Source organism: Nocardiopsis sp. NPDC007018 (genome assembly GCF_040635075.1).
Classification (GTDB): Bacteria; Actinomycetota; Actinomycetes; order Streptosporangiales; family Streptosporangiaceae; genus Nocardiopsis.
Map to the genome: position 1 here is coordinate 55,970 of NZ_JBEYHA010000018.1, position 57,671 is coordinate 113,640.

General features: G+C 71.4%; 43 protein-coding genes and 1 riboswitch (1 of these 44 cut by a window edge). Of the genes, 16 read left to right on the forward strand and 27 right to left on the reverse strand.

The features are described 5' to 3' along the window. Both ABZ635_RS12705 and ABZ635_RS12710 read left to right on the forward strand, forming a co-directional pair. On the forward strand, positions 1 to 165 hold the end of the coding sequence (locus tag ABZ635_RS12705; RefSeq protein WP_357763304.1) for a S1 family peptidase. 987 nt of this gene lie to the left of the window's left edge; 165 of the gene's 1,152 nt are visible here — the last part of the coding sequence; its start codon lies beyond the left edge, outside the window; its stop codon occupies positions 163 to 165. Between the two features lie 544 nt (positions 166 to 709). Further along, complete coding sequence (locus ABZ635_RS12710; RefSeq protein WP_357763307.1) at positions 710 to 1,861, forward strand: S1 family peptidase; 1,152 nt, start codon at positions 710 to 712, stop codon at positions 1,859 to 1,861. Positions 1,862 to 2,039: 178 nt separating this feature from the next. Here the strand turns inward: ABZ635_RS12710 and dop are convergent, their stop codons facing one another. From dop to ABZ635_RS12725, 3 genes are all read right to left on the reverse strand, one after another. Further along, entirely contained in the window at positions 2,040 to 3,563 is a 1,524-nt protein-coding gene (gene dop / locus ABZ635_RS12715; protein ID WP_357763310.1) for a depupylase/deamidase Dop, read from the reverse strand. 321 nt (positions 3,564 to 3,884) lie between these two features. Further along, a complete protein-coding gene (arc, locus tag ABZ635_RS12720) occupies positions 3,885 to 5,654 on the reverse strand; it encodes a proteasome ATPase (protein ID WP_357763313.1) in 1,770 nt (589 codons plus the stop codon). Between the two features lie 300 nt (positions 5,655 to 5,954). Next, the gene (locus ABZ635_RS12725) at positions 5,955 to 6,944 is read right to left on the reverse strand and encodes a tRNA (adenine-N1)-methyltransferase (RefSeq protein WP_357763316.1); all 990 of its coding nucleotides are present in this window, start codon (positions 6,942 to 6,944) and stop codon (positions 5,955 to 5,957) included. A gap of 197 nt (positions 6,945 to 7,141) precedes the next feature. Here ABZ635_RS12725 and ppgK point away from each other — a divergent pair, with 197 nt between their 5' ends. Continuing rightward, complete coding sequence (gene ppgK, locus ABZ635_RS12730) at positions 7,142 to 7,897, forward strand: polyphosphate--glucose phosphotransferase (protein WP_357763319.1); 756 nt, start codon at positions 7,142 to 7,144, stop codon at positions 7,895 to 7,897. 275 nt (positions 7,898 to 8,172) lie between these two features. On the opposite strand, the gene ABZ635_RS12735 is transcribed toward ppgK, so the two are convergent. Beyond that, positions 8,173 to 8,433 (reverse strand): hypothetical protein, encoded by a 261-nt coding sequence (locus ABZ635_RS12735; RefSeq protein ID WP_357763448.1) that lies wholly within the window; start codon positions 8,431 to 8,433, stop codon positions 8,173 to 8,175. A 375-nt stretch (positions 8,434 to 8,808) separates the two neighbouring features. Here ABZ635_RS12735 and ABZ635_RS12740 point away from each other — a divergent pair, with 375 nt between their 5' ends. Continuing rightward, the gene (locus ABZ635_RS12740) at positions 8,809 to 10,161 is read left to right on the forward strand and encodes a helix-turn-helix transcriptional regulator (protein ID WP_357763451.1); all 1,353 of its coding nucleotides are present in this window, start codon (positions 8,809 to 8,811) and stop codon (positions 10,159 to 10,161) included. Between the two features lie 32 nt (positions 10,162 to 10,193). Then, complete coding sequence (locus ABZ635_RS12745; protein WP_357763322.1) at positions 10,194 to 10,667, forward strand: hypothetical protein; 474 nt, start codon at positions 10,194 to 10,196, stop codon at positions 10,665 to 10,667. A gap of 55 nt (positions 10,668 to 10,722) precedes the next feature. Here the strand turns inward: ABZ635_RS12745 and ABZ635_RS12750 are convergent, their stop codons facing one another. Next, a complete protein-coding gene (locus tag ABZ635_RS12750; protein ID WP_357763325.1) occupies positions 10,723 to 11,892 on the reverse strand; it encodes a site-2 protease family protein in 1,170 nt (389 codons plus the stop codon). 116 nt (positions 11,893 to 12,008) lie between these two features. Between ABZ635_RS12750 and ABZ635_RS12755 the strand changes: the two genes are divergently transcribed. The 4 genes from ABZ635_RS12755 to ABZ635_RS12770 all read left to right on the forward strand — a co-directional run bounded on the left by ABZ635_RS12755 (position 12,009) and on the right by ABZ635_RS12770 (position 15,784). Beyond that, positions 12,009 to 12,845 (forward strand): PD-(D/E)XK nuclease family protein, encoded by an 837-nt coding sequence (locus tag ABZ635_RS12755; RefSeq protein WP_357763328.1) that lies wholly within the window; start codon positions 12,009 to 12,011, stop codon positions 12,843 to 12,845. Positions 12,846 to 12,959: 114 nt separating this feature from the next. Continuing rightward, a complete protein-coding gene (locus ABZ635_RS12760) occupies positions 12,960 to 13,697 on the forward strand; it encodes a response regulator transcription factor (RefSeq protein WP_357763331.1) in 738 nt (245 codons plus the stop codon). A 218-nt stretch (positions 13,698 to 13,915) separates the two neighbouring features. Further along, the gene (locus tag ABZ635_RS12765; RefSeq protein ID WP_357763333.1) at positions 13,916 to 15,361 is read left to right on the forward strand and encodes a threonine/serine exporter family protein; all 1,446 of its coding nucleotides are present in this window, start codon (positions 13,916 to 13,918) and stop codon (positions 15,359 to 15,361) included. 234 nt (positions 15,362 to 15,595) lie between these two features. Further along, a complete protein-coding gene (locus ABZ635_RS12770; protein WP_357763336.1) occupies positions 15,596 to 15,784 on the forward strand; it encodes a DUF5999 family protein in 189 nt (62 codons plus the stop codon). 72 nt (positions 15,785 to 15,856) lie between these two features. Here ABZ635_RS12770 and ABZ635_RS12775 read toward each other — a convergent pair whose 3' ends face one another. From ABZ635_RS12775 to ABZ635_RS12820, 10 genes are all read right to left on the reverse strand, one after another. Further along, positions 15,857 to 17,119 carry a tetratricopeptide repeat protein gene (locus ABZ635_RS12775; RefSeq protein ID WP_357763339.1) on the reverse strand — a complete coding sequence of 421 codons (1,263 nt, stop codon included), beginning with the start codon at positions 17,117 to 17,119 and terminating at the stop codon, positions 15,857 to 15,859. A 248-nt stretch (positions 17,120 to 17,367) separates the two neighbouring features. After that, positions 17,368 to 20,265 carry an aminomethyl-transferring glycine dehydrogenase gene (gene gcvP / locus ABZ635_RS12780; protein ID WP_357763342.1) on the reverse strand — a complete coding sequence of 966 codons (2,898 nt, stop codon included), beginning with the start codon at positions 20,263 to 20,265 and terminating at the stop codon, positions 17,368 to 17,370. 97 nt (positions 20,266 to 20,362) lie between these two features. After that, positions 20,363 to 20,453, reverse strand: a riboswitch (glycine riboswitch). A gap of 157 nt (positions 20,454 to 20,610) precedes the next feature. Further along, on the reverse strand, positions 20,611 to 21,111 hold the full coding sequence (locus ABZ635_RS12785) for a MerR family transcriptional regulator (RefSeq protein ID WP_357763345.1): 501 nt from the start codon (positions 21,109 to 21,111) through the stop codon (positions 20,611 to 20,613). A gap of 412 nt (positions 21,112 to 21,523) precedes the next feature. Next, a complete protein-coding gene (locus ABZ635_RS12790) occupies positions 21,524 to 21,997 on the reverse strand; it encodes a bifunctional nuclease family protein (protein ID WP_357763348.1) in 474 nt (157 codons plus the stop codon). 170 nt (positions 21,998 to 22,167) lie between these two features. Beyond that, positions 22,168 to 22,710: an FHA domain-containing protein gene (locus ABZ635_RS12795; protein WP_357763351.1), complete on the reverse strand. Its 543-nt coding sequence runs from the start codon at positions 22,708 to 22,710 to the stop codon at positions 22,168 to 22,170. 621 nt (positions 22,711 to 23,331) lie between these two features. Next, positions 23,332 to 25,836, reverse strand: coding sequence for a mannose-1-phosphate guanyltransferase (locus tag ABZ635_RS12800; protein WP_357763454.1), 2,505 nt, complete (start codon positions 25,834 to 25,836; stop codon positions 23,332 to 23,334). Between the two features lie 224 nt (positions 25,837 to 26,060). Continuing rightward, complete coding sequence (locus ABZ635_RS12805; RefSeq protein ID WP_357763456.1) at positions 26,061 to 26,804, reverse strand: CDP-alcohol phosphatidyltransferase family protein; 744 nt, start codon at positions 26,802 to 26,804, stop codon at positions 26,061 to 26,063. A gap of 199 nt (positions 26,805 to 27,003) precedes the next feature. Next, positions 27,004 to 28,404 carry an NAD(P)/FAD-dependent oxidoreductase gene (locus tag ABZ635_RS12810; protein ID WP_357763354.1) on the reverse strand — a complete coding sequence of 467 codons (1,401 nt, stop codon included), beginning with the start codon at positions 28,402 to 28,404 and terminating at the stop codon, positions 27,004 to 27,006. 271 nt (positions 28,405 to 28,675) lie between these two features. Next, positions 28,676 to 29,158, reverse strand: coding sequence for an SRPBCC domain-containing protein (locus ABZ635_RS12815; RefSeq protein WP_357763356.1), 483 nt, complete (start codon positions 29,156 to 29,158; stop codon positions 28,676 to 28,678). 330 nt (positions 29,159 to 29,488) lie between these two features. Then, positions 29,489 to 30,673 (reverse strand): amidohydrolase, encoded by a 1,185-nt coding sequence (locus ABZ635_RS12820; RefSeq protein ID WP_357763359.1) that lies wholly within the window; start codon positions 30,671 to 30,673, stop codon positions 29,489 to 29,491. Positions 30,674 to 30,873: 200 nt separating this feature from the next. On the opposite strand from ABZ635_RS12820, the gene ABZ635_RS12825 reads away from it, so the two are divergent. Next, positions 30,874 to 32,433, forward strand: a complete 1,560-nt coding sequence (locus tag ABZ635_RS12825; protein WP_357763361.1) for a serine/threonine-protein kinase — start codon at positions 30,874 to 30,876, stop codon at positions 32,431 to 32,433. 64 nt (positions 32,434 to 32,497) lie between these two features. Here the strand turns inward: ABZ635_RS12825 and thyX are convergent, their stop codons facing one another. The 3 genes from thyX to ABZ635_RS12840 form a co-directional block, all read right to left on the reverse strand. Continuing rightward, complete coding sequence (gene thyX, locus ABZ635_RS12830; RefSeq protein WP_357763364.1) at positions 32,498 to 33,295, reverse strand: FAD-dependent thymidylate synthase; 798 nt, start codon at positions 33,293 to 33,295, stop codon at positions 32,498 to 32,500. A gap of 180 nt (positions 33,296 to 33,475) precedes the next feature. Beyond that, positions 33,476 to 33,616, reverse strand: a complete 141-nt coding sequence (locus ABZ635_RS12835; protein WP_357763366.1) for a GPGG-motif small membrane protein — start codon at positions 33,614 to 33,616, stop codon at positions 33,476 to 33,478. Between the two features lie 124 nt (positions 33,617 to 33,740). Beyond that, the gene (locus ABZ635_RS12840) at positions 33,741 to 35,957 is read right to left on the reverse strand and encodes an anthranilate synthase component I (protein ID WP_357763368.1); all 2,217 of its coding nucleotides are present in this window, start codon (positions 35,955 to 35,957) and stop codon (positions 33,741 to 33,743) included. 377 nt (positions 35,958 to 36,334) lie between these two features. Here ABZ635_RS12840 and ABZ635_RS12845 point away from each other — a divergent pair, with 377 nt between their 5' ends. After that, positions 36,335 to 38,617 (forward strand): ATP-binding domain-containing protein, encoded by a 2,283-nt coding sequence (locus ABZ635_RS12845; RefSeq protein WP_357763371.1) that lies wholly within the window; start codon positions 36,335 to 36,337, stop codon positions 38,615 to 38,617. A gap of 64 nt (positions 38,618 to 38,681) precedes the next feature. Here ABZ635_RS12845 and ABZ635_RS12850 read toward each other — a convergent pair whose 3' ends face one another. Next, on the reverse strand, positions 38,682 to 39,509 hold the full coding sequence (locus ABZ635_RS12850; protein ID WP_357763374.1) for a hypothetical protein: 828 nt from the start codon (positions 39,507 to 39,509) through the stop codon (positions 38,682 to 38,684). Positions 39,510 to 39,708: 199 nt separating this feature from the next. Here ABZ635_RS12850 and ABZ635_RS12855 point away from each other — a divergent pair, with 199 nt between their 5' ends. The 3 genes from ABZ635_RS12855 to ABZ635_RS12865 all read left to right on the forward strand — a co-directional run bounded on the left by ABZ635_RS12855 (position 39,709) and on the right by ABZ635_RS12865 (position 41,801). Further along, a complete protein-coding gene (locus tag ABZ635_RS12855) occupies positions 39,709 to 40,266 on the forward strand; it encodes a hypothetical protein (RefSeq protein ID WP_357763377.1) in 558 nt (185 codons plus the stop codon). Beyond that, entirely contained in the window at positions 40,172 to 40,948 is a 777-nt protein-coding gene (locus ABZ635_RS12860) for a hypothetical protein (RefSeq protein ID WP_357763379.1), read from the forward strand. Before ABZ635_RS12855 ends, ABZ635_RS12860 begins: the two co-directional genes overlap by 95 nt. A 163-nt stretch (positions 40,949 to 41,111) precedes the next feature. Next, complete coding sequence (locus ABZ635_RS12865; protein WP_357763382.1) at positions 41,112 to 41,801, forward strand: HNH endonuclease family protein; 690 nt, start codon at positions 41,112 to 41,114, stop codon at positions 41,799 to 41,801. Positions 41,802 to 41,884: 83 nt separating this feature from the next. Here the strand turns inward: ABZ635_RS12865 and idi are convergent, their stop codons facing one another. The 7 genes from idi to ABZ635_RS12900 form a co-directional block, all read right to left on the reverse strand. After that, the gene (idi, locus tag ABZ635_RS12870; protein WP_357763385.1) at positions 41,885 to 42,487 is read right to left on the reverse strand and encodes an isopentenyl-diphosphate Delta-isomerase; all 603 of its coding nucleotides are present in this window, start codon (positions 42,485 to 42,487) and stop codon (positions 41,885 to 41,887) included. A gap of 108 nt (positions 42,488 to 42,595) precedes the next feature. After that, positions 42,596 to 43,468 (reverse strand): geranyl diphosphate 2-C-methyltransferase, encoded by an 873-nt coding sequence (locus ABZ635_RS12875; RefSeq protein WP_357763388.1) that lies wholly within the window; start codon positions 43,466 to 43,468, stop codon positions 42,596 to 42,598. 110 nt (positions 43,469 to 43,578) lie between these two features. Further along, a complete protein-coding gene (locus tag ABZ635_RS12880; protein WP_357763391.1) occupies positions 43,579 to 44,835 on the reverse strand; it encodes a family 2 encapsulin nanocompartment cargo protein terpene cyclase in 1,257 nt (418 codons plus the stop codon). Between the two features lie 31 nt (positions 44,836 to 44,866). Next, the gene (locus ABZ635_RS12885) at positions 44,867 to 46,270 is read right to left on the reverse strand and encodes a family 2B encapsulin nanocompartment shell protein (RefSeq protein WP_357763394.1); all 1,404 of its coding nucleotides are present in this window, start codon (positions 46,268 to 46,270) and stop codon (positions 44,867 to 44,869) included. Between the two features lie 485 nt (positions 46,271 to 46,755). Continuing rightward, on the reverse strand, positions 46,756 to 48,264 hold the full coding sequence (locus ABZ635_RS12890; RefSeq protein ID WP_357763396.1) for a cryptochrome/photolyase family protein: 1,509 nt from the start codon (positions 48,262 to 48,264) through the stop codon (positions 46,756 to 46,758). 225 nt (positions 48,265 to 48,489) lie between these two features. Next, a complete protein-coding gene (locus ABZ635_RS12895; RefSeq protein WP_357763458.1) occupies positions 48,490 to 52,200 on the reverse strand; it encodes an AAA domain-containing protein in 3,711 nt (1,236 codons plus the stop codon). Next, positions 52,197 to 52,601: a hypothetical protein gene (locus tag ABZ635_RS12900; protein WP_357763399.1), complete on the reverse strand. Its 405-nt coding sequence runs from the start codon at positions 52,599 to 52,601 to the stop codon at positions 52,197 to 52,199. Before ABZ635_RS12900 ends, ABZ635_RS12895 begins: the two co-directional genes overlap by 4 nt. 314 nt (positions 52,602 to 52,915) lie before the next feature. Between ABZ635_RS12900 and ABZ635_RS12905 the strand changes: the two genes are divergently transcribed. After that, positions 52,916 to 53,890 (forward strand): HNH endonuclease, encoded by a 975-nt coding sequence (locus ABZ635_RS12905; protein WP_357763402.1) that lies wholly within the window; start codon positions 52,916 to 52,918, stop codon positions 53,888 to 53,890. A 37-nt stretch (positions 53,891 to 53,927) separates the two neighbouring features. Here ABZ635_RS12905 and ABZ635_RS12910 read toward each other — a convergent pair whose 3' ends face one another. Continuing rightward, positions 53,928 to 54,476, reverse strand: a complete 549-nt coding sequence (locus tag ABZ635_RS12910) for a hypothetical protein (RefSeq protein WP_357763405.1) — start codon at positions 54,474 to 54,476, stop codon at positions 53,928 to 53,930. A 1,722-nt stretch (positions 54,477 to 56,198) separates the two neighbouring features. Here ABZ635_RS12910 and ABZ635_RS12915 point away from each other — a divergent pair. Then, positions 56,199 to 57,614, forward strand: coding sequence for a GntP family permease (locus ABZ635_RS12915; RefSeq protein WP_357763407.1), 1,416 nt, complete (start codon positions 56,199 to 56,201; stop codon positions 57,612 to 57,614). Positions 57,615 to 57,671 lie beyond the last annotated feature (57 nt).

Sequence of the window (57,671 nt, forward strand, 5' to 3'; positions counted from 1 at the left end):
GTGTGCGCCGAGCCCGGCGACTCCGGCGGTGCGTTCATCTCCGGCGACCAGGCCCAGGGCATGACCTCGGGCGGTTCCGGGAACTGCTCCTCCGGCGGAACCACCTTCTACCAGGAGGTCGGACCGGCACTGAGCAGCTGGAACCTCAGCCTCGTCACCGGTTAGCCCACGCGCGGGGCCCGTCGGACCCCGCCCGAGCGCCCTCGTCCGCCACCCGGCGGGCGGGGGCGCTCCGCGTTCCCTACACCCCCGAGAGGCCGGACGCGACCGTTCCGCCCCCGGACCGCACCCAGCCACCCGCCATTCGCACGCCCGGGCGCTGTGCGCACGGACCTGTCGCCGCGAGCGAAGCCATGACCACCGGTGTTACGCCTGCGTGTCCGAGCGGCCACGTTTGGTACGGGGTACCGGTGTCCGCATGTGGCCAAAATGCCCCTCTTGCGGCAAGCGCACGAATTCGGTCGGTAGCGCATCGACTCCGACAACCACGAGGTGGCCGCCGACACCGCCACGTTCTGCGACCGCCAGGTGACCGGTCATCCGGTGACCCGACACCGATCTGAATGCTGCACCCTTCTGGCGGTCTTTCCCTCACCAAAACGTGCACCTATGGTTAGGCGTTGTTTACCGAATGTCTCGGTGAACGCCTGGGGTCGGCACGAGTTCGACCCCGATCCCCCGTCAATCCCCCCAGGAGAGTAGGGACCTCATGCGACCCTCCCCCGTCGTCTCCGCCATCGGAACGGGAGCCCTGGCCTTCGGCCTGGTGCTGTCCGCGACTCCGGGCGCCATCGCCGGCACCGCCTCGCTCCCCCAGTCACCCACCCCGGAGGCCGACGCCGTCTCCATGCAGGAGGCGCTCCAGCGCGACCTCGGCCTGACCCCGCTCGAGGCCGACGAACTGCTGACCGCCCAGGACCAGGCCTTCGAGGTCGACGAGGCCGCGGCCGAGGCCGCCGGAGACGCCTACGGCGGCTCCGTCTTCGACACCGAGTCGCTCGAACTGACCGTTCTGGTCACCGACCCGTCCGCCGTCGACGCCGTGGAGGCCACCGGTGCGGAGGCCGAGCTGGTCTCCTACGGCATCGAGGGCCTCGACGCGATCGTCGAGGAGCTCAACGCCGCCGACGCCGTGCCCGGTGTGGTCGGCTGGTACCCGGACGTGGCGAGCGACACCGTCGTCCTGGAGGTCCTGGAGGGTTCCGGCGCCGACGTGGACGGCCTGCTCGCCGACGCCGGTGTGGACGCCTCGGCCGTGGAGGTCACCAGCAGCGAACAGCCCGAGCTCTACGCCCAGATCATCGGCGGTCTGGCCTACACCATGGGCGGCCGCTGCTCGGTCGGCTTCGCCGCCACCAACGCCTCGGGCCAGCCCGGGTTCGTCACCGCCGGCCACTGCGGCCGCGTGGGCACCCAGGTGACCATCGGTGACGGTCGGGGCGTCTTCGAGCAGTCCGTCTTCCCGGGCAACGACGCCGCCTTCGTGCGCGGTACGTCCAACTTCACGCTGACCAACCTGGTCAGCCGCTACAACACCGGTGGCTACGCCACCGTCACCGGGCACAGCCAGGCACCGATCGGCTCCTCCGTCTGCCGCTCCGGCTCCACCACCGGTTGGCACTGCGGCACCATCCAGGCCCGCGGCCAGTCGGTGAGCTACCCCGAGGGCACCGTCACCAACATGACCCGGACCACCGTGTGCGCCGAGCCCGGCGACTCCGGCGGCTCCTACATCTCCGGCACCCAGGCCCAGGGCGTGACCTCCGGCGGTTCCGGCAACTGCCGCACCGGCGGGACCACCTTCTACCAGGAGGTCACCCCCATGGTGAACTCCTGGGGCGTGCGGCTCCGGACCAGCTAGTCCGGGCTGCCCCCGCGGCACCTGACCCGGTTCCCCGAACCGGTCGCTCCACCGGCGTCCCCGTCCGCGTCCAGCGGGCGGGGACGCTCGCGTGCGGCCCCCGAGCCCGCAGGCCGCCACGGGGACCGGACGGTGGGCCGCTCCCGGAAGGGGACACACGGACCACCGTCCACCGAGGTCAGCCCCTGCGGTTGCCCCCCAGGACGGCCACCAGGTCGGCGGCGGTCGGCGAGGCGTCCAGCAGCCCGCCCACGTGCTCCCTGGTCCCTCGGCTCGGCTCCAGGGTCGGCACGCGCTGGAGCGAGTCGTACCCCGGGAGGTCGAAGATGACCGAGTCCCAGGAGGCGGCGGCCACCTCGTCCGCGTACTTGGCCAGACAACGCCCCCGGAAGTAGGCACGGGTGTCCTCGGGCGGTTCGGTGACCGCCCGGACCACGTCCGCCTCCTCCACCAGACGCCGCATCCGGCCGCGCGCGGCCAGCCTGTTGTAGATGCCCTTGTCCTCACGGACGTCGGAGTACTGCAGGTCCACCAGCTGCAGCCGGGGGTGGGACCAGTCCAGCGCGTCCCGGGAGCGGTAGCCCTCCAGGACCTTGAGCTTGGCGACCCAGTCCAGTTCGGCCGCCAGGTCCATCGGGTCGGCGGCCAGCCGTGACAGGACCGACTCCCAGCGGTCGAGGACGTCGGCCGTGTCGGGGTCCACGTCGGTGCCGAAGCGGTCCTCGACGTACTTGCGGGCCTGGTCCAGGTACTCGCCCTGGAGCTCCAGCGCCGTCATCCGGCGCCCGTCGCGCAACCGCACCCTGTGGGTCAGCCCCGGGTCGTGGGAGACCGCGCGCAGGTCGGCCACCGAGGTCTCCAGGGACAGGTCCGCGCTGAGGAAGCCGTCCTCGATCATCGACAGCACCAGCGCGGTGGTCCCCAGCTTCAGGTAGGTGGAGACCTCGCTCATGTTGGCGTCACCGATGATGACGTGCAGGCGCCGGTACTGGTCCGGGTCGGCGTGCGGCTCGTCACGGGTGTTGATGATGGGGCGCTTCAGGGTGGTCTCCAGGCCCACCTCGACCTCGAAGAAGTCCGCCCGCTGGGAGATCTGGAAGCCGCTGCCCCGGCCGTCCGCGCCGATCCCCACCTTGCCCGCACCGCAGACCACCTGCCGGGAGACGAAGAACGGGATGAGGTGCCGGACGATGTCGCCGAAGGGCGTCGACCGGTTCATCAGGTAGTTCTCGTGGCAGCCGTAGGAGGCGCCCTTGTTGTCGGTGTTGTTCTTGTACAGCTGGATCGGCTCGATGCCCGGGGTGGCGGCGGCACGGGCGGCCGCGTCGGCCATCACCCGTTCGCCCGCCTTGTCCCACAGCACCGCGTCCCGGGGGTTGGTGACCTCGGGCGCCGAGTACTCGGGGTGCGCGTGGTCCACGTAGAGCCGCGCACCGTTGGTGAGGATGACGTTGGCCAGGCCCAGGTCCTCGTCGGTCAGCTGGGTGGGGTCGGCGACCTCACGGGCCAGGTCGAACCCGCGGGCGTCGCGCAGCGGGTTCTCCTCCTCGAAGTCCCAGCGCGCCCTCCTGGCCCGGGCCGCCGACGCGGCCAGGTAGGCGTTGACCACCTGGGTGGAGGTGACCATCGCGTTGGCTCCGGGGTTTCCCGGCACGGAGATCCCGTATTCGGTCTCGATACCCATAATCCGCCGCACACTCATGATGAGAGGTTATCCGCCGCGGACCTGTCTTGAACGCTTCCGCGCCAATTGTGGCCTAAGCGCCGTCTTCCCGGGCGTTTCCGAGAGCCCATCATCGGCGTGTCGCCGCAGTTCGTAGTGGTTTATCCAGTTTCTCCCGAAAGGGAAACGGGAACCGATCCGCACGACCCCCGCCCCGGTTCCATTGCGCTCCCCCGAGCCGCAGCGGCACCGGGGGCCGTGGGTCATCACCGTGTCGACACGGGCGGCGGTTCGTCCGGACGGCGGGAGGGGCCGACCAGTGTCCTGGTCGGCCCCTCGAACGCTTCTCGCGCGGCGTTCCTACAGGTACTGCCCGGTGTTGGCGACGGTGTCGATGGACCGACCGGCGTCGGCCCCCTTCTTCCCGGTCACGAGCGTCCGGATGTAGACGATGCGTTCGCCCTTCTTGCCCGAGATCCGGGCCCAGTCGTCCGGGTTGGTGGTGTTGGGCAGGTCCTCGTTCTCGCTGAACTCGTCCACGCACGCCTGGAGCAGGTGGGAGACGCGCAGACCCCGGGACTGCTGGTCGATGAAGTCCTTGATCGCCATCTTCTTGGCCCGGGAGACGATGTTCTCGATCATCGCGCCGGAGTTGAAGTCCTTGAAGTACAGGACCTCCTTGTCACCGTTGGCGTAGGTGACCTCCAGGAAGCGGTTCTCCTCGCCCTCGGTGTACATCCGCTCCACGACCCGCTGGATCATGGCGTCCACCGTGGCCCGCGCGGAACCGCCGTGCTCGGCCAGGTCCTCCTCGTGCAACGGGAGTTCCTCGGTGACGTACTTGCCGAAGATGTCCCGCGCGCCCTCGGCGTCGGGCCGCTCGACCTTGATCTTGACGTCCAGACGACCGGGCCGCAGGATCGCCGGGTCGATCATGTCCTCACGGTTGGAGGCGCCGATGACGATGACGTTCTCCAGGCCCTCCACACCGTCGATCTCGCTGAGCATCTGCGGGACGATGGTGTTCTCCACGTCGGAGGAGACCCCCGAGCCGCGGACACGGAAGATCGAGTCCATCTCGTCGAAGAACACGATGACGGGGGTGCCCTCGGAGGCCTTCTCCCGAGCGCGCTGGAAGACCAGGCGGATGTGCCGCTCGGTCTCGCCCACGTACTTGTTGAGCAGTTCCGGACCCTTGATGTTGAGGAAGAAGCTCTTGCCGACGTCCCTGCCCGTGCGCTCGGCCACCCGCTTGGCCAGCGAGTTGGCGACCGCCTTGGCGATCAGCGTCTTGCCGCACCCGGGCGGGCCGTACAGCAGTACGCCCTTGGGCGGGGTGAGCTGGTGCTCGCGGAAGAGGTCCTTGTGGAGGAAGGGCAGTTCGACCGCGTCGCGGATCATCTCGATCTGGCCGGACAGTCCGCCGATGTCGGTGTAGGAGATGTCGGGGACCTCCTCCAGGATGAGCTCCTCCACCTCGGACTTGGGAATGCGCTCGTACACGTACCCGGAACGCGGCTCCATCAGCAGCGAGTCACCGGGACGGACGGGCTCGTCGCGCAGCGGCTCCGCCAGGCGGACGATCCTCTCGTCGTCGTGGTGCGAGATCACCAGGGCGCGCTCGCCGTCCTCGAGGAGCTCCTTGAGCATGACGACCTCGCCGACCGTCTCGAACGACTCCACCTCGACGACGTTGAACGCCTCGTTGAGCATGACCTCCTGGCCCGGACGCAGGTTGTCCAGGTCCACGGAGGGACTGACGTTGACCCGCATCTTGCGGCCGTTGGTGAAGATCTCGACCGTGTCGTCCTCACGCGCACCGAGGTAGACACCGAAGCCGGACGGCGGCTGCGAGAGCCGGTCGACCTCCTCCTTGAGCGCGACGATCTGTTCGCGCGCCTCCTTCAACGTGGAGACGAGCCGTTCGTTCTGCCCGTTGGCGCCCGCGAGGTTGGCCTGGGCCTCCCGCAGGCGCTCCTCCAGCAGACGTACATGTCGGGGTGAGTCGGCGAGCTTGCGCCGGACCACGCTGAGTTCCTTCTCCATGTAGGCCACCTGGGCCGTGAGCTCAGCGACTTCTTGGTCCCGATCGCCCTGGCGCTCGTCCTCGCGTTCGGCCACGTCCGCCACCTCCCTGTAGGAACTACTCGGAAACCTACCTACCCATGCCCAATTCCTAACCTGTAACCCCGCACGAGTGTCGTGGGCCTCATTTCGGGAACTTGTGTCCAGCCAGGTCAGAGTGGTAGCGAAAGGCCCGACGTAATGAGAAAGTAACCTCTGCGGCGGGGTTGCGGCAAGCACCTTCCCCGGAGCGGGGCGCGCCACGCCTTTCCTGCGGCGCCTTTTCCGGACACTCTCGAACACGCGGAAGGGGCCCGCCCGGATCGACTCCGGACGGGCCCCTGGGCCGTGGGCGCGGCGCGATCGCTACGCGTCGCCCCCGGTCTCCGCCCGGTCCGGGGCGGCGGCCTCGACGCCCGTCCCCTCCGCAGGGGCGGGCGCGGCCGGGACGGCACCGGCCGCCGCGGCGCCAGCGTCGGCGGCGGCGCGGGCCGCCTCGTAGTCCTTGCCGTAGGCGCCCTTGGCCGGGCGGCGCCGGCGCTCGGGGGCCTCCACGCCGTCGGCGAGGCGGCGCGCGACCACGAGGAAGCCGGTGTGGCCGATCATCCGGTGGTCGGGGCGCACGGCCAGGCCCTCCACGTGCCAGGTGCGCAGCATGGTCTCCCAGGAGCGCGGCTCGTAGAAGCGGTCGTCGGCGCGGAGTTCCTCCACCACGCGTGACAGCTGGGTGGTCGTGGCCACGTAGCAGCACACCAGGCCGCCGGGGATGAGGGCTCCGGCCACCGCGTCCAGGCACTCCCAGGGGGCGAGCATGTCCAGGAAGACGCGGTCCACGTCGGTCTCGTCAAGCTCCTCGACCAGGTCACCCACCGTGAGCTTCCACGCCGGGTGCGGGCCGCCGTGGAAGTTCTCGACGTTGCGGCGGGCGATCTTCGCGAAGTCCTCGCGGCGCTCGTAGGAGTGGACCATGCCGTGCTCGCCGACCGCGCGCAGCAGCCAGTTGGACATCGCTCCGGAACCGGCCCCGGCCTCGACCACCCGGGCTCCCGGGAAGATGTCGGCCTCCACCAGGACCTGGGCGGCGTCCTTGGGGTAGACGATGGTCGCCCCGCGCTTCATGGACAGCGTGTAGTCGATGAGCAGGGGGCGCAGCGCCACGTACGCGGTCCCGGTGTTGGAGCGCACCACGCTGCCGTCGGGCTCACCGATGAGGTCGTCGTGCTCGACCTTGCCCTTGTGCGAGTGGAAGGTCCCGCCCTCGCGCAGTGTGATGGTGTGCATGCGACCCTTCGGGTCGGTCAACTGCACGGTGTCGCCGTCGGTGAAGGGGCCGCGGCGGCCATGGATACCGGTCAACGTCGCTCTCGTCTTCCCACGTCGCGTTTGGTCTGGGCAGTCGCCCAGCGTATCGGCCCCCGGGCACCGCGAAGAACGGGCCGCCCCGCCGGGAACGCGTGGACGGGTGTGCGGGAACCCCGGCGGTTGGGCAGTATCAGGCGTGTGGACCATCCACCGCGCACATCCGAACACGAGGACCTCGGGAGACACGACCCATGTCACAGCAGACCACGGGCCTGGGAATCGACATCGGCGGGAGCGGGATCAAGGGCGCCCCGGTCGATCTCGTCTCCGGTGAGTTCCTGCGGGACCGCCTGAAGATCCTCACCCCCGAGCACGCCGATCCGGCCGCCGTGGCCGAGATCGTGGGCGAGATCGCCGAGCACTTCCCCGAGACCGGGGATTCCCCCCTGGGCGTCACGTTCCCCGGCGTGGTACAGGGCGGGGTGGTGCGTACCGCCGCCAACCTGGACAAGAGCTGGGTGGGCACCGACGCTCGCGCCCTGTTCGCCGAGGCCGCGGGCCGACCGGTGCGGGTGCTCAACGACGCCGACGCGGCGGCCCTGGCGGAGAACCGCTACGGCGCGGCCCGGAACGTGGACGGCACCGTGCTGCTCACCACCCTGGGCACCGGGATCGGGAGCGCCCTGGTCGTGGACGGCCGACTGGTGCCCAACACCGAGTTCGGCCACCTGGAGATCGGCGGCCACGACGCGGAGTCACGCGCCTCCTCCGGCGCCAAGGAACGGGAGGGATTGTCATACCACGACTGGGCCAAGCACCGACTCCAGCGCTACTACAGGACCGTCGAGGACCTGGTGTGGCCGGACCTGATCGTGGTCGGCGGCGGAGTGAGCCGCAAGGCGCACAAGTTCCTCCACCACCTGGACATCCGGACGCCGATCGTGCCCGCGGAGCTGCGCAACACGGCCGGGATCGTCGGGGCGGCCCTGTCCGCCGCGGAGGTCTAGGGGTCCTCCGCGGCGGACCGTCGGGGTGAGGGCCCCGACCCCGGGGCAGGAGTCGGGACCCTCGGGGGTGAACACCACCGTCCCGCGTGGAGCTCCGGCCACTGGGCGCGACCGGCGGGACGGTACCGCTTCGGGTGCCGTACGGGTCTGGGGCCCGCGCAGAGGGAGACTGGGGCACGGGGGCGCCCCAGACACCGTCACGACACCCGGGACCGTGCTCCCGCACAGCCCGTCATGGTGGTCCGGACCCGGGAGGGGGCCCGGGTCCGGACACGTCAGCCGCCCTCGCTCGCGTGGCTCAGGGCGCCGACGATCCTCCTCGCCGCGTCGGAGGTACGGGCCACCGGGGAGAGCGGGACACCGCACGGGCCCGAGGGGACGTCGTCCTGGCAGGGCCAGCGCATCCACCACCAGAGGTCCCCCCGGTGCGGCCGCAGCAGGGCGCGCTGCGGGCGGGTGAGGGGCCCCGCGTCGACCAGGCCGTACACACCGTCCTCCCGCGCCTCGACACCCCGTGCGCGGAGCTCGGCGGCCATGCCCCGCAACGCCAGGGTGGCCAGGTCCACCCGGCACACGGCCTCGGTGGGGACGTGCGCGCCGAACACGCCCGCGGGCGGGGCACCACGGTCCCGGCGTCCGCTCCCGGCCAGGCTCGGGCTCCCCGCCGGCGGTGTCTCAACGGTCACACGGCCTCCCTGTCTTCCTCCGGGCCCGGCGCGACACGTCGCGCGCCGAACCAACGACCACACCCACTGTGCACCACCCTGAGCAGGCACGAACACCGGTATGCGGATCACGCATCACACTTTCTTTTTCACACATAGCCACCAAGCGCTCACGGAATCCCTAACCTTGGCCTCATGCCCCATCACGACGGTGAACTGCCCCACGACCTGTGGACCCGACCGCGCATGGCCGACGCTCTGGCCACCTGCGACATGCCGACGGTCATCGAGGGCGTGCGCGCGGCGCGCGGATGGTCCCAGGGAGAGCTGGCGCAGGCCCTGACCTACTCGCAGAGCTGGGTCTCGCGGGTCGTCAACGGGCAGCAGTCCCTCACCGTCAGCCAGGTGCACGACCTCGCCCGCCGCCTGGAGATCCCGCTCCATCTGCTGCGCTTCGGCGGTACCGGGGACGGCCCCGACACGGGAGCAACCGAGGCCCCCGGCGCTCCCGGATGCACGCGGGAACCGAACGAGGTCGGCACGCGTACGCCCGGCGCGGGAGCCCGCGAGGAGCCCGCGGCGAGCGGACGCAACCCCGTCCGCCGCCGTGACCCCGCCAGACCCGTCACCGGTGGGGCCCCCATCGTGGCGGGGCGCCCGTCCGGAGGACAGGAGGTCCACCACGGCATCAACGAGACCACCGCACCGGCCCTGCGCTCCATCACCGGAGGACAGCGCCGTATGGACGCCACCTCCCCCGCCCGTCACCTGCTGCCCAGCGCCGTGGCCCACGTGCACCTGGCCGAACAGATGCTCGGCAACGCGCGCGGGACCGTCTTCCACACCGAGCTCAGCGCCGCCGCCAGCGAGGCCTCCGGGTTCGCCGCCTGGCTCAGCGCCGACCTGGGCGACATGGGTTCGGCGCGCATGCACTACCGGACGGCCGTGGTGCGTGCCCGTCAGGCCGGGATGCGCCTGCTGGACGTGTACATGCTCGGATCGCTGGCCTCCTTCGAGATCGACGTGGCCGAGGACCCAGAGCTCGGCCTCGGCCTGGTCCAGGAGGCCGAGCACGTGCTGGGTCCGTCCGCGCACCCCACCGCACGCGCCTGGCTGGCCTGCATCGGGGCGCTCGCCCACGCCGGTCTGGGCGACCGCGTCTCCGCCGCCCGCGCCATCCGGCGCGCCGAGCGTGAGGCGGACAGCCCGGACAACGCGCAGCCGCCCTGGCCCTGGGTGTTCTCCTTCGACCGGGCCAAGGTCGCCGGGTACCGCGCCCTGGTGGGGGTCCGGCTGCGCAGCCCGCACGACGCCCGCGCCGCCTTCGCCGAGGCCGTGGCCCCCGCGCCCCGCAACGTCAAGCAGTCGGCGCTGCTCAAGGTGGAACTGGCCTCCGCACACGCCGAGGCCGGGGACGTGGACGAGGCCTTCCGCCTCGCCCAGGAGGCGCTGACCACCGGAGTGCGCTTCGACTCCGAGCGCGTGGTGGGCCGGGTCCGCTCCTTCCGCCGGCGCTACCGGGGGCCCAGGGCGCACTGCGTCGAGGACCTCGACGGCAGGCTCTCCTCACTGGTTACCGGTATCCCCATCAGTGGGTAGAAAGTCGGCGAAGCGAGCAGCAGGGAGGTTATGTGATTCGTATCGGGATCACCGGACACCGCAACCTGACCCCTGACGTGAGCGGCGCCGTCGCCGATCTGGTCAAGGCTCATCTGGAACCGTACGGATGCGAGATGGTGGGCCTGTCCTGTCTCGCCGACGGCGCCGACGTCGTCTTCGCCGAGGCGGTGGTGGCCACCGGCGCCCCGTTGGAGGCCATCATCCCCGCGACCGGGTACCGGGAGGCACTCCCGAACGAGCACCACCCGGTGTACGACCGCCTCCTGGGGCAGGCCGTCCTGGTCCACGCGTTACCGCACGACGAGTCCGACCCGAGCGCTCACATGGCCGCGGGGCGCCTGCTCGTGGAACGGTGCGACCAGTTGGTGGCGGTCTGGGACGGCGAGCCGGCCCGTGGCCCCGGAGGAACGGCCGACGTGGTCGCCTACGCCCACCAGGTGCACCGCCCCGTCACGGTGCTGTGGCCCGAGGGTGCCAGCCGCTGAGCCCCCGTACCGGGCCCGGCTCCACGGTGTCCGGGCCCGCCTCGCGCCCCCGTCGTCATCCCCGCCGGGGGGAGCGCCCGGAGATCACGGCGTTGACGTCCGAGGCCCGCAGCAGACCCAGTAGCGCGCCGTCGGCCTCCCGGACCAGGTACTCGGGCAGGGGGTGGCGGGTGAGCTCGGTCAGCAGCTCCTCGCCCTCCAGGTCGGCGGAGACGGTCGAGTGCTCGGTGAGCGCGCGCGCCACGTCCGAGACCGGCACCCAGGCGCGGCGGGCGTCGGTGATCGCCTCCGCCGCCGCCGGGTGCACCACGGAGACCACCGTCCCCCCAGCGTCGGTGACCACGACCTCGTCCGCCCCCTCCTCGTCGGCGCGCCGGTCGGCACCGGCCAGCGGCAGGTCGGCGGGGACGGACACGACCGGCCGCGCCAACTCGCGGGCCCGGAGTCCCGGTACCCGGGCCCGGACCCGGGCGTTGTTGAGGGCCTCGGTCGCGCCCATCCACATAAACCCGGCCAGGAGCACGCCCCACACGATCGCCCACGGTCCGGGGGCGCTGCCCGCGCTCCACGCGAACAGGAACGGCAGCGCCACCACGAGCAGGGCCAGGACGCGGCCGCCCCAGGCGGCGACCACGCTCGCGGTGTGCGGGCGACCGGTCAGCTTCCAGACCCCGGCGCGCAACAGGCGGCCGCCGTCCAGCGGCAACCCGGGCAGGAGGTTGAACACGCCCACGAGCAGGTTCGCGATCCAGAGCTGGAACAGCAGCTCACCGGGCACGCTGAACGGGTCGGCCAGATGGGCGAGCGCGAACGCGCCCGCCGCCAGCAGGAGTGACAGCAGGGGCCCGGAGAAGGCGATCCAGAACTCGCGTCCCGGGGTGGGGGCCTCCCGGTCGATCTCGGAGACGCCGCCCAGCACGTACAGGACGATGCGGCGCACCGGCAGCCCGTAGCCGCGGGCCACCAGCGAGTGCGCGAGCTCGTGGACGAGCACCGAGGCGTAGAGCAGGACCGCGAAGACGAACGCCAGCAGGTAGGAGGCGGGGCCCAGGGCCAGGCGCGACTGGACGATCCCCCCGTACACCAGTGTGATCAGGACGGCGACGATCCACCACGACGCGGTGACGTAGACGGGGACCCCGAAGGGGCGGCCCAACAGTAATCCGGGCCTCTTCCGCTCACGGTCGTCGGGACGGGGCCGGGACTGGTCGCTACCTCTGCTCACTCCTCCACACTAGGGCGTGTTCCCCGGGCGCCCCCGCCAGGTGCGGTCGGGGTCGGCGCGTGCCCCCGGTCCGTGGGAGGCCCCGGACGGGTCCGCGCCTCTCATAGGCTCGCAACATGACCACCGCGCCCCTGCCGTCCGCCCTCTCGCCCTCCCGGGCCTCGGACTTCCTCCAGTGCCCGCTGCTGTTCCGGTTCCGCGCCATCGACCGCCTTCCCGAGGCTCCCAGCGCCGCCGCCCTGCGCGGCACCCTGGTCCACGCGTGTCTGGAACGGCTCTACGAGCTGCCCGCGCGGACCCGTACCCCGAGCACCGCGGTCGACCTGGTCGACCCCGAGTGGGCGCGGATCAGGGACGGCAGGCCCGAGGTCGCCGAACACCTCTTTCCCGGCGGGGAGGGGCTGGACACGTGGCTGGAGTCGGCCCGGACCCTGGTCCGGCGGTACTTCGACCTGGAGGACCCCGAGCGCCTGGAACCGCGCGAGCGGGAGATGCGGCTGGAGGTCGCGCTCCCCACCGGCCTGCGGCTGCGCGGCTACGTGGACCGGCTGGACGTGGCCGCCAACGGACGCATCCGCGTGGTCGACTACAAGACCGGCAAGTCACCGCACCCCCGTTTCGAGGACAAGGCCAAGTTCCAGATCTTCTTCTACGCGGTGATGATCTGGCGGGACCTGGGCGTGGTGCCCGCCCGTCTCCAGCTCGTCTACCTGGGAGACGGTTCGGTCCGTTGGTACGACCCCACCGAAGAGGAACTCGCGGCGGCCGAGGCCGAGATCGGCGGGATCTGGGCGCGGATCGAGGAGGCGGGGCGCGCCGGGACGTGGGAGCCGCGGCGCAGCAAGCTGTGCGGCTGGTGCGAGCACCAGGCCCTGTGCCCGGAGTTCGGCGGGACACCGCCCCCGCTGCCGAGTCCCTGGATTCCCGCCTCTGGCGACCCCGAACACGGGTAGTCCGGCGGAGTACCGCGACCGTTCGGGGGTAGGGCGGCGCCCCGTCGACCCCGAACACGGGTAGTCCGGCGGGTTCGGGGCCCGAGAACTCCCGTTGTAGGGGAGAATCGGGCCGTGTCCGACTCCGTACCCGTCTCCGTCCTCCTCGTCGACGACCAGCCCCTCGTCCGCGCCGGCTTCCGCATGATCCTGGAGTCCTCACCCCACCTGTCCGTGGTCGGCGAGGCGGCGGACGGCCGCGAGGCCGTCCGGGCCGCGCGCGGTCTGCTCCCCGACGTCGTGCTCATGGACGTGCGCATGCCCGGCATGGACGGGATCGAGGCCACCCGGCGCATCGTCGAGTGGGCCCGCCCCCTGGGCCACCGGGTGCACGTCCTCGCCCTGACCACCTTCGACCTGGACGCGAACGTCATCGGAGTGCTGCGCGCGGGCGCCTCCGGGTTCCTCCTCAAGGACGTTCCGCCCACCGAGCTCGTGTCGGCGGTCGAGGTGGTCGCCCGGGGCGCCTCGGTGGTCTCCCCCACCGTCCTGCACCGCCTGCTGGACCGCTTCGCCCCCCTCCTGCCGACGCCGGACGCGGCACCCGAACCGGACGAGGACCCCCTCACCGTCCGCGAGCGCCAGGTGCTGCGGCTCATCGCCCGGGGCTGGTCCAACGCCGAGGTCGCCGCGCACCTGGTGGTGGGCGAGACCACCGTCAAGTCCCACGTCGGCAGCATCCTCACCAAGCTCGGCCTGCGCGACCGCGTGCAGGCCGTCGTGCACGCGTACGAGAGCGGACTGGTCCGCCCCGGACAGCACACGGAACAGGACGGGGCCCGCGACTCTCGGGCCCCGGGTCCTCCGTCCTGACCACCGTCGTTCGAGCCCCGCGCGCGCCCGAGACCCGGCGCGTCGCCCACCATGACGAACCACGCCCCTTGACAGGATGATCCGGTGACCGAACTCACCGCCGCCGCCGCGGCCGGAGGGCGAACCGCGCGCACGGACGCGGCGTCCCCCTTGGGGTTGCCGAGGCGGTACGCCGATCATCAGGGGTGCGGGCGACGGGGAGGAAACGGAGTACAGCCATGCCAAGCAAGCGGGATCGCTCGGGTCCGCCGAGCGAGGAGTTCATGCTCAGCCGGATGCGCGACTGGCGCGCGGAGCACGAACGCGAGCTGACCCCGGACAACCTGGAGGACGACGAGGACGTCCACCTCCCGGACGCCCGGGTGATCAACCTCGTCCTGCGCGTGGGCGAGTTGATGCTGGCCAGCGGTGAGGGCACCGAGGCCGTCAGCGAGGCCATGCTGAGCCTTTCGGTCGCCTTCGACCTGCCCCGCTCGGAGGTGTCGGTCACCTTCACCACCATCTCCCTGTCCACCCATCCGGGCGGTGACAGCCCTCCCGTCACCGGGGAGCGGGTGGTGCGCCGCCGTACCCTCGACTACTTCCGCGTCAACGAGCTGCACACCCTGGTGCAGCAGGCGGCGCTGGGGCTGCTGGAGCTGGAGGACGCCAACGCGCGTCTGGAGCAGATCCGCAGGGCCCGTATGCCCTACCCGAACTGGATGATCGCGGTGGGCTTCGGCCTGATCGCCTCCAGCGCCAGCCTCATGGTGGGCGGCGGTCTGACACCCCGTGACCTGATCGTGGCGGCCGTCGCGTTCCTGGCCACGGTGCTGGGCGACCGCACCTCGGTGTTCCTGGCCAACCGGGGGGTCGCGGAGTTCTACCAGATGGCGGCGGCGGCCGTGGTGGCCTCCTCCATCGGTGTGGGCCTGCTGTGGGCCAGTACCGAGCTGAACCTCGGACTCCAGGCCGGGGCGATCATCACCGGCAACATCATGGCGCTGCTGCCCGGCCGCCCGCTGGTGTCCAGCCTCCAGGACGGCATCAGCGGCAGCTACGTCTCGGCGGCCGCGCGCCTGCTGGAGACCTTCTTCATCCTGGGCGCGATCGTGGCGGGTGTGGTCTCCGTGGCCTACACCGCCACCCGGCTGGGCATCGACCTGGACCTGGAGAACCTTCCCTCGGCCGGGACCGCCATGCACGTCCCGGTGCTGATCGGCGCGGCCGGGATCGCCATGGCGTTCGCGATCTCCCTCGCGGTCCCCCCGCGCATGCTGCCCACGATCGGCGCCCTGGGCGTGATGATCTGGCTGATCTACGCCGGGCTGCGCCTGTGGCTGGAGGTGCCCCCGGTGGTGGGCACGATCATGGGCGCGATGGCGGTGGGGGTGGTCGGGCACTGGTTGGCCCGGCGCACCCAGCGGCCGGTGCTGCCGTATCTGATCCCGTCGATCGCGCCGCTGCTTCCGGGCAGCATCCTCTACCGGGGTCTGATCGAGATCACCCAGGGCACGGCGGTGTCGGGGCTGCTCAGTATCGCCGAGGCGGTCATGGTGGCGCTGGCCCTGGGCGCGGGGGTCAACCTCGGCGGCGAGTTGGTGCGGGCGTTCCAGCGGGGCGGCTTGGCCGGCGCGGGCATGAGAGGCCGCCCGGCGGCGCGCCGGACCAGAGGCGGCTACTGAGTCCGCGCTCCGTCGGCACGGTCCCGGTTCCGGGGCCGTGCCGGGTGGGTCTGGCCGCATCCGGTCACGGTGAGGGCGGGGAGGAACCGGACGCGCACGGGGCGTGTCCCACTTGTGGAAGGCCAACAGGACACGCCGGGGAACATTGTCGGCCCAAACCGGCAACATCATGTGATGTCAGCCACTAACGTTGGCCTCAGCTCAACGAGGAGCACACCGACGAAAGGCTCTGACATGTGCAGCCATTCACCCTCCTGCCCTTCCTTCGAGGACACCGACCGCGAAGCCGCCCGTGTGGTCTCCAGCCACCCCGAGCAGGGCTGGAGCCTGCTCTGCAACGGTGTCGTGCTGTTCGACGACACCGGTGAGCTCCTCCCCGACGGCGCTGTCGTGGCCCCGCACCGCCCCCGGGTCGCGGCCTGAACCGAGCGCCGCGAGCGCCCTCGGGAGAGCCCTTCGCGGCCCCGGCACCGCCCCACGGAAGCCCGGGCCCGCTCAGCCCCCGTCCGGCCACTGCTCCGGCAGGACGTCCTCACCCACCGCCTCACTGAGCCGCCGCCTGAAGTCGGCGTGCAGGGAGCCACCCCACACCAGCTCGCTCGGCGTGCGCAGCGCGGTCTCCATGGCCGCGCGCAGGACCGCCGGGCGGGACTCGCCCTCGACCACCGGCACCGCCAGCAGGGCGTGTACCTGTGTGAGGACCGCGAACAGCTCCCCGGCCAGGGCAGGAGCGCTGGAGGTGGCCACCGCCTCCTCCAGGTACCCCTCCCACCACGGTTGGGGGTGCTCCTCCCCGTCCCCGGACGGCTCGTGGGCGAAGGGTCTGCGCAGACGGGCGCGTACCGCCTCCGCGGTCTCCCGGTCGCGGTCGTCCAGACCGGCCCGCCAGACCCGCGCCGCGGCGTCCGGCTCCCCCCGCAGGGACAGCAGTCCCGCGAGCAGCTCCACCGCCGCGCCCGAGGTGCGGGGCTCCGTCCGCCCGCGCTCCTCCTCTGACGGGGACGCGGGGTCGACCACCGTGCCCGCGTCCGCGATGGCGCGTTCCAGGTGAGTGGCGGCGCGCAGCAGGCGCAGCCCGGGATCGTCGCCGACGCTCAGACCGCGCTCGACCGCGAGGGCGGCGGCGTCCGGACGTCCCCGTGCGAGGAGCCGCCCGGCGAGGTCGCGGGCGGCCTCCGCGACCGTGGCCGCGTGCAGGCGGCTGATCGCCTCGTCGCCGGGCGGGAGCTCCAGGGCCGCCTCCCAGTGCCGCTCCGCCTCCTCGTCCCCGCCGCGCAGTTCCGCCTCGCGTGCCAGCCCGTAGTGGGCCACGGCGACGCGGGCCGGGCCGCCCAGGTCCAGGAGGCGGTGCCAGGTGCGGACCGCCTCGCCGTGGTCGCCCTCCTGTTCCAGGGAGAGGGCGAGGTGGTGGGCGGCGCGCGGGGCGTACCGGGTGTCGCCGGTGGCCAGGGCGCGTCGTGCCGCCTCCCGGGACGCGGCCGTGTCCCCGCGTTGGTCCTGGACCACGGCCAGGCCGAGCAGCGCCCGAGCCTGCGCGCGGGGCGGCGGGTTGGCGGCGACCGCCCGTTGGTAGAGCGTGGCGGCTCTCTTGAGGTGTCCGTTCTCCGCGAGGTCCCGGGCCTGGTCGCACAGGTCCGGGACGGACTCCGACGAGGACGCGGCGGCGTCCTGGTCGTCCTCCGGGTCGGTGGCCCTGGGAGCGGGTCGCGGTGGGTCGGCGGGGCCAGAGCGCGCGGGGGTTCCGGACGTCGTGGTCATTCGTTCCGCTTTCCGTGGGGGTGTGGGGCCCGAGCGACGGGGAGCGCGGACCGCGAGGCGTGACCGCGACCGGTCTGGGCGGGGTCGGCGGCTGTGCAAACTCTAACGCGCCGCTCCTCCACCGTCGCGGTGCGCGCGGGCACGCCCGGGAGCGCGCCGCGCACGCGCAAGGGGGGCGCCCCCTCGCACACGGGCGGGCGCCCCCTCGTACTCAGGCCCCGGAACGCGCACGTCCCGAGTCCGCTCGCCTACAGCTCGAAGGCCTCCGGCGGCGGGCAGGAGCAGACCAGGTTGCGGTCGCCGTAGGCCTGGTCGATCCGGCCGACCGGCGGCCAGTACTTGTCCTGGCGCAGCGACGCGAGCGGGTACGCGGCCTCGGCGCGCGTGTAGGCCCGGTCCCACTCGTCGGCGGTGACCGCCTCGGCGGTGTGCGGGGCGCGCCGCAGCGGGTTGTCCTCGGCGTCCCACTCACCCTTGGCCACGCGGTCGATCTCGCCCCGGATGGAGATCATCGCCCGCACGAACCGCTCCAGTTCGGCGAGGTTCTCGCTCTCGGTGGGCTCCACCATGAGCGTGCCGTTGACCGGGAAGGACATCGTGGGCGCGTGGAAGCCGTAGTCCATCAGGCGCTTGGCGATGTCCTCGTTGCTGATGCCCGTGGCCTTCTGGAGCGGGCGGATGTCGATGATGCACTCGTGCGCGACCAGCCCGTTCTCACCGGTGTAGAGCACCGGGTAGTGGGGTTCCAGGCGCTTGGCCACGTAGTTGGCCGAGAGCACGGCCGTCTCGGTGGCCGCGCGCAGGCCGTCGCCGCCCATCATGCGCACGTACGCCCAGGAGATGGGCAGGATGCCCGCGGAGCCGAACGGGGCGGCCGAGACCGGACCCACCCCGGTGTGCGGGCCCGCGCCGGGCTGCCCTGGGTGGTTGGGAAGGAAGCCGGCCAGGTGCGAGCGGACCGCGACCGGGCCCACGCCCGGGCCGCCGCCGCCGTGCGGGATGCAGAAGGTCTTGTGCAGGTTCAGGTGGCTGACGTCGGCGCCGAACTCGCCCGGCTTGGCCCAACCGACCAGGGCGTTGAGGTTGGCGCCGTCCACGTAGACCTGGCCGCCCGCCTCGTGGACCAGCCGGCAGACCTCGGTGATGGTGTCCTCGTACACGCCCGCGGTGGAGGGGTAGGTGACCATGATGGCCGCCAGCTCCCCGCCGTGCTTGGCGATCTTCGCCCGCAGGTCGTCGAGGTCGACGTTGCCGTCCTCGGCGCAGGCCACCACGGACACCCGCATACCCGCCATGACCGCGCTGGCGGCGTTGGTGCCGTGCGCGGAGCTGGGGATGAGGCAGACGTCCCGGTGCTCGTCACCGCGCGAGCGGTGGTAGCCCCGGATCGCGAGCAGTCCGGCGAGCTCGCCCTGCGAACCGGCGTTGGGCTGGAGGGACACGGCGTCGTAACCGGTGACCTCGGCCAGCCATCCCTCGAGGTCGCGGATGAGCGAGACGCTCCCCGCGGCCTGGTCGAGCGGGGCGAAGGGGTGCAGGCCCGCGAACTCCGGCCAGGTGATGGACTCCATCTCGGCCGTGGCGTTGAGTTTCATGGTGCACGAGCCCAGCGGGATCATCGTGCGGTCCAGCGCCAGGTCGCGGTCGGACAGGCGGCGCATGTAGCGCAGCAGGGAGGTCTCGCTGCGGTGGGTGTTGAACACCTGGTGGGTGAGGTAGTCGACGCCGCGCGCGAGGTCGGCGGGCAGCAGGTCGGCGTCCTCGTCCACGGCAACCGGGGCCCGACCGGCTCCGCGGTCGGCCTCGCCGAAGGCGGCCAGTACCGTCTCCAGGTCGGCGACGGTGGTGGTCTCGTCCACGCTCAGGCCGACCGTGGTCTGGTCGACGCCCAGCAGGTTGACTCCGGCCTCCAGGGCGCGTTCGACCACGCGGTCGGCGCTGGGCACGCGCACGCGCAGGGTGTCGAAGTAGGAGCCGTGGACGACCTCGAAGCCGCGCCGGGTGAGGGCCCGGGCCAGGGCGGCCGTGCGGGTGTGCACCTGGCGGGCGATCGCGCGCAGCCCGTCGGGACCGTGGTAGACCGCGTACATCCCGGCCATGATGGCCAGCAGGACCTGCGCGGTGCAGATGTTGCTGGTGGCCTTCTCACGGCGGATGTGCTGTTCGCGGGTCTGGAGGGCCAGGCGGTAGGCGGGCTTGCCCGCGTCGTCGACCGAGACGCCGACCAGGCGGCCGGGCAGCTGGCGTCGGAGCTTCTCCCCCACCGACATGTAGCCGGCGTGCGGTCCGCCGAATCCGAGCGGCACGCCGAAGCGCTGGGTGGAGCCGACCGCGATGTCGGCGCCGAGGTCGCCGGGGCTACGCAGGAGGGTCAGCGCGAGGATGTCGGCGGCGACCACGGCCAGGGCCCCGCGCTCGTGTGCCTGGGCGATGACGGCGCTCGGGTCACGCACGACCCCGCTGGAGGCCGGGTACTGGACCAGGACGCCGTAGGCGTCGCCCTCGGGCAGGCCCCGGGTGAGGTCGGCGACGACGACCTCGATGCCCAGGGGTTCGGCCCGGGTGCGCAGGACCTGGAGGGTCTGCGGGAAGACGTCGGCGTCGACGACGAAAACGTCGCTCTTGACCTTGCTGGCCCGGCGCGCGAGGGTCATGGCCTCCGCGGCGGCGGTGGCCTCGTCCAGCAGGGAGGCTCCGGTGATGGGCAGACCGGTGAGGTCGGAGACCATGGTCTGGAAGTTGATGAGGGCCTCCAGACGGCCCTGGGAGATCTCGGGCTGGTAGGGCGTGTACGCCGTGTACCAGGCGGGGTTCTCCATGATGTTGCGCAGGATGACCGGGGGCGTGAGCGTGCCGTAGTAGCCGCGGCCGATCATCGGCGTGGTGGGCCGGTTGCGCGAGGCCAGCTCGCGGAGCTCGGCGAGGGCCTCGGCCTCGCCGACCGCCTCGGGCAGGTCGAGCGCGGCGCTGCGGCCCGGGGCGCTGAGGATGGACGCGGGCACGGCCGCGGTCATGAGCTCGGCGGTGGAGCCGTAGCCGACCGTCTTGAGCATCTCGTCGGTCTCGGCGGGGGCGGGTCCGATGTGGCGGTCGGCGAACACCCGGGCGGGGGCTCCCGGGGTGGGGGCGTTCGACGGGTCAGGCACGGAGACCTCCTGGTGACAGGGCCGATCGGGTCGGCGGTGTTCCTCACGGTCTCCCCCTCTGTCACCGGGCACGACCGCGCCCAGGCTTCAGAGCGGCCTCCTCCGCGCGGTCCATGGTGCCTGAGAGGTTACTGGGGAGTATTGCCCCGTCGGCGCCCCGTTGCCGAGGTCTCTCCCGTGCGGTATCAGCGGCCTACTGACGCTCTGTATGTGTGTACAAGCAGGACGAATGTCGGTTTTCATCCCCGTTGTGACTACGACCGTACTCGATCGGGCACCGCGGCACCGCGCCAGGGCACGCCTTGCCCCGGATTCGGCGAGCCGATGACGGCGCGACCGCCAGGTTCACCCGGTGCGCCGCTCCCGGCGCCGCAGGGCCAGTTCGTCCACGGCCTGGGGCGCGGCGACGGGCAGGTCGGCCCGCTCCTCGGCCGGAACCACCCCGAGCGCCTCCTCAAGTTCGCGGGAGACGTTGGCCAGGGCCAGCCCGAACATGCCCTGCCCCCGCTGCATGAGGTCGACGACCTCGTCGGGAGAGGTGCACTCGTAGACGCTGACGCCGTCGCTCATCAGGGTGATGCGGGACAGTTCCGCGGCGGGGCGACCGCGCAGGTGGTCGACGGCGGTACGGATCTGCTGGAGGGAGATCCCGGTGTCCAGGAGCCGCTTGGCCACCTTGAGCATCAGGATGTCGGGCAGACTGTACAACGGGGCGTTATGGGCACCGGTGCGCACGCTGGGCACCACCAGGCCGGTCCTGGCCCAGTAGTCCAGCTGTCGATAGGTGATCCCGGCGGCCGTACACGCCGCTGGGCCCCGATACCCGACGTCCGTAGGCAGCGCCATCACGTCCTCTTCGCACAGTAGGCCCTGCTGCCCCGCTAGCCGCAGCGCGGACCGCCTGTCATGGTGATCCCGCTTGCCGCTCGCTACCGCCACGCCGACCTCCGGCTTCTCGTCCCACGGCGGCATCGACAGGGGAGTCCACTCAGAGAACGGGCGCGCCGTGGGTTTCACAGCACTGACGGTAGGACGACCGCAGGGCAGCGTCAACGAAGGCGCGCGGCGCGTCGCCAAGTGCGCACGCCAACGGGGCCGCGGCGCCGGACCCCGTCAGGCCGAAACCCGTCGGTCGGTTTTCGGCTGCGCCCTCCACGACCATTCCGTTCACCCAATCTATCACCACTACGACCGAAGAACTTGCAGGTCACGGCCGCGACAAAGAGATCGGGGCCCGCGAGGGCGAGCCCCGACCGCCTCAGGTACCACGTTGGCCGAAATCCTCCGGCGAAATGTTGTCCAGAAACTCCCGGAACGCCTCGACCTGATCCTCCTGCTCGTCAGGGATCGGCATCCCGGCCTCCTCGATCACGTCCTCGTGGGCGTAGATCGGCGTGCCGGTGCGCAGGGCGAGGGCGATGGAGTCCGAGGGGCGGGCGCTGACCTCCACGCCGTTGCTGAAGACCAGCTCGGCGTAGAAGACGCCGTCGCTCAGACCGGTGATGTTCACCGTCTCCAGGCCCGTGTCCAGGGCGTCCAGGACGTCACGGAACAGGTCGTGGGTGAGCGGGCGCGCGGGCGAGACGCCCTGCTGGGCCAGCGCTATCGCGGAGGCCTCCACACCGCCGATCCAGATCGGCAGGTAGCGGTCCCCCTCGGATTCCTTGAGCAGGACAATCGGTTGGTTCGAGGGCATCTCAACCCGGACGCCGACGACCTCCATGTGCTTCACAGCGGCTCCGTCCCACGAGTCGTCATGCCGGATGGGCGCTCGTCCCTGCTCCCCCGTCGGATCAGGACCCGAGGGAGAAATCGGCACCCTTCGTTACAAAGCTCTCCGGAGGCGGGGGGCCGCAAACCTCATCGGCACACCCGCCCCCGTCGACCGTGGTCAGCGCGGCGTCATCGGCGCGGCTTGGTCAGCAGGACCATCCGGAACTTGCCGATCTGGATCTCGTCCCCGCCGCCCAGCTCGGCCTCGTCCACCGGTTCGCGGTTGACGTAGGTGCCGTTGAGGCTGCCGACGTCACGAACCCCGAAACCGTTGCCACGGCGGAAGAACTCCACATGGCGCCGGGACACGGTGACGTCGTCGAGGAAGATGTCGCTGTTGGGGTGGCGGCCAGCGGTGGTCACGTCGCTGTCCAGCAGGAAGCGGCTCCCCGCGTTGGGGCCCCGCCGGACCACCAGCAAGGCGGTTCCGGGAGGGAGTGCGTCGGTGCTGGCGGGGTCGTCACCGCCGAGTTCGACGCCCTGTTCCTCCTCCTCCAGCGCCTGTATACCGGAGATGGAGATGGTCGACGTGACGTCTCCCGCGGAGTCGCCGCCGGCGTTGGGCCGTTGGCTCTGCTGTTCGGCCCTGCGGACCGGAGTTCCACAGTGGGAGCAGAAACGGGCATCATCCGCAACGGCGTGACCGCACTGCGTGCAGTAAACGCTCGACATAGGTCGGCTCGGCCTCCTACCGCACGGGGCGGTGCTTGATTCGGCTGGTCGGTGGCGCGTCCCGGTCGACGGGCGGGCCAGGGGCCCGCACACCGTCCGGGACACGGTGGGTCGTTCCACTGCCAGGGCAGTGGACCGCTCCACACGGTCGGTCGCTAGGTCTCATCCCCCAAGTAGGACTCCTTGTCACCCCCGTTGGATGTCCGCCGTCGCCGGGATTCCCGTGGCGGGTGGTGACACGGTGCCTCAGGGAACACTCGACTTTAAACCATATCCCTGTCCAGACAGGGTTTCGCTCCCCCTCGGCCCGCCGCGAACGCCCTGCGGGCGCCCGCCGGACGAGTCGGCCCCCTCGACGCCCGGGGCGCCGCCGCGACCGGTTCTGGTCCTCGTAGGAGACCTCCACCTGTTCTGGAACTGATGCGCGACCCGGGTGTTTGGTTCTCGGTGACACCGGGTGGATTTCCGCGAACTTCCGCCCCCTGCCCGGACCTGCTCCTTCGTCCGCTTCGTCCCCGGATACGGCGTGACGGGCACGCACCCCGCGCGAGGCACCCGACACGGCGCGTGGGCGCGGACGACCGAACCGCCCGCGCCCACGCGCGCCCCACCGGTCGGCGCCTAGCCGTCGGCCCGTTCCACCACGGCGGCCCACGCGTCGAGCAGACGCTGCACGGTGTCCGAATCAGGACCTTCCGCCCAAAGATGTGTGACGGCCTCCGCCGTGTCCGGCAGGACCAGCGCCCAGCTGCCGTCGGGCTCGATCACCCGCACCCCGTCCGTGGTGTCCAGCTCACGCTCGCCCGCGGCCTCCACGACCGCGCGCATCACGCTCCCCTTGACCGCCCACGGGGTGGGCACCGAACGGCGCAGCAGGTGCGCCTGGGGGATCGCACGGTCGATCTGGCCGAGCGACCGGCGGGTCCGCGCGACCAGCCCGAGCAGACGCACGAACGCCGCGATCGCGTCGCTGGTCGGACTGAACTCGGGGACGACGAAGCCGCCCCGGCCGTCGGCCGCGAAGACGATCTCCGCCCCATCGGCAAGCACCGCCTTGGTCAGCTCGTCCGTGGCGGTCGCGGTCCACAGCACCTCGGCGCCGTGCGAACGTGCCACCTTCTCCGCGACCCGGGTCGTGGTGACCGGCAGCGCCACCCGGCCGCCGCCGCGTTCGGCGGCCACCAGGTCCAGCACCACCAGGAGCGCGCGGTCGCCGTCGACCAGCTCACCGTTCTCGTCCACGATGGAGAGCCGCTCGGCCACCGGGTCGAAGCGCACTCCGAAGTCGGCCCCCGAGTTGGCGACCAGTTCGCCCAACCGCTCCAGGTCGCGCATCTTCTTCGCGACGGTGTCGGTGGGCGAGGCCTCGTCCAGCCGGTTGTTGACCGTGAGCACGTCCACACCGATCCGGCCCAGCAGAGAGGGCAGGATCAGCGAACCGGTGCCGCCCGCGCAGTCGACCACCACCTTGAGCTCCGCCTCGGCCACACCGGAGGTGTCCACGGACCTCAGGAGCTCGTGGGTGTAGTGCTCCACGTTGCGGGAGGGGAAGGACAGCTCCCCGATCTCCCCGGGGAAGGCCCGCCGGTACTCGGCCCGGGAGAAGACCCGGTCGAGCTTGCGCTGTGCCCCGGGCGACAGGTCGGCTCCCTGGCCGTCCAGGAAGATGATGTCCACGGACTCCGGGTCGCCGGGGCTGGTGCGCACGGTGATGCCACCGCTGACACCACTCTGCGACGTGTGGAAACGCGCCACCGGCAGCGGGACCACCTCCAGGTCGCGCACCTCGATGGCGGCGGCCGTGAGCGCGCTGATGACCGCCCGTTTCAGGGTGCGCGCCGCGCGCGAGACGTCACGGGAGGTCGTGACGATCGCGCCCTTCTTGAGTGTGGTGGCGTAGGCGTTGGCCAGGCGCACGGCGAGCTCGGGGGTGATCTCCACGTTGATCAGCCCGGAGACCCCCCGGGGACCGAAGAGGGACCGCTGCCCGCGCGACTCCCAGATCACGTTGGTGCTGACCACCGCCCCGGCCTCGATGGTCTTGAACGGGTAGACCTTGACGTCGTTGCTCACGTACGCCTCGGACTCGATGACGCAGTCCTCGCCGACGATCGCGCCCTCCTCGATCCGGGCGGCCGCCATCACGTCGGTGTTCTTGCCGATCACGGTGCCGCGCAGGTTGGCGCCCCGGCCGACGAAGACGTTGTCGTGCAGCACGGTGCGGTGGCAGAAGGCCTCCGCCCGCACGACCGTGTTGCTGCCGACCACGGTGTACTCGCGCAGCTCCGCCCCGGCCTCGACCTTGGCGTAGTCACCGACGTAGAGCGGGCCCTTGAGCACGGCGCCGGGATCGACCTCGGCACCCTCGCCGACCCACACACCGGGAGAGACCTCGAACCCGTCGATCTCGACGTCGACCCGGCCGGAGAGCACGTCGGCCTGGGCGCTGAGGTAGCTCTCGTGGGTGCCCACGTCCTCCCAGTAGCCGTCGGCGACATAGCCGTAGAGCGGCTCCCCCTCCTCCAGGAGTTCGGGGAAGACGTCGCCGGACCAGTCGACCACCTCCCCGGCGGCGACCCGGTCGAGTACCTCCGGTTCCATGATGTAGATGCCGGTGTTGACGGTGTCGGAGAAGACCTGACCCCAGGTGGGCTTCTCCAGGAAGCGCTGGATGCGCCCCTGGTCGTCCACGATGATGATGCCGAACTCCAGCGGGTTGGGCACCCGCTTCAGGGCGATGGTGACCTTGGCCCCGCGCTCCTTGTGGAACCGGACCATGTCCGTCAGGTCGATGTCGGTGAGCGCGTCGCCGGAGATGACGATGAACGGCTCGCCGCGCAGGTGCTCCTCGGCGTTCTTGACACTGCCCGCAGTGCCCAGCGGCACCTCCTCCGCGACGTAGTGGAGCCGCATGCCGAGCTCCTCGCCGTCGCCGAAGTAGTTGCGGATGAGGGTGGCCAGGAACTGGACGGTGACCACGGTCTCGGTGAAACCGTGTTTGTGCAGCAGGCGCAGCACGTGTTCCATGATGGGGCGGTTGACCACCGGCAGGAGCGGTTTGGGCTGGTTGGCGGTCATCGGGCGCAGGCGCGTGCCCTCGCCCCCCGCCATCACCACGGCCTTCATGGGGGGCGGCGCGGGCTGGTCCGCGTGCGGGGGCCGGGTCGTGGGGTCGGGCGCGGTCATCGCGGGCACCCCCGCGCTGCCGTGCCGTCACAGGACGCGGCGAAGGACTGGTGTTCGGAACGCGCACGGTCGCGCGCGGTGGGACATGTTCTCATTGCGGAGACGACACTCCCTTTCGATCCGACAGGACTCTGGTGAGCCGGTCCGCCGGTTCGCTCGGTGGATCAGGGCGCGGTCCCGCCCTGGTCCGACGGGCCCGGTCCGTCCGAGCCCTCGGGTTCCGCGCCGGAGGCGCCGTCAGCGGTCGCCGGAGCGGACGGGTCGGGTCCGTCCACGCCGTGGCCGCGTGCGGGGTCGCTGTCCCGGGAATCCGTGTGATCAGCGCGTTCGTCGCGGCGGGTCTGGTCGATCAGACGCAGACCCTGGACGGCGTAGAGCAGTCCGGCCCACCAGTAGAGAGCCGTTCCCCACAGCGCGAAGGCCCAACCTATAATCCGGGCCACATCTCCGACGACCGACGCGTACCCGGCGATGAAGAGCAGCGGGAACGAGTACAGCAGGCACAGGGTGGCGGCCTTGCCCGCGAAGTTCACCGGCAGCGGACCGTAGCCGAAGTGGCGCAGCAGCGGCAGCGCGCCGAGGATGAGGACGTCGCGCAGCACCAGGATGCCCATCAGCCACCAGGGGATGATGCCGCGCAGGACCAGGCCGAGCAGGGCCGCGAAGATGTACAGGCGGTCGGCGAGCGGGTCGAGGATCTGCCCCAGCTTGGTGGCCTGGTTCCAGGCGCGGGCGATCTTGCCGTCCAGCCAGTCGCTGAGTCCGGCCAGGGCGAGCACGAGCAGCGCCCACCAGTCCGCCTGCGGTACCAGGATGAGCCAGAGGAACAGCGGCACGCCCAACAACCGGAGCATGCTCAACAGGTTGGGAACCGTCCAGATGCGGTCACTGACCACCGGGCTGGCCACGCTGCCCCCCGCCTCGTGTCTGCCTACTTCCGCGGATCGCCCCATACCGCCCACGATAACGGGCGGGGACGCCGGTCCCCGCCATCGCGCGCCAGGCCGGGACCGGGTCCCGGACGGACGTCCGCACGCCAATCGTACCGCGTACGGAGTTCGCCCGGGCCCGGGCCGTGACCTGCGTGGACGAGGCCCCGTCGGAGGCTCAGCCCCGACCCAGGACGCGGTCGGCCTCGCGGCGCCCCGAGAGCAGGGCGCCGTGCACGGTGGCGGTGTGCTCGGTCTCGGTGGCCTCCCCCGCGAAGAAGAGCCGGTCGCCGACCGGGTCGCCCAGCGCCACCCGGTCGCCGTCCCCGGCTCCGACCGCGGTGAACGAGAACCCTCCCCGCGCGAAGGGGTCGTCCATCCAGTGCGTGAGGTGGTGCTCCACCGGGTCCGGGGCCTTCTTGAACATGCCGCGTAGCGAGGCCATGGCGTGTTCGACGACCTCCCCGTCCTCCATGCCCGCGAGGAAGCGCGCGGCGTTGCCGCCGTTGCGGCTCACCAGGATGGGCTGGCCGAGGACGTTCTGCCCCGCGTACCAGTGGAACCAGGTGCCCTCCTCCGTACCGAGGTGGACCAGTACCTCGGCGTCGCCCCAGAAGACGTCGTCGAAGCGGAGGAAAAGCTTCTCCAGTCGGCCGTTGCCCAGCCTCGACAGGGCGGCGCGCTTGTCCTCGGGCAGTTCGGGGGTGAAGCCGACCTGACCCGACTGGAGGACCCCGAGGGGCAGCGTGACCAGGACGCGGTCGGCGGTCAGCGTCTCCTCGCCGTCGGGGGTGTCCACCCGCACCGAGGCACCCTCGTCGTCGTGGGCGACCTCCAGGACCACGTGTTCCAGACGCACGTCCAGACCCCGGGCGAGGTGGTCGGTGAGCTGGCTCATGCCCTCGGGGAAGACCACGTCGTCGCCGCTGAACTCGTGCCGTGAGGCGACCGCCGTGAAGGCGACCTCCTCGGCGTCCGCCCCGTGATCGGTCTCCGCGATGCGGTGGACGATCTCGGCGGCGTCCCTGGCCCGGGAGCGCACCAGGTTGGCGTCGTAGAGGGCGTGGTTGATGCCCTCCTCCATCGACTCCTCCGGGCTGGCGCCGACCGTCGCCCAGTACATGTGTTCGTGGAGGAGGTTGACGTCCTCCAGGTTGCGGCGGTGCCGGTCGAACAGCAGCCTGCGCCCCTTGGGGTCGTAGGCGGTCTCGGTGGCGCGGTTGAACACGGCGGTGCGAGCGCCCGCCTCCTCGACCAGCCGGGAGAGCGGGTTGTTCTCCTCACCGCGCATCCAGGAGGCCCCCACGTCCAGGGTCGTCCCCTCCCAGTCGCGCACCGAGTGGATGCGTCCGCCGGTGCGGTCGCGGGCCTCGACCACGGTGACCCGCTCACCGTTCTCGGCGAGGCGGTCGGCGGCGGCCAGACCGGCCATTCCGGCGCCCACGACGATGGTGTGGCCGCGTCCGGGCGCCGCCTCGCGTCCGCGCGGCTCGGGTTGGGCACGGGCGGCCTCCCCCTGCCCGTCCTCCGTGCCGGAGATGTCCTCCTCGGTGATCTCCGCGCCCACGTCCTCGCTCATCGCGCTCCCCCTCCGTGTCGGCGGCCGACTAGTGCGACCCTAAGCGCCCGATCTGTCCCGACCAGGGAGGACACACCAGAGGAAGCGGCTGACGCTCTCCCTCGCGGGGACCTCCTGGCCGAGGCCCTGGACGACGGGGTGCGCTCACCGGCGTCCCATCCGCCCCACGCGTCCGGTGATCAGCGAGGGTCAGGACCCGGCCGTGCTGGTCCGGGAGATCGCCGACCGGCCGCGCGCACGCCCCGGCGGGGAGTCGGAGCGGGGCCCCGGGTCAGGGCTCGACGTGGGCGGCGAGGTGGGCCAGTGACGAGGTCAGACCCGTCTCGTGGTCCTCGGGCCGGATGCCCCGGGGCACGTCCGTGGCCTCGACCGTCACCCGGGTGCCCTCGGGGACGGCCTCCATCCGCCAGTTCATGGTCATGGTGCCGTGGAAGGCGGGGTCGTCCGAGGCGAAGTCGACGGACTGGACGACGCGGTCGTCGGGCACGAGTTCCTCGAAGCGAACGTTGGTGACGTCGGTGGACTCGGTGGTCTTGCCGCTCGCGGTGTCGGCGTCGAGGTAGGTGAGCACCATGCTGAACCCGCCGCCGATCCGGGCGTCGAAGTTCTCGATCCGGCCTGCCATGTCCTCCGGCGGCAACCAGGCCTGGAGGGCCGTGCCGTCGGTCAGCGCCGCGTACACCTCGGACGGCGGCGCGGCCACCACCCGTGTCGCCCGGTCGATCCGTCCGTTCTCCCGCTGCTCCGTGCCCACGGGGCCCCTCTCCGACCGTCGTCCGGGCGGTCCGGACGCGCGCCACGACCCTAACCCGGGGCACCGACGAAGTACGGATGGCGGGGCGGCGGTCAGCACTCTTCCCACCCACCGCCGCCCCCACAGTCACGGGCCCGTCCCGTCCCGACCGGCCCGAACGAACGAGCGGTCCCGTCCTGACCGCTCCGGGTACCCGGGTGGCAGGGCCCGGGTCCGCGTCCTCACCGGGGGCCGTGGTTCCACCACCGCCGCCTCAGCGTCCGTCCGCCAAGAAACCTAGTGCGCAAGGCTTTCAGATTTCTTCCGTTCGCCCCGGAGAACGCGGGCCCCTCAGACCAGCCGGTCCTCGCGGGCCACGACCCGTCCCGCGCGGACGACGGCGTGGCGTCGGGGCGTGTCCACCACGACCTGGGCCAGGCACTCGCCGTCCACCAGGAGGAAGTCGGCGGGCGCCCCGATCGTGAAGTCGGCCCGCTCCAGGCCGACCAGGGACGCGCCGTCGTGCGCGGCGGTCAGGAAGGCGTCCTCCAGCTGCTCGTCGAGCCGAGCGCGCAGGGCCCGGGCCAGAAGGTGGGCGCGGTGCAGCATGTCGGCGTCGCCGAACGGGCTCCAGGAGTCGCGGACCCCGTCCGAGCCCACACCGACGCGCACCCCGTGTTCGCGCAGGCGCGCGACCGGCAGCACCCGGGCCGGGTCGGGAGCGACCGTGGTGAGCGCGATCCCGGCCTCCCCGAGGGCGGCGGCCACGGACGCGAAGTCCTCGGCCGCCGGGGTGACGCCGAAGGCGTGGCTGACGGTGACGTTTCCGCCCATGTCCAGCGCACGGGTGCGCTCGATGATCGCCCGCATGGTGCGCGATCCCACGGCGCCGCTGTCGTGCAGGTGGAGGTCGACTCCCACCCGGTACCGGTCGGCGAGGCCGAACACGAGGTCGAGCTGGCCGTCGAGGTCGGCGTCGAAGCCCTCGGGGTCGATGCCGCCGACCAGGTCGGCCGCGCCGGTGCGCAGCGCCTCCTCCAGCAGGGAGTCCGTGCCGGGGGCGCGCCGGACCCCGTGCTGGGGGAAGGCGACGATCCGCACGTCCAGGGCGTGCGCCAGGCGCCGGGCCGCCTCTCGGACGCCGTGCAGCCCGTCCAGGCCGTAGGCGGGGGCGATGTCGGCGTGGGCCCGCATCGCACGGGTGCCCCGGGTGACGGCGTGGCCCATGAGGCGTTCGGCCCGGTCGGCCACGGGGCTGGGGCAGCTGCGGAAGAACTCGGCGTCCTGCTCACCCAGCTCGCCGATCCCCCGCGCGGGACGCCGGGACTGCCAGGGTTCGCCCCAGGAGGTCTTGTCCGGGTGGATGTGCGCGTCGACCAGGGTGGGCAGGGCGATCCGGCCGCCGCAGTCGACGACGTCGGCCCGACCGTCGGGCACCCGGTCGGCCACCCGTCCGTCGATGACCACCAGGTCGACGGGGTCGCCTCCCATCGGGCGGACGTCGCGGAAGATCGTGGGGCTCGTCTGCTCGGTCATGACAACCTTCCTCTTAGTGGTATACCGAAAAATAGGGGATGGCGGCCCCCACGCCAACCGCCGAGGCCGGGGCGGCTCCGCCGACGCCGCGCGCGGCCCGGGAACGCCCGGAGGCCGGACGCACCGGTTCCACGGGCGCCGGCCGACCGGTACGGGTGCTAGCGTCCGGGACACCACGACTTCGTCCCCTTCGGAGCCCCATGTCACCCACGAGAACTCCCCCCGACACGGTGGAGGTGCGCCTGCCCGCGTCCGCGGAGGCCCTCCCCGCGAACGCACCCCGCAGCATTGGTCGCTACCGCGTCCTCAAACGCCTGGGCGCGGGCGGGATGGGGGTCGTCTACGCGGCGTCCACCCCCGAGGGTCAGGCCGTGGCGGTCAAGACCGTGCACGCCGAGTACGCGGAGAACGCCGACTTCCGCGCGCGGTTCGCCCGTGAGGTGGCCCTGCTCCGCCGGGTCGGCGGCGCCTGCGTGGTGCCCCTGCTGGACGCCGACACGGCCGCCGACCGCCCCTGGCTGGTCACCCCGCTCATCGAGGGGCCCACCCTGGGCGCCCACGTGCGCGAGCACGGACCCCTCGCCCCCGAGCTGTGGGGCGGACTGGCCGCCGGCGTGGCGGAGGCGCTGTTGAGCGTGCACTCCCAGGGGGTGGTGCACCGCGACCTCAAACCGGCCAACGTCATCCTCTCCCCGTCCGGCCCCCGGGTCCTGGACTTCGGCATCGCCCGCGCCGTCGACGAGACCGCCCTGACCCGTACGGGGTCGGTCATCGGTTCGGCCGGATGGATCAGCCCTCAGCACTACCGGGGCGAGGCCGCGACCTTCGCCGACGACGTGTTCGCCTGGGGCGCCCTGGTGGCCTACGCGGCGACGGGACGGTCGCCCTTCGGGGGAGGCGCGCCGGACGCCGTCTCCTACCGTGTCCTGCACGAGGCCCCCGACCTGACCGGCCTGACCGGGCCGCTCGCACCCCTGGTCGAACGCGCGTTGGACAAGTCGGCCGAGCGGCGCCCGAGCGCGGCCGAACTCGTCCGGGAGACCGGCGGCGGGCCGGGAGCGGACTCCGCCGAGGCCGCGGCGAGGGCGGTCACCGAACTGCTCCGCCACAGCTGGTCCGGGGTTCCCGAGGCGCCCACGCGACGGCACCGGGTACGGGTCGGTACCCACCCCGCTCCCTCCCGGGGAACCCGGGGGCGCGCCCTGGCACTGGGCGCCGGAGCCACGGCCCTGCTCCTCGCGGTGGTCGCCGGCGGATGGTGGCTCGGGCGCTCGGCGCAGGTCGGCGACGAGCCGGAGGAAGTGCCCTCCGACACCGCGTCCGCGCCGCCGTCCGTGGTCACCACCCCGGCCCTGCTCGGATGGTCCGCCGAACCCGACACTCCGCGCCCGGAGGAGGAGGCGGTCGGCCTCCACCCGTTCCGGTACCTGGACGAGCCGTCCGACCCGGAGTTCGGCATTCACGAACAGGACTTCTCCGGATCGGAGCCGCTGTGGGCACGGATACCTGACGACGCCGACCTCTACTGCGTCTCACTCCTGTGCCCTCCGGAGCTGATCGCCGAGCACGGCCGGGGCGAGATCGACAACTCCGGCTACGGCCGCACGCCGGTCCAACGCGAGGAGGTGCTCGGCTACTTCGCCGAGAACCGGCCGAGCGCGATCCGGCCCGAGGTGCACGTCGTGGTGGACGTCGACTACACCCTGGGGGAGGACGGGATAGCGCAGATCCACCGCCTGTCCGAACACTTCTTCCCGTGACACCCGCCCGCGCGTACGACGGCGCCCGCACCGGGAACCGGTGCGGGCGCCCAGGCGACCGGGCTCAGACCTTGCGGTACTGGGGGACCCACACGCCGTCCTCGACGGTGTAGTCGCCGAAGAGCGCCGGGGCCTCCTCCTTCAGCGTCTCGCCGACGAGGTTGAACAGCAGACGGATCTCCTCCTCGGCGCCGGGGGCCGTACGGGCCTCCAGGGTGTGCCGCAGGGTGCGCACGTTCGCGGTCCACACGAGGCCGGTCGCCACACCCTCGGGGGCGAAGCGGCGCATGAAGGAGGTCTTGTGCTTCTTCTCCGCGAACTTGACCCCCTCGTCGTCCAGACCGAAGTGCTCGGCCATCCAGAACTGGAAGTCCTCCATCTGCTGGAGCATCGCGGAGGCGCGCTCCATCAGCTCCGGGTCCTCCTCCGCCCACTCGGGGAACCAGAACGGCAGGTCGGTCAGGCGCACGAACCGCAGCGACTCCTGGGAGACCGCCACACCGGGCCGGTGCCGGATGAGCTCGTGGGTGAGGACCCGCGAGACGTTGTGCAGCACGAAACTGAAGCTCACGTGCTCCAGCACCGAACCGTGCAGGCTGGCCAGGATGTTGCCGAGGTAGGCGTCCTGGTCCTTGCGCACGCGGGTGACGTTGGGGTTCAGGCCCGGCTCCCACGACCGGTAGCACAGGCGTCCGGCGAACTCGGCGAGGTTCTGGGGGTCGTTGAGGTGGGCGTCGAGCTCACCCCGGTCGAACCGCTCCAACCACGCCTCGCCGCCGACCTCCTTGAGGTAGTCGGCGATCGCGTCGTAGTCCACCTGCGGACGTGCAACCAGGCGGACCTGGGGCTCGACCTTCTTCACGGCACCCTCTCCTAGCAACTCCCCCGCACCAGGGCACGCGTCAGGGCCGCGACCAGGGGTGTCCGGAGCACGGGAGCGTGTGTGGGGCGGGGCCGATTGACCTCCCCCGAGAGTACACGTCCCGCAGGTCGGCCGTGGTCGGCCGTGCGAGGCACGCCACCGCCCCGGCCGGACGCGGCGCTAGAGGCCGTAGAAGTAGCCGGGTGCGACGAAGAGGCCGAGGACGATGGCCGCGGCACCCCAGAGGAGCTGACCGCGCAGCACTCCCAGAACACCGGAGACGATGAGGACGATCCCGAGAATTGATAGCAAAATACCCATGCACAACCCCTGTCCGGTCACGATCCGGTCAAACTTCGTCCCGGTGGACTCTTCCCTTCACACGGCGTCGGCGCAGGTGGGCGGCGGTCACTGTGACACGGGTCGCGCCGCCGCCCCCGCCGGTTCAGCCTCGGGCCAGCTCAAGGACGCGGGCCACGACGCCCTCGCCGACACTCGCCGTGAGGATCGACTCCGGGTGGAACTGCACCGCGTACCAGCGCGCCACGGGGTCCTCGATCGCCATCACCACGGGATCACCGCCCGGCTCGTCCAGGACCGCGGTGACCTCGAAGCCCTTCACGAGGTCGGGGGTGCTGTGCGTGGAGTGGTAGCGGGCGGCGGGGAAGGCGCCGTCCTCGCCCATACCGGCGAGCAGCCGCCCTCCGGTCACCCGGACCCGGCCCGGCTTGCCGTGCACCGGCTCGTCCAGGGAGCGCAGTTCCCCACCGGCGTGCTCGACCATGCCCTGGAGTCCCAGGCACACCCCGAACACCGGCAGGTCCCGGGCGGCCAGGGCGTCCAGCAGGTCCGCCATGGCGAAGTCCTCCGGCAGCCCGGGCCCGGGCGAGAGCACCACCAGGTCCGGGGCCAGTCGGTCCAGGAGTTCGGGAGCGAACCCGTACCGGATCGTGGTGACCTCGGCTCCGTGGCGGCGCACGTAGTCGGCGAGGGTGTTGACGAAGGAGTCCTCGTGGTCCACGAGCAGGACCCTCATGCCCGCTCCCGGCCGGGGGCCCCCGGCGTCCTCGGCTTCGGCGGCGGCCCGTCCGGCGCCGTCGGCGTCCTCCTCCCCCAGGGCGAGGGTCTCCAGCAGAGCGCGGGCCTTGAGGAAGGTCTCCTTCTCCTCGGCCTCGGGGTCGGAGTCGTAGAGCAGGGTCGCCCCCACCCGTACAGCCGCCACCCCGTCGCGGATGTGGGCCGTGCGCAGGGTGAGGCCGGTGTTCATGGAACCGTCGAAGTTGACCACGCCGACGGCACCGCCGTACCAGCGGCGCGGGCTGGTCTCGTGCTGCTCGATGAAGCGCATCGCCCAGGTCTTGGGCGCACCGGTGACGGTCACCGCCCACATGTGGGTGAGGAAGGCGTCCAGGGCGTCGAAGTCGCGGCGCAGGGTGCCCTCGATGTGGTCGACGGTGTGGATCAGCCGTGAGTACATCTCGATCTGGCGGCGGCCGATCACGCGGACGCTGCCGGGCTCGCACACGCGCGACTTGTCGTTGCGGTCCACGTCCGTGCACATGGTGAGCTCGGACTTCTCCTTCACCGAGGAGAGCAGCTCCTGGATGTTCTCGGCGTCGCCGAGGGCGTCCTCACCGCGCCGGATGGTTCCGGAGATGGGGCAGGTCTCCACCCGCTGCCCGGAGCCCGGCTCCCCCGTGACCCGCACGAACATCTCCGGGGAGGCGCCGACCAGGTACTCGCCCCCGCCCAGGTTGAAGAAGAACTCGTAGGGCGCGGGGTTGCGCTCGCGCAGCAGTTCGTAGAAGCGCGCCGGGGAGGAGCAGCGCGCGTAGGTGCGGTGTCCGGGGACCACCTCGAAGAGGTCGCCCCTGCGGAACCGCTTCTTGGCCTCGGCGACCACCTGGGCGTAGGAGCCGGGCCGCGGGCCGGGCGGCACCTCGGCGCGGACCACCGGCGGGGTGGGCTCGGTGGCGCGCGACAACCCCAGGGTGGTGGCCTCGGCGCGCGCCCCGTCGGCGGGGACGGTGAACTCGTAGGTGTGCCGCACGCACGTCTCGCGCTTGCGGTCCCGCACCACGAGGGCGTCGGGAAGGTGCAGGACCAGGTCGCGGTCGGCGGGGTCGCGGTCGATGTGCCGCTCGACCGGCTCGAACTGGAAGGCGAGGTCGTAGCCGAAGGCGCCGTACAGGCCGAGGTTGGGGTCCTCGGGACTGCGCAGGGCCGCCACGACCGCGCGCAGGGCCGTGAACACGCTGGGGCGGCGGCTGCGCTCCTCCTCGGTGAAGAAGGTGCCGGGGTCGGCTTCGGGCACGGTCACGGCGGCGCGGCCCGCCCCCCGCTCCCGATCGGTCACGCCCGGCACGGCGTCGAGCGCGTCGGCCAGGACGGGCAGCAGGACCCGGCCCCGGTCGTTGAGGGCCTCGACGGTGACGCGCCTTCCCCGGGTGGAGATCTCCAGGCACGGGTCCACGTACCCCAGGTGCCAGCGGTCGTAGCGGCCCGGGTACTCCATACCCGAGGACAGGACCCCGCCCCGCCGGTACTCCACCGAACTGACGAGTTCGGTGAGGGTTTCGGGGTCACACGGGGTGGTGGTGCGGTGGACGGTCACGCCGCTCGGGGTGCGGTACGTGGTGGTGGGTGCGTCGCTGGGCTTCACTGCCGGTCCTTTGGCGCTCTGCGGTCGGGTGTCCATCGCCGTCCGGGGCCGTTGGATACGACAAACGACCGCCGGTCCGGGGCGGTCGCTGCGGTGTTCGTGGATCGCGAACTGTCGGTGCGCCGCCTAGGAGCGGCGCCACCACTGTCCCTGGCTGGTCGGGCTGGTTCGCATGGGGCCGAGTGTAGCGGGTACCCGACGCCCGGTGGGCCCGGAAACGAAAAAGCCCCGCCCGGATCGGGAGGGGTCGGCGCGAACGCCCGGAACGGAGGCCGGGCAGAGGGATGGCACAGGGGCGGGTTCGTCTGCTAGGCTACGGCGCCCCGCACATCTTCGCAAGATTCCACAGACTTCCTCTTCGCTAGGATAACCGCAACATGGACTCCTGTCAATCAGAAGTTTCGGCCGCCTCAGCCGAGGAGGCCGCTCTCGCGGTCGAGCAGGCCCGTGTGGACGCCATGTACGCACGCCTGGACGCCCTGCGCGCCCGGACCGGGCGGAGGCTGGCCGACGCCCACCTCCAGGAACGCGCCGGGTACGCCGCCATCGTCGAGCGCGAGACCCGTTCCTACGAGCACGCCCGCCGCGGGGCACAACTCGGGGCCGTCGAGGAGGGGCTCTGCTTCGGCCGGATCGACGTCGCCCACGGCCCCGGGGACTCCGAGGCCCGCTACGTGGGACGCATCGGGCTGCGCGACTCCGAGTACGACACCATCCTCGTGGACTGGCGAGCCCCCGCCGCCCGCCCCTTCTACGCCGCCACGCCCAGCGACCCGGAGGGGGTCACGCGCCGCCGCCACCTGCGGGTTCGCGGGCGGCGGGTCGTCGGCCTCGACGACGAGGTCTTCGACGTCGACGGCCTCACCGAGGGCGACCGCCGCCAGCTGGTCGGGGAGGCGGCCCTGCTCGCCTCCCTCCGGCGCGGCCGCACGGGGCGCATGGCCGACATCGTCTCCACCATCCAGGCCGAACAGGACCGGGTCATCCGGGCCCGGCTGTCGGGCGTCCTGGTCGTCCAGGGCGGTCCGGGCACCGGCAAGACGGTCGCCGCCCTGCACCGCGCCGCCTACCTCCTGTACACGCACCGGCGCGTTCTGGAGCGCCGGGGCGTGCTGGTGGTCGGCCCCAACCCGGCGTTCCTGCGCTACGTCGGCGACGTGCTCCCCTCTCTCGGGGAGACCGACGTGGTGATGCGCACGGTCGGCGGGCTCTTCCCCGGTGTGGAGGCGTCGGCCCGCGACCGGCACGCGGTCGCGGCGGTGAAGGGCGGCCTGCGGATGGTCGACCTGGTCCGCGCGGCCCTGGCCGACCGCCAGCGGTCGCCCCTCAGGGCGTTCGGCGAGGCCGACCTGCGTGTGGAGGCCGACACGGGAACCCTGACGGTGCCCGCGCACGTGTGCGAGCGCGTGCTGGAGACCACCCGCGGCCTGCGACTGCCGCACAACACCGCCCGTAAGTACGCGGTGAACACCCTGCTCGGGGAATTGGCCCGGGCCGAGTCCCTGCGTCTGGGCCGCCCGGTGACGGAGGAGGACCTGCCGCACGCGGGGGCACGGCTCTGGGAGGAGGAACCCGTCCGGCGGGCGCTGGACGCGCTGTGGCCCGACCTCACCCCCGAGGAGCTGATCGGCGATCTGTACGCGGACCCCGTCGCCCTGGACCGGGCGGGCGCCCGGGCCGGGGTCGGTGACGCCGGGTCCCTGGCCCGTCCGGCCGACGCCCCCTGGACCGTCGAGGACGTGCCGTTGCTCGACGAGGCGGCCGAGCTGCTCGGCCGGGACGACAGCCGTGAGCGGGCCCGCCAACGGCGCCGGGACACCGCGCGGGAGGCCGAGGTCCGTTACGCGCAGGGGGTCCTGGACCTCACCGGGCTCACCGAGGACCCGCGCGAGGGCCTGGACGCGGCCCTGCTGGCCGAACGCCACCGCGACACGGGACCGGACCGGAGCACGGCCGACCGGGCCGCGCGGGACCGCGACTGGGCGTACGGGCACGTGATCGTCGACGAGGCCCAGGAACTGTCCCCGATGGCCTGGCGCACGGTGATGCGCCGCGTACCGACCCGGTCCCTGACCGTGGTCGGCGACATCGCCCAGACGGGGAGCGCGGCCGGAGCCCGCTCCTGGGAGGAGGCCCTGGAACCGTACGCACCCGGCAAGCTGCACGTGGAGCGCCTGAGGGTCAACTACCGGACCCCTGCGCCGATCATGGCCATCGCCGCGGACGTGCTGCGTGAGGCCGCGCCCGACCAGGAGGTGCCCGAGTCCGTCCGGGAGGACGGGGACGCCCCACGCGCGGTGCGGATCAGCGGCCCCGGCGACCTGCCCGCCCTGGTCGCCGAGGAGCGCCGGGTGATCGGCTCGGGCCGGATCGCGGTCGTCACCTCCGACGCCTCGCTCACCGAGGTGGCCCGGTCCCTTCCGGACGCGACCCGCGCGGACGCCGGGGCCCGCGACACCCCGGGGGACGCCGTGGTGGTGCTGACGGCGACCGAGTCCAAGGGCCTGGAGTTCGACGCCGTGGTCGTCGTGCGTCCCGAGGAGCTGCTGGCCGGTCCTCGCGGCGCCAACGACCTGTACGTGGCGGTGACCCGCGCGACCCGGCGCCTGACGGTCGCGCACGAGGCCGCCCTGCCGGACCCGTTGGGGCGCCTCGGGTGAGCGCACCGGTTCCGGGCCCGGACACCACGCGGGAGCGGTCGTCGCGCGCCGGTCATGGCGCCGCTCAGGTGTCCCCGACCGCCCCGCACCCGTCCATCTCCCGTGTGGTCTCCAGGTCGTAGGCGTCCTCGATCACGCCCCCGGGACGGTCACCCTCGGGCATCTCGTCGTCGTAGCTGGGGGTGAAGGTGTACTCCTCCACGCAGTGCACGGGCGCCACCGCGCGGTACCACATCGGCGCGGCCTCCAGCTCCTCCACGCCGGTGTCGTAGTAGCCGACCTCTCCCAGGTGACTGGTGACCAGGCGGGTGGAGGCGGGGCGCCCCGGACGGGCGACGGGGTGCACGATGGTGTATTCGGTGACCACCGACAGGTAGTCCCAGCCCTGCTCGTCGCGGGCGGCCTCCGCGCGCATCCAGCCGTCGACCCGCACCTGGTCACCGATGGGTTCGGCGGTGCCCGGAGTGAGGTTGAAGGGTACGTGGCGGCTGTTGAGTTCGAAGTCCTCGTTCGTGAGGTTGTCCATGTACCACTCCAGGCTCTGGCCGGTGAGCAGTCCCATGAGTTCGCTGTTGTCCTCTTCGAAGACGGCGTCCTGGTTGAGGTAGACCGCCTCCAGGAGCCGCTGGGTGTGGGCGTAGGCGTACTCGACCTGTTCGCTGGTGTAGGGCCCCACCGCCTCGGCGTCGGGGACGGGAAACCCCTCGCCGTAGTCCTCGGCGGGGCTGCCCGCGAAGGGGTCGTCGCGGTCCACCCGGTCGGGGTCGAGCGGGACGAGGGCCTCCACCCCCGGGGCGGCGCGGTCCAGGAACTCCTGGGCCGGGGCGCAGCCGACGAGGGGGAGGGTGAGGAGGAGCGCGGCCCAGGGGGCGGCGGTGGTACGTGGGGGCATGACGCAGACTTTCGTTCTCATGTGGCATTTGAGAATTTAGTCCGTTTTCTACTTTTTACTGGCCCGGCAACGCCACACTTGCGTCACGATCCGTCCGAGCACCGACCGGCGCCTCCTCCGCGTCCCCGGACCGCAGTCGGGGGCGGAGCGGGCGCACGGACGGGTGCGGGCGGAGCCCCCGTACGGCTACAAAGAAGGCATGGACCGCGCCGCCGCACCCCGCCTTCCCCCGCCCCCACTACCGATCCGCCTCACCGGGGTGCACGTACGCAGCGTGCGGCAGACCTCCTGCGGCGGATACGTCGCCCTGGTCTGGTTCGACGCGGGCCCTGCCCACGGACACGCCGACGTCGAGTTCGTCGACGCCTCCTCCAGTGTCGACGAGTACGGCGAGCGCCCGCCCGAGGAGTTCGCGCGCGCCTTCCTCAAAGGGCTGCGCTCGGCCCTGGAGGACGCGGGAGGGGGCCGCCCTCTCCACTCGACACGGGTGGTACTGCGCGCGCTCCGGTGGAGTGTGGTCGACTCCCACCCGCGCGGCTTCGAGATCGCGGGCCGACGCGCCGCGACGGAGATCACCGAGCGTGTCCGGAACCGGCCCGAACCACCACCCGGCGAGCGGAGTCTGACCCCTCGTAACGATCCCCCGAACGAGAAGGACCCCCGTGCGGCACAGGAACATCCTCGTCCCCCTGCTCCCCCTCGCGCTCCTGGTGCCCGTGGCAGCGTGCGACCAACAGATCAACATCACCGCCAGTGAACGCCTGGAGTCCTTTCTGCCCTCCGCGTCCGACTACCCGGACGGGTACGAGGTGGAGGCCGTCGACATGGCGGAACTGGACGGTACCAGCGTCTCCACCACCCAGTTCGACTCGATCCAGCCCGCCGAGTGCGCGGAGGTGATGAACGAGGGACCGGCCGACCTCCCCACGGGCGCGGCCGCCGAGGGCGCGGGCCAGGTGGCGGTGGACTCCTCCGTCCCCTCCGTCTACACCTACGTCCTGGTCAGCGGCGACGACGAGGAGTTCGACTTCGACCCGTCCGCGTACGAGGAGATGATCCGCACCTGCTCGACCATGACGGTGGTCAGCGAGGGGATCGAGATGGAGGCCACCCTGCGCTCCGACGACACCCCCGAACTGCCCGACCCCGGCGGCAAGTTCGTCATGGAGCTGTCCGCAGAGGACCTGGACATGGCGATGTGGACGGCCTGGGGGCAGGTCGAGGACGTTCACTTCGTCCTGATCCGCATGGACATGGACACGGGTGTCAGCCCCGACCGGTCACTCCTGTCCAGCGAGTGCGAGGGCGACTTCCGCGCGATCCGGGAGTGTCAGGAGCGGGTGACCGAGGAGCTCGCTCAGGAGGCCATGGACGAGGCCGACACCGAGTTCGACGCGTTCCTGGACATCGCCCTGCGGGAACTGGAGCAGGGTCTGTAGCGGTCCGGAGGCGGCGGACGGCACGCGGGCGGCCCCGGAGTACCCCCGCACCGCAGTGTCACCTGGTGCCCGCGCGGATTTCACGCAGGGGGGCTGGCAGGGCGCACCGGGAACCGGCAGGGTGAGGGGGTCCGACCTGTCGCATCCTCCCCCAGGAGACACGTTGCCCGCCTCCCCCGCCCCCGGCCCCTCCCCCCGCCCGCGTGCGCGCGGTACCGCGTGCGGCGCCCTGTCCGCCGTCGCCGCCGCCGTCCTGGTCGCCGTCCTCGGGTGGGCCGCCCCGGCCCAGGCCCACCACGTCCTGCCGCCCGGCATCCCCTCCACCTCCGCCGCCCAGTCCCAGCTCGACGGACTGACGGTGCGCGCCAAGAACAACGGCGCGGGTTACGACCGCAGCCTCTTCCCGCACTGGGTGGTGATCAGCAGCCCCTGCGACGCGCGCGAGACCGTGCTGCGCCGCGACGGCCACACCGTGCACGTCGACGGCAGCTGCCAGCCCACGTCCGGGCGCTGGTCCAGCGAGTACGACGGCGTGTGGACGGACCAACCGTCCTCGTTCGACATCGACCACATGGTGCCGCTCTACGACGCCTGGAGGTCGGGCGCCCACACCTGGTCCGCCGCCCAGCGCCGCTCCTTCGCCAACGACGTCTCCTCACCCCAGCTGTGGGCGGTCTCCGCCAGCAGCAACCGCTCCAAGGGCGACCGCGACCCCTCCGCGTGGATGCCGCCGCGCACCGCGATCCACTGTGACTACGTCAAAGCGTGGGTGAACGTGAAGCACCGCTACAACCTGTCCGTGACCAGCGCCGAGAAGGCCTCCATCCAGGGCACCATCAACGCTCGCTGCTGACCCGCCAGGCGAACGGGCCGTGCGCGCCGACGCCCGCACGGCCCGTCCCGTGTCCGATCCGGGGTTTCACCGGTCGGACCCGGTCACCAGCCGGCTCCACCGTCCAGCTCGCGCAGGGACGGGCGCACGGCGTCCAGGACCGTGGGGAACCACACCGAGAACGCGGCCGCCTCCCGCAGGCGCTCCAGCCCTGTGGCGTCGACGAAGCAGGTCTCGGCCACCTCCTCCGGGTCGGGACGGGTCTCGCCCCGCACCACCCCGACGAACAGGTGGTTGTACTCGCGTTCCACGAGCCCGGACACCGGGTCGGTGTGGTGGTAGGTGACCGTCCCGGCCGCGCGCATCAGCACCGGGGCCACCCCCAGTTCCTCCCCCGTGCGGCGCGACGCCGCGACGAAGGGGAGCTCCCCGGATTCGGGGTGCCCGCAGCAGGTGTTGGACCACAGACCGGGCGAGTGGTACTTGGACAGGGCGCGGCGCTGGAGCATGAGCCGTCCGCCCTCGTCCAGCAGGAAGACCGAGAAGGCCCGGTGCAGCCTCCCCGGGGCCTGGTGGGCGGACAGCTTCTCGGCGGTACCCGTCGTCGTCCCGTCCTCGTCGACCAGTTCGAGCATGATCGGGCGGTTCGCGTCCCGCGCGGTGCCGTTCGCGGTGCCGGGGGCCCCGGCGTGGGTGTCGGTGGTCATGGCGCCCTTCGTGTTCGACGGTGGTGCGGCGTGCCGCCGCGTGGTGACGGCCCGGGCCGGGGCCCCCGAGGGAGGGGCGCCCCGCGCGCCGGGCCGTGGGGGGTGGGATCAGACCTTGTCCGCGGCGATGAGCAGGTAGTGGAAGCTGCCCTCCTTGTACGCGGTCAGGAAGGGGTCCTCGACACCGGTCGCGATCTGCGACTGCGCCCGCAGCTCCCAGTACGGGATGGTCGCCTCGGTGAGGTCGACGACGTTGATCGGAACCAGGTTGTTGGCGGCCATCGCCCGGAAGTACGCGCTCCGGGGGTGGATGTTGCAGGTGTAGTGCTCGTCGATCCGACTGACCGCCTTGGAACGGCCGCCCGTCACGTCGTTGTAGCAACCCGTGATGGTGACGTAGCGGCCACCGTACTCCAGGAGCCGGGAGTGCTCGCTGAACAGCTCGAACAGGTCCACGTACATGGTGGACTCGTTGTTCCAGGCCGCCCGCATCGAACCCGTCTCGAAACCGGTGTCGAGCATGTTGCGGAAGTGGAAGCGCACCTTGTCGTCCACACCGCGCTCACGGGCCTGGTTGTTGGCGAACTCCACCTGCTGCTCGGAGATGCTCACGCCGTCCACGTGGCAGCCGAACCGGGCGTTGGCCATGAAGCTGGTGCCGCCCCGGCCCGAACCGGTGTCCTGGATGCGGTCGTCGGGGGTGATGTCGCCGAGGTGGTCCAGGAGCACATCCGCCTGCGCGGTCTCCAGCCGGTGCATCTCCTCGATGATCCGCTGCTCACGCGTCTCCTCGGGGCCCTCCAGCACGGAGGGGTCGTACTCGCCGAGCCCGTAGTGGTGGTGGAAGAGACCGTCGACCTCACCCAGGCGGATGTTGACCGGGTCCTTCTCCGCGTTCCAGTAGTCCGCGACGGACTTCTGGTAGGCGGTGCGCAGCACCTGGTTCCGCACCGGGTTGTGAGAGGGCATGGTCGTGGTCATCGCGTGTTGCTCCTTGTCATGGTGGTGTTCGTGTCCTCGGGCGCGCCCCTGCGGGCGGCCCGGACCGGAGCGGGGCCGTGGGGCCCCGCTCGGAGGGGTGTCGATGCGGGTCAGCGCGCGGCGGCGCCGTGGTACCGGGCGGTCTGGGCGTGCCACTCCCGGCTGCCGCCGAGCCAGGCCCACACACCGGCGAGGAAACGGCGCAGCTCGGGTGAGCCGGACAGGGCCAGCGCGGCGGCCTCCGCCTCGTAGGTGTGCATGATCTCGTCGTGGATGAGGACGCTGCGCTCGATCGCCTCGCGCTCCGAGCAGCCCTCCTCGGTGGCGATCAACCTCGGCACGCTGAAGTCCGAGGGGTCCTCCTTGCCCATCGAGTAGAGGTCGTTGACGATGACGCTCGCCGACCCCGCCAGGGTGAACACCCTGCGCACCCGGGGGTCGGAGAACTCGGCCTGGGAGAGCTCGTATCCCGCGACGGCGTCGATGAGCACCATGCAGGGCACGAAACTGTTCTCGTGCCGGTGCATGAGGAACTCCCACACCGGGGGTCGCTGGTCGGTCGCCGCCCAGACCGCCTCCTGGTTGTAGGCGACGAACATGATGGCCAGCTCGTGCCGGAGCCGCCTGACCTGCGCCGCGGAGGCGTACTCGGACAGGTTGTCCAGCGCGGCGCGCAGCGCCACCGCGACCGGGTCGGCCCGCACGACCTCCTCCAGTTGTGGGGCGTACCGCAGGGGCAGGTGCGCCTGGTCGATCACCGAGTGGGCGATCGCCAACCGCTGCCCGACCAGCTCGGGGCGGGCCTCCTCGACCTCGCCGTCCATGTAGTGGTCGTCCACCGACCACTCCGACAGCGCGCACTTGGCCGCGGCCAGCAGCCGTTCGGGGTCGTCCGACTCCGGGTGGGCGAGCATGATGAGACGGCCGAAGTCGCAGGCCCGCACCCGGTCGAGCTGACCGGGATAGACCCCGACCTCCTCGGCCCACTCGACCAGCCGGTCGTTGACCTCCTCCCCGAGCGCCGGGTCGTCACGGACCGCGGGCGGGCAGTACAGCACCGGAACCGGTGAGCCGCCGTCGCCCTTCGGGAGGCTGGGGCCCGCGGGCGCGGGCGGGACCAGGGTGGCGGTCCCCGCGCCCCTCGGCTCGGACACGGGCGGGCGTTCGGGCAGCAGGACACGGGCGGCCGACGTGCCCAGGCCCGTGGGACCGCCGGGGAGGACGAACCCGCCCACCGAACGCGGCGGAGCCGCCGGTGCGAGCAGGTCGGGGCTCCCCGGTCGTTGCGGGTCGCGCAGCAGCGACCGCACCAGTTCCGCCGTCGCGTGTCCGGCGCTGGTCGAGGACATCCGGGACAGCAGTGACACTCAGTCCTCCTTCCCTGTCGGGGCCGGTCGTTCAGGCACGGGGTCGGACCTCGACGTTCTCCAGGACACCCAGGGCGTCCGGGACCAGCACGGCCGCGGAGTAGTAGGTGCTCACCAGGTAGGAGATGAGCGCCTTGTCGTCGATGCCCATGAACCGGGCGTTGAGGCCGGGCTCGACCTCGTCGGGCAGACCGGTCTGGTGCAGTCCGATGACGCCCTCGTTGTCCTCGCCGGTACGCACGGCGATGATCGAGGAGGTCTGGTGGTCGGAGATCGGGATCTTGCCGCAGGGCAGGATCGGCACCCCCCGCCACGCGGGCAGGTGGTGGCCGCCGACCTCCACGGTGCCGATGTTGAGGCCCAGCTTGTTGCACTCCTTACCGAAGGCCGCGATGGCCCGGGGGTGGGCGAACATGAACTGGGTGTTGCGCCGCATGCTCACCAGGTCGTCGAGGTCGTCCGGGGTGGGCGGGCCCGAGTGGGTCTGGATGCGCTGCCGGAAGTCCGCGTTGTGCAGCAGACCGAACTCGCGGTTGTTGACCAGTTCGAACTCCTGCCGCTCCCGCAGGGCCTCGATGGTCAGCCGCAGCTGCTGCTCGGTCTGGTTCATCGGCTTGTTGTAGAGGTCGGCGACCCGTGTGTGGACGCGCAGCACGGTCTGGGCCACGCTCAGCTCGTACTCACGGGGCTTGAGCTCGTAGTCGACGAAGGTGCCCGGGAGTTCGATCTCGCCGGAGTGCCCGGAGGAGAGCGCGATCTCGGCCTCGCCGTACTTGTTCTGGCCGCGTCCGGGGACCGACAGGAACGCCTGGACCTGGGCCTGGAGGCTGGGCGAGTCGTCCAGGAGGGCGATGAACTCGCGGCGCGGCAGCTCCAGCAGGGTGCCCGCCGTGGCCGCCTTGACGGTGTAGTCCCAGACGGGGTCGGTGTCCAGCAGGTAGCGCTCACCGACGTTGTCGCCGTCGGCCAGGACCCCGAGGCGGTTGGTCTCCCCATAGGCGCCGTCGCTGGTCTGGTGCACGCGGCCGTGCGCCAGCAGGAACAGCCGGTCGGCGGGAGTGCCCTCCTGCGCGAGGACCTCCCCCGGCGCGAACTCGCGCTGTGTGAAGCGCCCGGCCAGCGCCTCCAGGACCTCGATGTCGTCGTAGCCGCGCAGTACGGCCAGCTCCCCGAGCTCGCGCGGGATCACGCGGACCTGGGAGCCGGTCTGCTCGAAGTCGATCCGGCCGTCGCCGATGGTGTAGCTCAGACGGCGGTTCACCCGGTAGGCGCCGCCGTCGGTCTGGACCCAGGGGAGCGTCTTGAGCAGCCAGCGGGAGCTCTTGCCCTGCATCTGCGGCGCGGACTTGGTGGTGGTGGCCAGGTTCCGCGCGGCCGCGGTCGCCAGGCTCTGCTGTTCGCTGGTCCGAACCTCGGGGGCTGAGTCGATCGACATCGGAGGTGTCTCTCCTCATGGTGGTCGCGTGTACCCGTGCGGCGGTGGGGCCACCGTGCACGGACTGAGAGGGCGAAGGGGACGCGAAACCGCCGGGACGTGCGCGAATACGAGCACTCCCGAACCGCCCCCCACAAACCGCGGCCCACCTTACGAGGAACACCACCGCGAAATCTCAGGAATCTCATTTTCAGACACAAGAAGCCCCATCCGGGAAACACCGATACGCACATCGGACCTACAACCCAAAGCGGCCGCGGCGAACGCGCCACCACCGTGATGATCAGCAAAGACATCAACCAGACCACACACCGACCCGGAATCGGACCAGAGTGGAATTATCACCTACAAACCCCTCATAAGCGTCCTCTCCCACCGTGCGACACACGCGCCCATGGCCACCGAACTCCTCGCTTTTCGGTCAGGTAGAGAAAAACGCCAAAGTCGCAAAACGACCATTCTCCCGCCGGTGTTCGGCCGACCCGTCACCCTCCGGGCCCCTCCTCCCGCAGACGTTCCTGCTCGACGAGCGCTTCGAGGTCCGGCAGGCGACGCATCGACGCGAGGGGCCGCGCCATCCGGTGGTTGGCGGCCAGGGCGTCCTCGTTGCGCCTCATCCACGTCCAGTACCCCGCTGTGAACGGGCAGGCCCGCGGCCCCACCCGCACGCGGGGGTCGAACGGACAGCCGCCGCAGTGGTCACTCATACGGTGGATGTAGGCGCCACCCGAGGTGTAGGGCTTGGTGGCCACCCGCCCGCCGTCCGCGTACTGGCTCATCCCGGTCACGTTGGTCGTCATCACCCAGGGGAACCCGTCGACGAACGAGGTCGCGAACCACGAGCTCAACGCGTCCGGCCGGTAACCCCTCTGTAGGGCGTGACTACCGAGGACCATCAACCGCTCGATGTGGTGGGCGTACCCCCGGTCGCGCACTCCCGCCAGGGTCTTCCGCAGACACCGGGCCTCGATCCCCTCCGGGTCGAGCGCGCGCCACCACCCGGGCAGCTCCTCGCGCGCACCGAAGTGGTTGGACCGCGTGTACTCCGGCCCCAGGTGCCAGTACAGGTGCCAGGTCCACTCCCGCCAGCCCAGCACCTGCCGGACGAAACCCTCGACCGACGCGAGCGGGGCCCGGCCCTCCCGGTACCGGCGCTCGGCGGCCTCGACCACCCGGAGCGGGTCCAGCAGCCCCAGGTTGAGCGGCACCGACAGGAGCGAGTGTGACATGCTCCAGTCGTCCTCCAACATGGCGTCCTGGTGCGTGCCGAAAGTCGGCAACCGCTCGTCGAGGAACCGGCGCAGCGCCCGCCCCGCCTCGGCTCGGCCCACCGCGAACAGGCGTGGGCCGTCCCTGCCCACCACCTTGCTTCCGGCCTCCCCGCACAGCGCGTCCAGGTCCCGCCGAACCCCCGCGTCGACCGCGTCCTCCCGAGGGCGGTAGGGGGCGGGCACTCCGAGCGAGTCCGCCCCACGGGGCGGCCCCTCGCGGTTGCGCGTGTCGAAGTTCCATCGTCCCCCGACCGGCCCGCCGTCGGGTTCCAGCAGGACGTCGAACCTGCGGCGCTGGTCCCGGTAGAAGTCCTCCATCCGCAGGCCCGACCGTCCCTCCACCCACGCGGCGAACGCCGCCCTGGAGAGCGCGAAGCCCGGAGTGGCCAACACCTCGCCGACCAGGCCCGCTTCGCGCAGGCGCTCGACCAGCGCCGCCGCCGCGTGCGAACCCGGTTCGTGCACGTCGACCACACGGCCGAACCGGCGCAGCCCCTCCCGGTAGGTCGGCGCCCGGACGTAGGTGACCCGCTCCCCCAGGTCCGCCGCCAATCGCCGCATGGCCGCCAGGACCAGGTGCAGCTTCTGCCGGTGGTAGGGGCGGCGGCGCAGGGCCAGCTCGGACTCGATCAACAGGATCGGGCGGCCCCGGTTGCGCGGGGTCCCGTGAAAGTGCCCGCCGAGCTGGTCGCCGAACAACCACAACGGCCTGTCGTCACCCATGGGACCCACCTCCGGTGTCGAGGCCCGCAACCCACCCTGACCTGGGGGTTGTCCCCGCGCACCCGACCATGACCCATCGGGCCGGGGCGGGCAAGCCCTCACCCACGCGTGTCCCGGCCATACCCGGACGGCCCGACCGGAACCGTGGGGACCGAGCAGGCTCCGCGCCCACCGGCGGGGTCGGGACGGGTGGCGCCACGGCGTTCCTCCGCGGCACCGGCTCGCTCAACCCACGATGAGTTCCTCGGCCACCGTCTCGGGTTCGGCGAGACAGCGCCAGGCGGGAACGCGCACCGTGCGGGCCCCGGAGACCTCCTCGAACAGGGCCGCCCCGTCCAGGACCCGCTGGAGTGTCCGCCCCGGAGCCGGAGCGGCCGTGGAACCGACACCGGCGCGGTCGACGATGACGGCCGTGTCCGTGTGCCCCGGCACCAGCAGGTCACAGGAGTACCCCTCGGCTCGGTGACCGACCCTCGGGCCCCTTCCGCACGCGGTGAGCGCCTCGAACAGAAGGCTGCCCGCCTCGTCGAGCGCGCCGACGCTCGAATCCTCCCCCTGCGCCGCGAGGTCCCCCAACAGTCCGCCCTGTTCGGCCCAGTACTCACGGTCGCCCACCACGTACAGGCGCGAGCGGGCGCGGGTGACCGCGACGTTCCACAGGTTCTGCTGCTGGCGCGCCCAGTTCCCGCTGCTCCGGTGCACACCGGTCGCCGCCGTCGGGGAGATCACGACGACGTCGCGCTCGCCGCCCTGGAACCGGTGAGCCGTGCCCACACGGATGCGGTCGGCGGCCCCGGCCCCGAGTTTCTCCTCGATGAGGCGCACCTGCGGGGCGAAGGGCGACACCACACCGATGCTCGCCTCCGGGGTCAGGGAACGCCACAGTTTGCGGAGCAGGTCGAGCACCGATTCCGCCTCCTCCCGGTTGAGACAGGAGCGTCCCCCGGGACGTTCGCAGGCACCGCGCACGTCGATCCACTGCACGGCGGGGTCCCCCGCCGCGACGAGTGCGGCGCTGTTGGTGCGTACCGCCAGGCGATCGCCGTAGAAGCGCCGGTTCACCGGCGCGACGATGTCCGGGTGACACCGGTAGTGCTCGTCCAGCCACAGCACCTCGCCACCACCCCCGACCAGCGCGGACGCCGCCGCGTGGTACGCGGAGGACCCACCGAAGGAGAGCGACCGTTCCTCCGTCTCCACGGCGGGCAACCCGTGGACGGAGAGGATCCGTCGGTCGTCCTGCGCGGTCATGGGGTTGACCGGTTGCAGCTGGAAGGGATCGCCGATCACCAGGGCCCGTCGCGACCGGTAGAGCAGCGGGATCAGGTCAGCGACCGTGCACTGGCTGGCCTCGTCGATCACCACCAGGTCGAACAGCCCGGGTTCGGGCGGGAAGACCCCGCGCACCGACCGGGACGTGGTGGCCCAGGCGGGCACGGTGCGCACCAGCGCCTTCATGCCCTTCCACCCGTTCTGGCCCGAGGCGAGATTACGCAGTCGCCCCTCGATGACGGCCCTCCCCCGCCGCAGCGAGTCCGCGACCCGACCCAGCAGGTACTCGGTGCTGGCTTCGCGCCGTTCCTCGCGCAGATCGCGCATCCTGTCGACGGTCTGCTCGGGACTCGGCCCCCGCTCCGACCGCTCGCGCAGCTCCCACCACTCGTTCTCCGTGGTCAGGTAGGCCAGGATGCCGGACAGTTCCTGGTCCGTGCCCGAGACACCAAGCCCACGACACGTCAACCACCGGTGCCACCAGCCCGCCCAGCGTGACTCCAGCGCCGCCTCCACCCTGCGGGTCCAGCGGCTCCGGTCCCGCGGGCTCTCGAAGGCGGACGCGGCGACCGCCGTCGGCAGGCCGCGCCGCAGCCGGTTGCGGGCCTCTGCCAGGAGCGCCAGCCGCCGCTCGGTCCGCTCCGCCTCCGCCAGCTCGTCACGACCCGCGTCCAACCCTCTCTGATGAACCGCCAGGCTGGCGCGCGCGGTGGCTGCGTCCGCCGCACCCCACTCCGCGCCCAGCAGAGCGTTGAGGATCTCGGCCTCACGCGCACGCTGTTCCTGGTTACCGGTGCGCACCATGAGGTCCGCCTCCGGTCCGAGCTTGTTCACCCTCGTGACCACCTCGTCCACGGCCGTGTTGTTCGTGGAGGCGACCAGGACCGACTGCCCCGCCGCGACGGCCGTGGTGACCACGGAGGTGATGAGTTCGCTCTTCCCGGTTCCGGGAGCGCCGGTGGCCACGGTCAGTACCTGGCGCATGGCCGAGGCGAGGATCTCCTCCTGCGCGGTGTTGCTGCGTCCGGTCACGACAGACGGCACCGGTCGCGCTCCACTCACGGCCGGAGGGGCGCCGGACAGGGCCCCGAGCGCCGTCCCGTCGATCTTCTCGAGGCGGATGCCGCCACCGCTCCGGTCCAGATCACCGAGCAGCTGTTTGACGGCGGCTCCAGCGGGGTCACCCCGATAGAGGACGGCGACGTTCTGGGCGCCCCTGCGGGCACCGTGCCGCACGTCCCACGACGAGCGCAGCTCCCCGGCGACCAGGTCGTCGACCCTGGTCAGGTCCAGCTTGACGCAGACCATGCGCGCCTTGTCCGCCAGGCCCGAGACCCCTCCCCCGTCCCAGTCGGCCTCGAACCAGGCGACCAGTTCCTCGATGTCCCCCTCATCGAGGTCGGCGGCCGAGACCAACAGTTCCCGGTTGAGCTCCGGCTCGCCGACCGGAACCAGGAAGTGCTCACCGTCCTCCTCCTCGACCTCCACGTCCATCACGAACAGCGGGGCGAGTTTGGCTTTGCGGCCCCGGCCGCGCTCGGACCGCACCGGGTCGAAGAGCACCGTCGGATAGCCGTAGCGCAGGGGGCGGCCCTCGTCGACCGCCTCCCGGGCCAGGCCCTCGGCCCGACCGGTCAGTCGCCACCGGTCCTCCACCCTGCTCAGGAGCACCTCCGAGCCCATGTCACAGACCGCCGCGTCCCGGCCGTTCGCGTCCGGCAGCTGCTGTAGCACGCTCTGCCTCGTCAGGCAGTCGCGCAGGTAGTCGAGGTAGGGACCCCAGCCCCACACACCGCCCGCACGGTGCCCGCCGCGGCTCTCTCCTCCGGTGGGGGCATCCGGACGCCCTTCCCCGGTACTCCCCCCTTCTCCCGTTCCGGCTGATCCGGAGGCCTTCGGCAGTTCTGCCGCGGTCGCCGACCCCGTGTGGCGGGCCAGGACCAGGGAACCGCGCACTCCCAGGGAGGAGACGGTGACGCGTTGGCCCTCGACGTGGTCGACCTCGCGGTGGACGTGCTGGTAGAGGTCGACCGCGTCAATCCACCCGTCCCCGTTGGAGTCGGTGGCCGCGCCTGCCAACCCCCGCACCACGGAGGCACTGAACGGGGACGGGCACGCCCCCGCGCTGTTGTCACCCTCCCGGGCCAGTTCCAGGGCTCCCGTGGCCGCGATCACGTAAGTCCCCGCCCCGTCGCTGAGCTGGCGCTCCAGATCGAGTGGTTCGGCCTCCTCGTCAGCACCGGAGCGGGTCGCGAACCCGTCAGCGAACGCGCCTCCGTGGCAGCAGTCCAGCAACAGCACCTTGCTGCGCGTCCGGGAGTCCTCCAACAACCGTTTGAGAACCTCCGCGGACAGCGCCGTCGACTCAAGGCGTTTGCGCCTCGTGTCCCGAACGGCCAGGTGCAGCCGCCCCCGCTTGTCCCTGACCCCGTGCCCGGAGAAGGAGACGAGGAGCAGGTCGTCGGGTTGCCCCTCGGACAGCGCGGTCTCCAGGGCCTCCATGGCCTCGTTGCGGGTGGGGTCCAGCAGGGGCTGGACCCGGTCGTAGTGCCCGTTGGCCTTCAGAACCCGTTCGATGGCGTGAACGTCCGCGTGCGGCGAAACGAGCGGGGCCAGATCGTCGTAGCGGTTGACCCCGAAGAGGATCGCTGTCCGACGAATCAGTCACCGGCCTCGACCGTCGCCTGGGGCTTCCGCCCTTCGTTCAGGGCCCGCACATAGGCCTCGACGTCCTTCGCGGCCACACGACCCTTCACGCTCACCTTGGCGTCACCGAACTCGACCGTCACCGATCGTTGGCCGCTCTGCTCGATCCACTTCCCGAGAAGCTCCACCAGAGCGGATAGCACCGGTTTGAGGATCGCGCCGGCCACCACCACTGCCCCCGCGAGCCAAACAGGATCGGCTGACCTGGTGTCCGCAACACGCTCACCCTCCACCACTCCGACGTCGTCGACATCCAGGTCCTCCAGCAGGAGGACCAGGTCCCGAGTGTGCTGCTCCGCCTCTTCCGCTGTGACGTCCTCGTCGAAGGCGATCCTGGCCACCAGCTCGCTCGGCTCCACGTGGCGTTCTCCCGATTCCTGGCATGGGGCCGCTCCGTCACGACCCGCTGACACTCCGCCACGCAGATCTACCAGCCGGACAGGCGGTACGGCAGGGACTTACCGCCACTGACCGGAACCGGCCACGAGAGTACAGCGGGTTCGCGCCCGAGAAGTGCCCGGAGGAGGGGCCCGTGAATATCGCTGGCAGAAGAGCATTGCCGCCATCAGGCCACACGTCCCGCTACGGGGGCGAGGACGACGGCCACGGCATCCCAGAAGGCCTTTCCGGTCAGGTCGACCCGACTCGCCAGGCGAAACCGCTCAGAGGCATCATGGTCCCCGTGAAGGCATATGTGGGAGTCACCGACCGTGCGTGGGCCGATTTCCTTGCCCGGAGACCGCACCTGAAGGAGATCAACTTCTGGCGCCCCTCGTCCAACCAGGTGTTCAGACGTATCGGCCTGGGCGACCTCTTCCTGTTCAAGACCCGGTTCCCGCACAACCGCATCGTGGGTGGCGCCGTCTTCAGCGGCTTCACACAGGCCCCGCTCTCCGAAGCGTGGGCCGCCTTCGGCGAGGGAAACGGAAGGAGCAGCCTGGGCGAGCTGCGCGAGGCCCTCAACCAGTACCGAGTGAAGGAGGGCAACCCCGCCATCCGAGTCGACGAGGACCCACCGATCGGTTGCGTGATGTTGCGCGACCCGGTGTTCTTCGGCGGTGAGACCTTCGCGCCGCCCGTCGACTTCGCGAGCAACCTGGTCCAGGGCAAGGGGTACGACGAGGTCACCTCGCCGACGCACGCCGCGTACTTCGGCCCGATCGCCGACCGGGTGCTCGGCGGCGTTCAGGACGTCCCCGCCGGTGAGGATTCCGCCGACGGTGAGACGTGGGTCCAGGGCGGCCCCACCCGCGGACCCATCCGTCCGATCCGTCAGCGCTACGGGCAGGAGGCTTTCAAACTCGCACTCCTGGACGCCTACCGAGGGCGGTGCGCGGTCACGGGGCGAGACGTGCAGCCGACCCTGGAGGCAGCGCACATCCACCCGGTGGCCGAAGGAGGCCTGCACCGGCTCGACAACGGGCTTCTCCTCCGGGCGGACGTGCACAAACTCTTCGACTCGGGCTACCTGACCATCACCCCGGGTCTGACCGTGAAGGTCAGTCCCAGCCTGTACCGGCACTCCCACACCGCGGACGAGTACACCGCCCTGATGGGAACCACCATCGCCGTTCCCCAACGGAAGGCCGACCACCCGCACCGGGACGCACTCGCCTGGCACATGGAGGCGGTGTTCAGGGAAGTCTGACACCCGGGCCCGGATTCCACCCTCCGCCACCCCATTGTCAGCGTCGATCCCCCCACAGCCACTCCGGGTCCAGGCCGGTCTGGAAGTGTTCGCGCAGGGTCTCTGTGGCCAGCGGCCTGAGGCAGCATCGGGCGACCCGGGGATGACCGCCTGGATCTGGGCAGACCAGTACCGTGAGGACACGCAACTGAAGGATCGCGGATCGCAGGTCCGTTCCGAGGAGCAGTTGGAAGCTCTTCCACAGGAATCCCAGGGCCGCTACCGCCAGCTTGACACGAACCGTCCCCCACTCGGCAGCGTCCTGATGGTCCAGGAGTGCCTCCCTGACCCCGTCCGGAAGCCTACCCATCAGGTCGGCCCCCCGGTCGAGGGCGTTCGAGAACTCAGCCAGAAGATCACACCAGAAATGGCCCGCCAATGCGCGTCCGTAGTCACTGAAGCCGGGGTCCTCACCAGCCTGTTCCCGGGCGAACTCCCCCAGCCTGTCACCGAAAACGTCCCGGTTCAGGGCCCTCCCGAGCACTTCAACCCGGTCCACGGTGGTGCCGTTGTCCGCGAGCCAGGCGACAAGGGCCGCGACAACCACCCCTCCGCCGGCCTGCCGAAGATATCGGGTCGGGGCCGTGCGTCGGTTCTCCTGAAACCGGCGCCGCTGTTCCCACCATTCCTGTTCAGCCAGTTCCCGCAGCTCACGGACTCCCTCCGGCCCTCTTCGCGCCCTGTCCAGGTGCCCGGACCATCCGTGGTTGCTGCCCCCACAGGTGGAACAGACACACTCGGGACGGATGGCCTGCTCGCATCGCTTGTTGTGTTGGGACTGCCGCACGAAGCCTCCGGGAGAAGAGAAATCGGCTCTGGGTGGAACGAGCCGCCCTCACCCTCCCCCGCGGAGGCTGGTACCGAGTATCCCGACCGAGGACACTTCCTCGTATCCGCGCCGGGACGAACCCCTTACCCTGGAGAGTTTCGCGATTCCTGAGCGCTATCCACACGGCGGATCTCCCCCAGAACAAGGGAGGAATCGGATTCCCAACCTCCCCGCGACCACGAGATTCCGCATGCTCCCCACAGTCACGGACCACTCCCGGTTCCGCCTTTACACCAAAGACCTGGGAGTTCCACACCACCTTGGGAAAGAGGAGCGGCCCAGGGAGCTGATCCCTTTCCGATGTCCTCCGGACCCGGACGGCTTTTCCGACCCCATGGAACTGTGCCATCGTGGCTTCATGGACAATTCGCCCTTCGCTCCCGACACCATCCTCATCAAGTCCTACGGAAAAGCACACTGGCCCGGTTGCCAACACAATGACGACACCAGAATCCACTCCGGCCAGGACGAGGGGGGGTGGGTCCGGGGAGCCACGACGGAACAGTGGCTACGGATCAGCCCGGAGAACCCGTTGCACGCGACAGACGGTGACACCAGGAGCGTAGCGACCCAACGTTGCAGCCACTGTTCCTGAACCACCGTGGTTGAGACCGCTCACCGTGGCACGAGAACCCGCCGCCTGCCATCGGATCAGCACCCCAACACCCGAGAAACCACGCGAGCCATGTTCCACAGGGCCTTCGGCGAGAGCCACGGCTCTGACATCGGAATCCGTCCGCTGCTCGAACCGGACGATGGAACGGCACGCCGTGACCGGGTCCAAGCACGCGGACACGCTCCTGTCCGGGCGGTGCCCGCGAGCGATAGGCCCGGCCGCATCGCGGTCGGGCCTCAGCAACGGGCGGTTGTCGCCGAGCCGGTCGAAGTCGACCACGTACCGCCGACAGGAACGCGCCAACCGAGCCTTTGAGCTGAACGCGGGCATGGGCGCAGAGGGTATGGAAAGAGCAGCGCGCCCCTCGGCCCGCTGGGGCAACCGTACACCGGAGAGTCGCCTCTAACCGGGTGGTCGAGCCGGCGGCGAGCGGCACTGGTGCGTTGCGCGAGCACGCACGGGCGACGCCCTCGCACAGGTCGCGTACACCGCCTGGGGCGGCAGGCGGAGAACACGGCTCCCCCGTCACCGTGCCCGGCGAGGGTGGGAACGGTGCGAACTCGCGCCAAATACCACAAACCCCAACGCGGATTCAACCCCCGAACCCCCTACAGCTTCGCGTGGTTTACCTCACTGTTCACCATTTCCCCGACCGTCGCTTCGGCACGAGGATGACCGACGTGATCGACCGCCCGACCAGCGGTAACGACCCCACCGACGCGGGACGTCCCCCAGCCACCGGACGACCGCGCCCAGCCCTTGGAGACACCCTCGTCTCCCGGTGAGAATTCGGCACTGGTTGCCCCAACCCCCCGAGGAGTCCCATGGCACTGGGAATCATAGGCATCGTCACGTCCCTGCTCCTGCTCATCACCCTCGCCTACCGCGGCGTCCCCGTCATCCTCGCCGCCCCTCTCGCCTCGGCGGTCGCGGTGGTCTTCTCCGGGGCACCGATCCTGGCCTCCTACACCGAGATCTTCATGCCGGCGATGGCCGGTTTCGTCGGCAGCTGGTTCCCGGTGTTCCTGTTCGGTGCGATCTTCGGTGTCCTGATGACCGTCACCGGTTACGCGGAGAGCATCGCCCGCACCGTGACGCGGCTGGTGGGGTCCCGGAGCGCGATCGCGGCGACGATCGTCACCTCGGCCCTCATGACCTACGGGGGCGTCAGCCTCTTCGTCGTGGCCTTCGTGATGTACCCGCTGGCGCGCGAGCTCTTCCGGGTCGCCGACATCCCCCGACGCCTCATCCCCGCGACCATCGCGCTCGGCATCTTCACCTTCACGATGACCGCGCTGCCCGGCAGCCCGCAGTTGCAGAACATCATTCCGGGACAATTCTTCGGCACCGGTTCGTTCGCCGGTGCCGGGACCGGGCTGCTGGGTGGTGCCCTCATCTTCGGTCTCGGCCTGCTGTGGCTCGAATACCGGCGCACCGCGCTGATCCGCAAGGGTGAGAGCTTCGACAGTCCCGAGAGCGCGCGTGCGGTCGGCGGTGCCTCCGACGACGGCGCCGGACACCAGGTCACCACGCTCGAACCGCCGAACCGCCTCGTTCCGTTCCTGCCGCTGCTCACGGTGTTCGCGGTGAACTTCGCGTGCACCCTGATCATCTTTCCGGCACTCGACTGGTCCTACCTGGCGGACGAGAAGTTCGGCGGGATCACCATCGAGCAGCGCCTCGGGCTGTGGGCCGTGTTGCTCGGGATCATCGCGGCGATCCTCGTCCTGGTCGCCCTCAACGTCCGCCAGCTCGCCACGGTGTGGACCGGATGCGTCGACGGGGCCAAGCGGTCCATGCTGCCGATCTTCAGCACCGCCTCCGAGGTGGGTTACGGCGCGGTGGTCGCCTCGGTCGCCGCCTTCGCCGTCGTCCGCGACTCCGTCTTCGGTCTCGGTGTGAGCGCTCTGTGGACCTCGGTCCTCTCCGTGTCCATCACCGCCGGTCTCACCGGTTCCTCCTCGGGCGGTATGACGATCGCGCTCAACGCCCTCGGCGACGACCTGCGGACCATGGCCGAGCAGGAGGGCGTCAGCATGGAGGCGATGCACCGGCTCACCGCCATGGCGGCGGGCGGTCTCGACACGCTGCCGCACTCCGGTGCCGTGGTCACCCTGCTCATCGTCTGCGGGCTCACCCACCGCCAGTCCTACAAGGACCTCGGTGTCGTGACCCTGGTCATCCCGGTCTTCGTGGTCATCGCGCTCGTGAGCCTGGTCTCCGTCGTCGGATCGTTCTGAGCGAAGAGGAGTGGAGCACGAAGAACCCGGTCTGGGCATCGCCTCGATCGGGTTCTC

Bases quoted from the DNA above. Each gene is read 5' to 3' on its own strand.
- ABZ635_RS12885 (WP_357763394.1), bottom strand. From the start codon at position 46,270: ATGTCGATCGACTCAGCCCCCGAGGTTCGGACCAGCGAACAGCAGAGC.
- ppgK (WP_357763319.1), top strand. From the start codon at position 7,142: ATGTCACAGCAGACCACGGGCCTGGGAATCGACATCGGCGGGAGCGGG.
- ABZ635_RS12825 (WP_357763361.1), top strand. From the start codon at position 30,874: ATGTCACCCACGAGAACTCCCCCCGACACGGTGGAGGTGCGCCTGCCC.
- ABZ635_RS12905 (WP_357763402.1), top strand. From the start codon at position 52,916: ATGGTCCCCGTGAAGGCATATGTGGGAGTCACCGACCGTGCGTGGGCC.
- ABZ635_RS12765 (WP_357763333.1), top strand. From the start codon at position 13,916: ATGCCAAGCAAGCGGGATCGCTCGGGTCCGCCGAGCGAGGAGTTCATG.
- idi (WP_357763385.1), bottom strand. From the start codon at position 42,487: ATGACCACCGACACCCACGCCGGGGCCCCCGGCACCGCGAACGGCACC.
- ABZ635_RS12800 (WP_357763454.1), bottom strand. From the start codon at position 25,836: ATGAAGGCCGTGGTGATGGCGGGGGGCGAGGGCACGCGCCTGCGCCCG.
- ABZ635_RS12740 (WP_357763451.1), top strand. From the start codon at position 8,809: ATGGCCGACGCTCTGGCCACCTGCGACATGCCGACGGTCATCGAGGGC.
- ABZ635_RS12875 (WP_357763388.1), bottom strand. From the start codon at position 43,468: ATGACCACGACCATGCCCTCTCACAACCCGGTGCGGAACCAGGTGCTG.
- ABZ635_RS12845 (WP_357763371.1), top strand. From the start codon at position 36,335: ATGGACTCCTGTCAATCAGAAGTTTCGGCCGCCTCAGCCGAGGAGGCC.
- ABZ635_RS12810 (WP_357763354.1), bottom strand. From the start codon at position 28,404: ATGAGCGAGGACGTGGGCGCGGAGATCACCGAGGAGGACATCTCCGGC.
- ABZ635_RS12755 (WP_357763328.1), top strand. From the start codon at position 12,009: ATGACCACCGCGCCCCTGCCGTCCGCCCTCTCGCCCTCCCGGGCCTCG.
- ABZ635_RS12855 (WP_357763377.1), top strand. From the start codon at position 39,709: ATGGACCGCGCCGCCGCACCCCGCCTTCCCCCGCCCCCACTACCGATC.
- ABZ635_RS12770 (WP_357763336.1), top strand. From the start codon at position 15,596: ATGTGCAGCCATTCACCCTCCTGCCCTTCCTTCGAGGACACCGACCGC.
- ABZ635_RS12820 (WP_357763359.1), bottom strand. From the start codon at position 30,673: ATGACCGAGCAGACGAGCCCCACGATCTTCCGCGACGTCCGCCCGATG.
- ABZ635_RS12710 (WP_357763307.1), top strand. From the start codon at position 710: ATGCGACCCTCCCCCGTCGTCTCCGCCATCGGAACGGGAGCCCTGGCC.
- ABZ635_RS12915 (WP_357763407.1), top strand. From the start codon at position 56,199: ATGGCACTGGGAATCATAGGCATCGTCACGTCCCTGCTCCTGCTCATC.
- ABZ635_RS12890 (WP_357763396.1), bottom strand. From the start codon at position 48,264: ATGGGTGACGACAGGCCGTTGTGGTTGTTCGGCGACCAGCTCGGCGGG.
- ABZ635_RS12785 (WP_357763345.1), bottom strand. From the start codon at position 21,111: ATGGCGCTGCCTACGGACGTCGGGTATCGGGGCCCAGCGGCGTGTACG.
- ABZ635_RS12735 (WP_357763448.1), bottom strand. From the start codon at position 8,433: ATGGCCGCCGAGCTCCGCGCACGGGGTGTCGAGGCGCGGGAGGACGGT.
- ABZ635_RS12795 (WP_357763351.1), bottom strand. From the start codon at position 22,710: ATGTCGAGCGTTTACTGCACGCAGTGCGGTCACGCCGTTGCGGATGAT.
- ABZ635_RS12835 (WP_357763366.1), bottom strand. From the start codon at position 33,616: ATGGGTATTTTGCTATCAATTCTCGGGATCGTCCTCATCGTCTCCGGT.
- dop (WP_357763310.1), bottom strand. From the start codon at position 3,563: ATGAGTGTGCGGCGGATTATGGGTATCGAGACCGAATACGGGATCTCC.
- ABZ635_RS12775 (WP_357763339.1), bottom strand. From the start codon at position 17,119: ATGACCACGACGTCCGGAACCCCCGCGCGCTCTGGCCCCGCCGACCCA.
- ABZ635_RS12850 (WP_357763374.1), bottom strand. From the start codon at position 39,509: ATGCCCCCACGTACCACCGCCGCCCCCTGGGCCGCGCTCCTCCTCACC.